Origin of the sequence: Butyrivibrio fibrisolvens, from assembly GCF_023206215.1 — a bacterium.
GTDB classification, from domain to species: domain Bacteria; phylum Bacillota; class Clostridia; order Lachnospirales; family Lachnospiraceae; genus Butyrivibrio; species Butyrivibrio fibrisolvens_C.
Genome location: NZ_CP065801.1, coordinates 115344 through 173014 on the forward strand (window position 1 = coordinate 115344; position 57671 = coordinate 173014).

Genomic DNA, 57671 nt, shown 5'->3' on the forward strand with positions numbered 1-57671 from the left:
ACAACCTTACCGGTAAGCTTACCATCTATGATCTCACGACCTTTGGAAATGATACACTGGATTCCCCAATGCTTAGGATCTTCCATACCACTTTCCATTCCCTCAAGAAGATATCCTTTCTTCACAGAAGCTATCATCTCTTCCATGGTATATTCACCTGAATCAAATACTGTATTGGTCATACGTGTATATGCCTTGTGAGCAAAATTCTCACGCTTACCATTACCTGTAGGTTTAATGCCAAGACGAAGTGCACTAAGAGCATCACAGATACCTGTTTTTAAGATACCATGATCGATCTCTATTACATCACCTGCCATAGTTCCTTCATCATCAAAGAAATAACTTGCCACGTCATCTGCGCATAAAGCCCCTTCATGCATAGTAACCTGATCAGAGCCTACGCGCTTATCAATATATTCTTTGCCAAGAGCTCTGTTTTTTACAAACATATCCATCTCTACGCCATGACCGAATGCTTCATGCGCAATAAGACCTGTAACTTCAGGGCATGTGATGATCTCATATTCACCGGGTACTATAGCTGTAGCATCCAGAAGCTCTTCCACATTCCTTACTGTAACTTCAAGCTTGTCTTCAAGTCCAGACAGAAGCTCGCATCCACCCATTCCTGAATGAGATGCATATTCCTGCTTGTTCTTGCCATCACGTGATGCGATAGGCATAATAGCGCCTTCACTGTATACGTAAGCCTGACGCAGATCTCTGTTTTCAGACAGGAACATCTTACATACATGAGTACTTTTCCATAATGCATAACATTCGATAAGGTGCTCACCAAGTGACATACCCTTATCAGATATAGCTTTAAGTCTTGTAGCAATATCTTCTACATCAGCTTCTTCCGGAAGTATCTCTACATCTTTTTGTCCCATGAAGGTAATAGGTTCATCGTCAAGTATAGGAGTACTATAGGTCTTTGCATTAACACTCTTTAAAAGATCGAGCTGCTCGCCTATTTCCTTTTTTACAAGTTCTGCTATATAAGCAGCATCTTTCATATCATCTGTGTTAAGAGCGTATTCACTGTACTGTCCATCTTTGTATACTCTGAATACAACTCCTCTTTCCGTCATCATTGTTTCATTAGAAACATGCTTGGTATGCTGCGTTATTGTAACCTCAAGTCCTTTAGAGTCTGTGCACAGCGCACTGACATAGTCATAGTCCTTTCGAAGAAGCGCTATAACTTCCTTTACGACAGGAGCTATCGACTCAAGGTAGGTTGAAAATGGTGTTTTCATGTTCCCCGCCTTTCACTGCTGAATTAACATTATGACCTTAATTCTTGCATAAATGAGATTCTTTTTCAATATTAATATTTCAGGCACAAAAAAGTCCTCCGGAACTTATGATCATCTCATATGTTCTGAAGGACTTATTATTATCTGTTATCTATATAGGCAACTATATCTTTTATATACAGCTACTTATATCGCAATAAAATAGTATTCAGGATAAGACTCAATGATTGATGCCCTTGATCAGATCTCTGATATCTCCTATACTCTTTTCCTTAACATACATGGGTGTATATGCTCTGAGCCACTTTCCATAAGCGTCAACAGTCATCTTCCTTGGAAGCGATACGCCAAGCTTCTTATGGATCATGATAGCGTCTTTTAACTGATTTGCGGTTGCCTGCATACGTGCCTCCTTTTCCGGAATTTAAATCCCTAGATACATAGCTGTTAACAAAATTCCCCCACACGCATTTTGTTATTGCCTATTCCCTAAACTAAAATCTTATTTATAAAAGACTTAAGGGGAGCGTGTGCAAAGATGTTATCGGCAACCATATCAGAAAACTTTATATCTATTTTTTATTTTTTGTAAAAAAATTCTCAGTATGCTTTTCTAATACCATCCAAAGGTCATTATCTTTATGCACATAGATTGTTCCACACCGTGTAGATCCAAGTTTTTTACCCCACTTACGTGACTATGTTATCTTAATGAGTATCTGTCTTGTCCTGTCTTTTTTAATCCATATTCTGTTTATTATTCCATTTATTTGTTATAAAATATAGTTAACTGATTATCTTAATTAAACATATTTTTTAGATTATGACATAAGGGGCAAAAGAACTTTTTACGCATCCCTTATATCATGAGGTAGGTGTCAAAAGTTCCTTTTGACACCTTATGACTAACGGATTGTTCCGTTTCTACGAAACTCTCACAATCCTAAAACATGAGCAAATCCGCACTACGTGCTACTTTGCTCATGTTTTGCGGGTCATAAATTCATATTCGATTTCGAGCAAGCTCGAATCGAAATGACTTTTGACCCTTACGTCATATCATTAGTATGTTATTATTTCAATAAAAATACCATTCAGGGAGGTTACCATGCAAAAAGAAGAATTCAGAAAACATTTAGATCAGCTTATAGCTCAATCAGTAATGAACCAGTCTTCAGATCCTATGCATCGTAGTGACTGGATCAAGATCAGAGAATCACTTCAAGATGCGCTCAATGCGCTTAACGAACTTGATTCCTAATTCGTTAAACCTTCCCACTTGAACAAGTCGACATTCCCAAAGTCTTTACAGGGGCAGGCAATATAATAATCATCGCATAAAAGCTTTATTAAAAAACACCACCGGCTAACCGGTGGTGTTTTTCTATCAAAAATTATTTCTTGTTAACGGCATCCTTAAGAGCCTTACCAGCCTTGAACTTAGGAGCTACAGAAGCAGGAATCTTGATTGTAGCGCCAGTCTGAGGATTCTTACCGTTTCTAGCTGCTCTCTTAACTGTCTCAAATGTTCCGAAGCCAACAAGCTGAACCTTGTCCTTCTTCTTCAGAGCCTTTGTTACTGTGTCAACGAAAGCCTTTACTGCTGCGTCGGAGTCCTTCTTAGAAAGACCAGTTTCCTTTGCAATTGCATCAACTAATTCACTCTTGTTCATTTTGTTTTCCTCCACTTTTGGATTTTATTGTATGAACTGTACTTAGTTGGACTTGCCAACAAAGTTATTTTACCGCTATTCTACGTAATTTACAACATAAAAATGCGTTATTTTCTATCTTTTTTGAATTTTTTTCTCTCAAATCCTCATATTCAGTGATTTTTATAGTTCATGTGGTCTATTTTACTGATTATTATGTACCTTTTTCTTCTATACCTTATCATTTCAATACTTTTTTATATTTTAGTAAAACAAGCTTTGTACTTTACATACTAAAGCTTTACAAGCATTTCATTCATTAACTTGTGGACAATCAGGGTGTAGCATGCTGACTTATAGGGTGTTATATTTTTGCAAGTGCATATTTTTAAATCAATCATCTTCCAGTTCGTCCTGGAGTATAAAGCATTTTATGGATTCTATAAGGGATTTTAAATGATACTTTAAGATAAATACCGCATCATTATAATCATGATACTCGTATTTGATGACATCAAGAAGCGGATAGACGTATTCTTCTGTTTCTTCTATATATTCAATGACCTTCTGTCTTGAAAAAGAACTGGACATCGTAGACACATTATTAACCCTGTCTAAGGCTTTAACTATAGCTGCAGTGCTATCTTTTGCTATTCCGGCAAAATACTCTTCCTTAGACTGACCTTTACGCTTTGTGAGCGTATCAACACAATCTCTTATTTCCTGAGGAAATGGAAGCTCCGACGGATCTACATTACAATCTTCACATATATCATGAAGCATTGTTACGGCCAGCACTTTATCATCTTTTATTCCAAGAGCATGAGCCTGACAAGCCATCATCAGAGGATGGATGATATAAGGAATCTGCGCCTTTTTATTGAACTTATTCGCCTTTCTCATTTCCCCGCGGTGCTTCTTTATAGAATATTCAAGAGCCATATCCAGATTTTCAAGATGCTCTGTTTTGGCCGCCTTTTTAAGACGCTTATACATATTGTTTTCAGAAAAAATCTTATCTTTAACTTCCATATAAACACATATCTCCTCATTAAGAATCAACTGTGCTCTATTAGTATATCATACATGTTCTTTCTTTCGTCATCTTTCTATATATTATTAATGGTTTTTTCCGATATATCTAATGGAGTTTTTTAACGCTTTTTAGTTTTATTCATTCTTGGATCTAAATTACAGTATTCGTCCTTATGAGGCAATATAATGAACCGTAAACAGACCGATTTTTTTTCTAGCCGCAAACTTTATATCCTTTTTATCTTTACAACACTCCTTATTACTATTGTTGGACTGTTTATAGATAATTTTAGTTTACGTTTTTTCACTAAAGATGCACTGATTTTTACTAAAGGCTGGACAGTTACTGTCGACCACAATGCCCCTGTACTTGCCGACCTTAACGATTACAGCTTCGAGTGTTCCGCCTATAAGACTAATATAAGCTTAAAAAATACAATACCAGCCGGTATTCCAAAATTCTCCACCATCAGTATGCCACTTGATCTTAGCACTATTGATGTTTATATTTCTAATAAGCTTGTATATTCTTACGGATCAGAACTATACAACAAAGGTTTGATGGTTGGCAGCGGTCTTCATTTTATAACTCTGCCTACAAACTGCTCAGGTGAGAATATCCTCATTGTAATACGACCATCCGAAGACGGAGCATTTACAAGGCTCAATAATATCCAGATCATTGATACCAATGACGTATACTCCCTTTTTATCAAACAACAGATTGCCAGGTTTTTCGTCTCTGTTTTTTTATTTACATTCGGTCTTCTTCTTATTTTAGTAGGAATTAGCATTTCTATTTATGCAAGAAGATTGAATGTTCTTATTTCTGTTGGTCTGTTATCTGTCTCCATCGGCTTGTGGGCGCTAACTTCTTCAAAGACCAATCAGGTTCTCCAACCGGATTTTGCTGTCAATAGTATTATCGAATATATGACCTTATACTTTGCGCCTTTTGCTTTCCTTTTGTATATTACTTCCTTTTATGCTTCTATGAATAAGCCTCTGAGACTATATTATTTATATTGTGTGATAAGTACGGGAATTTTTAATATCGTTGCTGCGATCCTTCATTTTACCAATATAGTGCACTTGTCAAGAAGTCTTTATATCTTTTACCTTGTATATATGCCCATAATACCCTTCATCATAATCTTAGCGCTTAAACCAAACAATAGTTCCAATGATAATAACAGAAAGATATTTTCTATAGGCAGCTCTATCATAATCATTACCTCCATACTTGATATGATAAGACATATCATTATGAAATATATATTTGTAGAATTATCTTATGATGTTGGTTCTCTTATTCCTTATGGAACATTCTTTTTCCTGATAACACTAATAATTGGTTACGATCTGCAGATATATAAGACCATGTCTATTGAATTTGAAAAAAGAACTTTTGAAAAGCTCGCCTATACTGATGCTCTGACACGGCTTGGTAACAGAGCCAAGGCTGACAATGATATCCTCGATTATGAAAAAAGCAATAAGGATTACATTATAATATCTTTTGATATGAATGGATTAAAAAAGGTTAATGACACTTTAGGCCATGATCTCGGAGATAAGCTCCTTGTAACATTTGGTGAGATATTAACTGAAGTATTTGGTGAAATAGGAAATATTTACCGCTTTGGCGGAGATGAATACATGGTTCTTTTAGATGATACGTATTTTGAGCATATTCCATTATGCATTACAAGGCTTATATCCCTTGAAGAATCCAGATCCAAGGATTTCCCGTTCGAAATAGATACATCATATGGAATCGCAAGAAGTAAAGAATTAAAAGACAGTAGCCAGTCTTCCGTATATAAACTGGCTGATAATAGGATGTATGAAATGAAGATAGCCACTAAAAGGCAAAGAGACTGATGATTACTATCGACTTTTCGGGTCAATAACTCAGGTTCCTATTTATTTCTACCCTTTTTGTCCATTAAAAAAGTTATGTTATCATATTTTTGACCCATTTGGTCTATACCCTAAATGTCCATCAAATATACTTATGGACATTTAGGGTTCTTCTTTTTAGTTATTCTCAAACCCGCATAAATGCTGCATTCTATATTTACTTATGGACAAAAAGGGTGTCTTTATTATGGACTTTTTGGGTGTTGCATTTATAAAAATATATAAATAGATCCTTATTTTCTAAAGATTTATCCTACTTTTAATCTACTTCTGGACATTTAGGGTGTGCATATAAACCTTTTTTATCCAGTATAAATCACTATTTCATCAAACTTATGGACAAAAAGGGTGTTTTATTTAATGGACTTTTTGGGTGTACCCTTTTTGTCCATATCTTTCACATAACTTTTAAGATAATTTACTTTATAGTGCCTTATCAATATGGTCTTCTATCCGAAAATAGCCACTTTTAGAGGCTTTAAAGATGTTTTGAACATATAAATAATAGTTATCTATAAAATACTGATCCTGCAAAATTGCAGCTATACTACCTCTTAGTGCTGTAATTATAAACTTTACATTTTTGTCCATAATAAAGTATTGTTGAGCCATTATAATATGTTTATATAGATAACTTCTGACATTAAGGGTGATATCATACCCCCGAAATGTCAGAAGTTCTATAAAGAATTTATTTAATGGACAATTAGGGTGTCCAATAATAAAAGCTAGAACCTTGATTATTACTAGGTTTAAAGAACTTCTGGACTAAATGGGTCTTTGATTTTTTAACTTCTGGACTATTTGGGTCATCATCAAGGTTGTTGTTTATTTATTTTTTGTTTATAACAACAAGTTATTTTATTAATTAATAACAGCTCTAAACAGCGTAGTTACTGGATTTCTTATGCTTTATAGTGGACAAAACAGGTGCTATATCTGACTATTAGGGTTTTAGATATGGACGAATAGAGTTTAATTCATGGACAAAAAGGGTATGAGATTTACAGCCTTTTTATGGCTGATTTGGGTTTTACTTGTAGCAATAATGGATTTAAGTTGTGGACATTTGGGGTTAAACTAATTTTTTTCTGACATTTGGGGTGTTATTCTGACAAAATGGGTGTTATAATCATTGTTGGTAAGTCTGACATATAGGGTTTTATTCTGACAAAATGGGTGTCGGAAAGATTAAGAGGGGGGTATTATGCCGAACAGTATCGTAAAAAAAGGTGATAACTATAAGAAAAGTAATTTCCTTATAACTTCTAAATACAAATCTTCTATTCTTGAAAATAAGATCCTGTCTATCGCTCTTGCTAATGCTGATGATATTCATGAAGAAAGTGAAGGTCTTGTTTACGAGATCGCTGTTTCTGATCTTAAGCGTAAGATGAATATCAGTAAAAGCTATGGTAGCTTTTATGATAAGCTTGATGATGCTGCTAAATCTATGACAGGTCGTACTATTGGTACCAGCAATAAAAAGAATCGTACATTTGATTATATATCTGTCGTTACCAGAGCTACCAGTAAAGATGGTATTTTCAGGATTATTTTTAACCCTGCACTTAAAGATAATATTATTGACATTAAAGATAAATTTACTGTTCTAAAGCTTTCAACAATGCTTTCTTTTAAGTCCTCATACTCTCTTCGTCTTTATGAACTTTTGAAAGATGAGCTCCAGGAGATTAAGTGGCAACAGGATAGAGATGCTATTACTCTTGGCAAAAAAAATACATACAGGCAGGAGAATCTTTTCAAATACGAGACATCAATCGGACTTGCAGAGCTAAAACTTGAAATGGGCGTAGTCAATGCTGAACTTGATAAAGTAAAAAGAGTTCTTCAGGGAAAAAATCCTGATTATGAGAAAGCAGTTGCCAGTTCACCGGAACAGATTTTCAAATCCTGGAGTGATTTTAGAAGACGTGTTCTTGAAAAGGCTACTGAAGAAATAAATGAAAAGACCGATCTACACGTAGATTTTGAAGCTGACAAAGCAGGCCGTGGCGGCAAAGTTGTAGGTGTAACTTTTATAATTACAGATTCTAAGAGCTATAAGAACTCAAGTGCTGGCATTAAAACCGAATCTTCCGATGTTTTTATGGACGATTTGGGTGATCCATACATTGTTGAAGCAGAAGAACTTGATATCGATGATCTTATAGATAAAGTTAGGATGATCATCTCTGAAAATCTTAAGACTAAGGAGATTAAATCTATCCTTCAGGCTGCAGATAATGATATCAGCAAGATCAAAGATGCATACGAACTTGCTTGCAAACAGTCCGAGATTGAAAACCTTGTAGGATGGATGATATCTGCAATAAAAAATGGATATACAGCTACTCCTAAAAGGAAAAATAATACGTATTCTGACTTTGAACAAAACACTTATGATTATGAATTGTTAGAAGATGAATTGCGTGCAAATTAACGAAATTAAGTAAATATACTATTTAAAAATACACACCCTCTATTTGCCTCTCAGGCAGGCTTTGCAATAGCTTAATAACTATTTTATCGATAAACATGTTCAAACGGTTATACAGGCATATAGAGCCGATTTAGAGTATTGATATATAAAATGCTAAAATATAGCATAAATACGAATACTGCTTCAATCATCTTTTTTGCATATTATTAGCTGAAACTTTTCACATACAAAACTTACGTAAGCAATTTAGAATTTTAGATCTAAAATGCTTACGTATAGTTTAGTAAGTGCGAAATTTGAATAATAAAAAAGATCACGGAACATATTGTCCAGTGATCTTTTTTATTGTATATTCTTATGTTTTATTTTAACATTTTAATAATTCTTGTCAGATGTTCTTTTAATGCAAGTCTTTCATTTTCATCTGTTATCTTTGAGATGTTTTTCTCAAACTTGGTGAAGGAAGCTTCGTATTTGTCGTAATAAGATTTTGCTATCTTGTTTTTGGGAGAGGCAGTCTTTTTAGCAGGCTTTACTTCAATACTATCCTCTTCTACTTCCTGCTCATTATTCTGATCACCAAAAAGATTAACAAAGGCAATTTCACCTAAAAGCTCATTGCGCATATTTTCAAGGTTTTCATCAGTACTGTCATTCTTTATATTTTTGATATATTCTGTAAGCTCGTTTCTGGAAAATTCTCTTCCGTTTGCTACAGCTTCTTTGATCATATCTATAGTCTTGTCCTGAACTGATTCTGACAAAGTACTCATAGTGGATGCAATTGAAAGAGGAATAAGACCTTCTGATTCAGCATTTATTACAGCATCAGTACAGTCGTTTAGACGCATATACCTTTTAACTGTAGTAACAGATGTTCCAAATTCACTAGCGATCTCATTAAGAACATTACCGGTAAATCCCTCTTTTTTAAGTATACTTTTTAAAAGATTAATCTGCCTTGTGATATATATACTTTTTCCACTTGCAGCAGCATATATACTTCCACGTGAATGTATATTAAAAGCAAGTAGAAGTCGCTGCCTATCTGTTTCCTTCTCAGGATAAGGACTTACTGCGCAAGGTACAAGCTTGTTATAGCCAATCTTCTTAAGGGCGCGAACTCTTCTGTGACCTGAATATATTTCATATGTTCCGTCACGTTTGTCCCATACATTTATAACTCCGCGAAAACCATCCTTTTTTATACCATTGGCCAGGTTCTGAATGGATTCTTCATCTACTCCACCGAATAACTCTTCGTTTTCTTTGTTTTCAACAAGCTTATCAAGTGCTATATCCAGACTCTGAGAATCTTTCTGCTGATATTTAGCTGCTATTACATTGCTATTAACGTGCATTGACTGTCTAGGCATTAGTTCTCCTCTTTCTGTTCGATTCTGTATAGTATTTCTTTAGTTAATGCTACATAGTTTTTGGCAATCTGGCATCCGGGCTCATACCAGCAAAGTGGGATTCCGTTATCCAGTGACCAGTTTGCTTGAGATGCTTCCTTGGTATATGTATCGAAAAGATTACTTCCAAGAAGGCCTTCAAGCTCAGCTGTAAGTTCTTTTGCATAAGAGTCATTACCATTAACTCGAACGCTGTAGAAGCCAAGATGCTCAAGGTGATTATTTACGCTCTTTCTCTCTGAGAAAAATGTGCTAAATGATGGAATACCATCCTTGCTATTAGGATCAACGTGTACAGGAGTTACAACATAATCACTTGATTCAAGAGACATCTGATTAAGAGGTCCAATTGATGAATCCATGTCTATAAGAACATAATCATAATCTCCAACTTCATTAAGAACTTTGCTAAGTACATCTTTACTTATGGATCCTGTACTAATAGTCTGCTCTACGTTAGATAATGTAGTCTCTGACATATCCTTATTTCTTGTACAGATAATGTCTATATTGTGATATGAAGGCTCTTCACCGTTTTTCGTTGGGAACATACATTTTTGAATGGCATCTTCGACTACAGCTTTTCTCATTCTCTGTGGTGCCAGGAAACAATCTTCTATAGTACTGATTCCATCTATCCAGGCATAACTTCCGCCATTTTCGAGAGTTTTATATGACATATATCTCATTGTCAGGTTAGCCTGGGGGTCAGTATCAATAACTAATACTTTTGCGCCATAATTTTTCGCGAGAACCGCTGAAATATTGAACACACTGGTAGTTCTTGTAGCCCCACCCTTATTAGAATAAAAAGATATTGTTCGCATTTTCTTCTCCCATATATTAAATTTATTCTTTCAAATTATAGCATAAAAAAATGCGATAAAACTATAAATATAAAAATTAGTTAGACTTTTTGTGAAAATAATCATTTTTTGCTGCGCTTTTGTTTTGCTTTGATATTTTGATAGGAATATAAGCATAAAAAACTCAAAATTCTCACTTACCCCTGTAATTCTTTTTGTGATGTTGAATGTGATATATACGATTTGAGTGATATATATAGTGATAATATTTTAAGGGCCACGGTGGCCCTTATGTCTGTTTTATTAAATATCTCAAACTTTCCACTTCAACAGGTGGAATCCCAAAAGTCTTTGCAGAGGGCATGTAGTATATAAATCATAGACACATTGTTGATAGCTATATAATTTATGGTATGATATCTGGAGCTTTTTGTTCCGAGGACTGAATTTTGTTGTGCAAAGACATGAAGATCTCTTGTAGAATGAAAAATCCTATCTATAACGCTCATGAATATGATAAGACGATTAAAAGTATGAAAAAAGTTTATATGATACCTGCTTCTGTAAAAGCTTTGAAGATACAAATCTGTTCATGTACGAAGTTTGAGAAAATATGATAGAAAAATCATTTTCGAGAAATTAAAATGAATTTGAATTATATCGTTGTAAAAGCATAATACTAACTAATACGATTAGTTGCAATAAAATATAAGATCCAAAGTACGATGAAAAAAATATAAGTTAATAATAAAAAGAATAGGTAGAAGGGCCACGGTGAACCTTCGAATTTTATAAAATATAATAGAAGCATCAGTTTTAGTTGATTTTAAAGTAGCTTTTATTTTTAATATGATAAAGATACATTACAATCTGTAATAATCAAGTATAAGATATAAAATAAGAAGCCCAGTAAATATAATACACTCGATGATTTAATTGGATAGGCAGGAGGGCCACGGTGGCCCTTCATATTTCATTAAACATGAAAGATAAATTAGTTTTAAGGAATTCACAGTAACTTTGAAATTTAATATCATAAGTGCATAATACTAATACAATCAGTAATAATCAAAAATAAGATATAAAATATACTATGAGGTAGGTGTCAAAAGTTCCTTTTGACACCATATGACTAACGGATTGTTCCGTTTCTTCGAAACTCTCACAATCCTAAATCATTCGCAAATCCGCACTATGTGCTACTTTGCTCATGTTTTGCGGGTCATAAATTCATATTCGATTTCGAGCAAGCTCGAATCGAAATGACTTTTGACCCTTACGTCATACTATGCAAAATGAAATGATTTTATACTGAATATTCCTAAGTGATAGATGTCAGCCCGTACAAGTCGGAAACTTTAATTATATTGTAAAGTAGCTAGAACTTCGCACTTGCCAAACATACGCCACCCTTTGAGGCAGAGCCGATACGGACCGTTTATAATACATTTTCGTATCTTTTGAAGGTGTTATAAAATTCAGGAGCATGATAGCTGAATCTTTATATTCTTCTTAGGGTCCACCTGTCTGAGCGAAGCGAGTTTGGACCCTAGAATATAAAGATCCAGATATCATGCCCTGAATTATAACACCTTCAAGATACGAAAATGTATTATAAATGGTCTGTATCGGCTCTGCCTCAAAGGGTGGCGTATGTTTGGTAAGTACCAAGTTTCAGTGAAGTAAATAATGATAAAGAATTGATATAAGGGCCACGGTGGCCCCCTGCATTTAGCAAGTTCGAAGCTTGAACTGATAATTGTATCAAGACACTTTTGGCAAATTATGCTATTATTATAAAAAGTTCTATATTTTCCACTTTGACATAATTGAATATCTATAATCTTAAATGCCTTTATATGGCGAGTGATGCTATAAACAATTGAGGACATACTTATCAAAAAAGGGGGAGGTCTTTATATGACTTCATATACAGATAAGGGATATGATTTGTATCAAAGTCTGTCATCACGCCAGGACAGAAATAAAAGAGATGGTAATGTATTAAACGGGAATACAACAACTACTACTGAAGCTGATCGCGGGTCAACTAATGATAGAAGCGATGGTAATTATATAGGCCCTGCAGCAATATATGAAGGCTCAATTTACATTCCACGAAAAGTAACATACTCACAACCGGATATAGTTCAAGAAGATCCTGCAAGCGATTATAAACAAAAAGAACTTCTTCTGAAAATAGAAGAACAGTATGAACAAATCTCTAAAGATTCATTTAATGGGCAATTAGAAGCTTATAGGAGAAATAATGCAGCAAGTGTCTGGAAGCTTCTTTCAAGTGGGGATCTGGCTGTAGGCAATGAATCCAAGAATAAGGCACGAGCTGATGTTTCGGAAGATGGTTATTGGGGCTCCAAACACACTTCAGAAAGACTTTTTGATTTCGCAAAAACAATGTCGCAGAAAGACCCTGAAAGAATAAAAAAATTGAGAGCAAGAATGGATAGTGCAATCGATGCAGTTACCAAAGAGTGGGGAAGTGAACTTCCGGGCTTATGCCAGGAGACAATTCAAAACACCAGAAGACTTTTTGCAGATTTTCTTGCAAAAGAAGGAGAGATGATAAGTTAAGTCATCTCCCCGGCAATATTACATAAAAAACACAAAGCCATAAGTTTAATCATTAGTATAATCGTAATGGGTGAGTAATAAGTCAACAACATGATTATAGCTTAGCATTCCTTCTTTTACTCCGTTAACTTTAAGTGTTGTATCAACAAAAGTATCTGCAGCTTTTTTTACAGTTTCGGTAGGCAATATAGAATGTGAATTAACATATTCCCATGCTTCTTCAGTAAGAAACTGATCATCATACCATACAAGATCACTGACTTTGACATGCGAGTTATAAGTGTCTATATCAACAGATCTATAGAAAGTGTTATTAACATAATTGAGCATACTAAGATAACCGCTGTATTGAAAGAAAACGTCATCAGAATTGATGCATGCCAGAAAGCCTATAAGATTGGCTTCATCTTCAAAAATATATCCACGAGTATGAGCAAGTTCGTGACACATTGTAAATGGCTTATTGCCTATAGACATAAGCCCATTGATATTGGCTTCCATTGAAAAAGGAAAATAGTAACCTTGCATGTATTGCTGACTCATAAATACAGAACTATCCAGGGTCTTGGGAGTAACCTGAAATCCGCTCATTCTAGGATAAAGATCCGATAGATTTTGCATAGACAATCGTGCTTCATACTCCATGTCACCATCATAGATGATATTGCCAAGATCATCTCTTTCAAATATCAAAGAGTACTCGTTGAGCTTATTAACAATGTGATCTCTAAGTGCAGTCAGTTCTTCAAGTGTATAACTGCTACTGCATGGGATCTGGGTACATTGGTACAAACAAAAGCAATTAAGATTCATGATCAGATATACTATAGTTAAGATCCACGAGAATATTCTTAGATATCTTTTGATAAAAACAGGAGCTTTATATTTTTTCAACTTATTATTTTCATGAGAGCTGCTTCTTTTTATATTCTTAAGTCTAAAAAGAAGAAATGATATTAGCAGATAAATAAGGACTACTGACAATATCAGGACAAGAACAAGGCCTAAATAGATGAGCTTCTCACCAAAAGAGAATGGAAAAAGACTTGTAAAAAATCCATATGTATTGATCCATACAGGAAATATGTTATTGGTATACCAGTCAGCAAAAGAAGTTGATAATAGACATGCAATAATAAATAATGTTGAGAATATAATAATACCAAGCTGAATCAAAACAGAATTAGATAATCTTTTTTTACCCACAAACATTAACCTCCAAAACGAAATAAATACATATTGATTATAGACTTATAATAATGTAAGTTACAATAATTCAAATACGTCTTTTGCTCTTAAAGCTATCATTTTAGGGGACCAAAGTGACAAACGACCATATGATGTGCGATAATAGATAAGATGAATATCATGTGAAAGGAGATAAAAACATGAATTACAAAGAAAAATGCGCTGAATGGTTGGACAAACTGCCAAAGAATGATCCACTATTTGCAGAGCTTAATGAGCTTGCAAAAAAGAGTGAGACAGATAAGGCAGCTGATGCTGATATAGAAGATCGCTTTTATAAAGAATTGTCATTTGGAACAGCAGGACTTAGAGGAAAGATTGGTGTAGGAACTAATAGAATGAATTTCTACACAGTTGGTAGAGCAACTCAGGGTATTGCTGATTATATTAAGGGATTTGGCAAAGATGCTATGGACAGAGGTGTTGTAATCGCACATGATCCACGTCATTTTTCCAAAGAGTTTTCAAAATATACAGCAGCTATTCTTGCTGCTAATGGAATCAAGACATATGTATTTCCTGATCTTCGCCCTACACCGGAGCTTGCTTATCTGGTTAGAAGACTTGGAACTATCTCTGGAATCAACATAACAGCTTCTCACAATCCTAGAGAGTACAACGGATACAAGGCATATTGGGAAGATGGATGTCAGGTAGGCCAGGAGATAGCTGATGGAATGACAGAATGTATCCTCAAGGTTGACTATTTTGATGGTGTTCAAAAAGGTGATTTTGATGAAGCAGTTAAGAGCGGCATCATTACAGTTCTGGGACCTGAATATGATAGAGAATATCTTGATAAAATTGAAGCTCTGTCAATTCATAGTGGTGATGAGTTGGATCTGTCCATACCTCTTGTATATACTCCTTTAAACGGAGCAGGAAGTATACCATTTACACAGATGCTTAAAGACAGAGGATTTACAAATTGGCAGATAGTACAGGAGCAGAAGGATCCTGATCCTAACTTTACAACAGTTGGATACCCTAATCCTGAAGCACCTGCAGCATTCAAAATGTCAGAAGAACTTGGTAAAAAAATCGGTGCAGAGCTTCTTATGGCTACTGATCCTGACTCCGACAGATTTGCTATCGAGATATTAACTGACAGTGGCGAGTATATTCCACTTAACGGTAACCAGACAGGATATCTTCTTGTAAATTATATTCTTGAAGGACATAAGGATGCAGGAACACTTCCTAATAACGGCGCTATGGTTAAGTCTATAGTTACATCAACAATGACTACCAAGATGGCAGAGTCATATGGCGTTGAGATGTTTGAATCACTCACAGGATTCAAGAATATCTGCGGAAGGATACCTTTCCTTGAAGAGAATAAGTACCAGTATCTGTTTGGATATGAGGAATCTGTTGGTTATGCTGCATGTATTGATATCAGGGATAAGGATGGTATCAGTGCCGGAATGCTTGTTGCAGAAGCTGCAGCTTATTACAGAAAGCAGGGAAAGACCTTGTGGCAGGTACTTACTTCTTTGTATGAGAAGTATGGTTTCTATGATGAGTATGAACCCAATATGGTTCTTGAAGGAATTGAAGGAGCTGAGAGAATTGGACGTATGATGGACTACATCCGTAGCAATCCGCCAAAAGAAATTGCCGGCAGAGAAGTGGTCAAAATCATAGATTATAAGGATGGTTCAGAAGATATAAGACATCCTGAGAATAAGATTCCCGGAACCAATGCTCTTAGATACTTCCTTAAAGAAAATGATCCGGAACTTAAGGATTCAGACACCTGGTTCTCTATAAGACCTTCAGGAACAGAACCGAAGATCAAATTCTACTTCTATACAAAGCAGACAAGCAGAGAAAAAGCGCTTGAGGCTAATAAAGAGATAAGCAAGGCAGTAATGGATATCATTAATGCAGTAGAATAATAACAAAGTAGTTATTTTGATCAAAAGATATATATCATAATGATGTAAATATTCAAATATGTATAAAAAGCTCTATGCCAGATTGATGGCATAGAGCTTTTATTTTTCGTGAAACATTTTGAATCTCAATGCTAAAATAATAATATTTTAAAATGGATGAAATATTGCTATAATAAAGAAAAGTAATATAAATATCCCCTGTACAATAGGGCAAAAATAAATCAACATGTTCGAGGTGGCAATTCGTGAAACATAGAAAAAAGATATTATCAAACAGATCTTTTGCTGCTATATGGGATGCGGCACCAAAAGCAGGATCCTACAGAGAATTATGTAACATGGCATATGATAGCAAATACTTTAATCCTTCATATCTTGAGAAAAAAAGCGGTTTAAGTATGAAAGAAGTATATGTGGTACTTGAAAACATATATAATGCATACAATATGCGATTTGATGAAATAATGAAAGAAGCAGGAACGACCAACAGCAAGTTAAGGGACTCCTTCTGCATACCAGAAAAGTCTATTGAAGCATGGAAAAGCGGAAGAAACAGATGCCCTGATTACATACGGCTAATGCTGCTTAGATATTATCATCTGTTAAAGCTTGGAAAATATATCTACACAGAAGAATATGATGATTATCTAAAGACTATACCAAAAGTATATGAAGAATCAGGAAAAGAAAAAGCAAATGATGCTTTTAATAAAAAAGAAGCAATTACTATAAATAAAACAGCTGACGAAAGTTTTGATAGTGACATATATGATAATGTTAGAAATTATGAAGATTATAGCGATGTTGATTTTTATGAAATGATATCAAGCATTGGATCGGCAAAGCATATAGCAGATGATGGAGTAAAAATTAATAACAAAAGAAACTCAGTAGTTAATAAAACGGATTATCTGGATAATATTTTAAAAAACAGGAAGAAAAAATAATATCCGGTTAGATAAGATAAAGCCCGAAGTAAAGATCAAAGTAAAGATCGAAGCAAAGATCATAGCAAAGATCAAAGTAAAGATCAAAGCAAAGATCTAGGCCAGGAACAAAGCAAAGAAAAAGCCAAATACAAAGCATAGACAAAAGCAGCTTGACATATACCCCTATGGGGTATATTATTTTGGCATAGCATATACCCCATAGGGGTATGCTTTGATACAAAGAAATCTCCCACAAAGGGAAGCCGAGTAAGATTATTAAGAAGGTGAAGATATGGAAGGTAAGAAATGCCCTCATTGTGAAGGTTTATCTGACGAACAGGAGAAGATCATCGAAACAGAAGCCGCTTCTGTTAAGAGCTGCTGTATGTCAGGTAAGTCCAAAGAAAGAGCGCAGAAAGAATACAAAGACCTGTTAAACAGGCTCAGCCGAATAGAAGGACAGATACGAGGAATCAGAGGCATGATAGAAAATGATGCATATTGCGTGGATGTTCTAACGCAGGTGCAGGCTGCAAGAAGCTCTCTGAATTCTTTTTCCAAAGTTCTTTTGGCCAATCATGTCAAGACTTGTGTTAAGGACGATGTCATGAAAGGCTCAGATGAGAAGCTTGTGGAGCTTATAGATCTGCTACAAAAGATGATCTGATCAGACATGAACAAAGAAAAAAGACATAAGTTAAGAAAGAAAAAAACATAAGTTAAGAAAGAAAAAGACATAAGTTAAGAAAGAAAAAGACATAAGTTAAGAAAGAAAAAGACATAAGCTAAGAAAGTAAAAGACATAGACTAAAAAAAGACATAGTCTAAGAAAAACTGACAAAGACAGATAAAAAGATTAAAGAAAAGAAGAGAGAAGATGGATAAATACATTGTCACAGGTATGACATGTGCTGCATGCCAGGCTCATGTAGAGAAAGCTGTAAATAGTGTTGAAGGCGTAGAGTCTTGTAACGTATCGTTGCTTACTAATTCTATGAGTATAACAGGAACTGCAGACAGCCATGCGATAATAAAAGCTGTAGAAGATGCCGGATATGGTGCAAAACCTATGAATGAGGCATCAGACGCAAATTCTAAAACTAATAGCATAAGCCAAAAGGAGGAAGCTCTTATTGATAGAGAGACTCCTTTACTCAAAAAAAGACTTATCGTATCAGTGATACTTCTTTTGATACTGATGTATTTCAGCATGGGTGTATCAATGTGGGAGTGGCCTGCGCCAAAGTTTATAGCTGATAACATGGTAACAATAGGCATAATAGAGATGTTATTGTCTGGCGCAATAATGGTAGTCAATCAGAAATTTTTTATAAGCGGTTTTAAATCGCTGATTCATAGGGCGCCAAATATGGACACGCTTGTTGCGATGGGCTCTGGGATATCTTTTGCATATAGCTTTGTAACACTTATCAGAATGAGCAACGTCATGATGGAGATGGCTGACGATATGGATGCTATGATGGACTCTTTGGATATCATGATGAACGAGCTGTATTTTGAGTCAGCAGCGATGATATTATCACTGATAACAGTCGGTAAGCTTCTTGAAGCCATATCCAAAGGCCGAACGACAGATGCACTTAAAAGTCTGATAAGACTTGCGCCAAAGAAAGCTAACGTAATTAGAGACGGAAAAGAGATAACGATCGATATCGATGAAGTTACAATCGGGGATACCTTTGTGGTGCGGCCCGGAGAATCGATTCCGGTAGATGGTGTTATTGTATCAGGAACCGGATCAGTCAATGAAGCGGCACTTACAGGCGAATCAATACCGGTTGATAAGTTTGAAGGAGATACAGTATCAGCTGCTACTATAAATCAGTCAGGTTTTATCACATGTAGAGCTACCCGTGTTGGACAAGATACTACACTTGGCCAGATCATTCAGATGGTTTCGGATGCAGCTTCGCAGAAAGCTCCGATAGCAAGAATTGCAGATAAAGTCTCAGGTATATTCGTACCAGCTGTTTTGATTGTGTCAGCTATCGTATTTATGATATGGCTTCTTCTTGGAGCCTCGATTGCAACTGCTGTTACAAGAGCGATAGCAGTTCTTGTAGTTAGCTGTCCTTGTGCTCTTGGTCTTGCAACGCCTGTAGCTATCATGGTTGGTAATGGTGTTGGAGCAAAGAACGGAATATTATTCAAGACATCCGCAGCATTAGAAAGTACAGGACGAGTTCAGATTGTAGCGCTTGATAAGACAGGAACTATAACAGAAGGAAAGCCCAAAGTCACAGATATGATAATGGCAGATGATGTTACAGAAGATGAACTTCTTAGGGCAGCATGCTCTATAGAAAGTCTGAGTGATCATCCTCTTGCCAGAGCTATATGTGAATATGGAGAGGATAAGATCCAAAAATCTGAAGTAACAGATTTTGTCGAGATCCCCGGCAAAGGCTTAAAAGCAATTTTAGATAACGACTTGATATACAGTGGCAATCTTAAATTTGTTAAAGAGAAGGCTTATATACCGGAAAGCTTACATAAAAAAGCAGAAATGCTTTCCGAAAAAGGTAAGACACCCATATTTTTTGCCCATAAAGAAAAGGCTCTTGGAATCATCGGTGTAAGTGATGTGATAAAAGAGGATTCTTATAAGGCGGTAGAAGAACTCAAAAATATGGGAATCCATGTTGTCATGGTAACAGGAGACAATGACAAGGTAGCTAGAGTAATCGGAAAGCAGGCAGGAGTAAGCGAAGTCATCTCCGAAGTACTTCCTGATGGTAAAGAAGCTGTGATCAAAGATCTTATGACCAAAGGAAAAGTTGCAATGGTTGGAGATGGAATAAATGATGCTCCGGCATTAACAAGAGCAGATATAGGAATAGCGATAGGAGCAGGCACAGATGTAGCAATTGATGCAGCCGACGTTGTTCTTATGAAGTCAGGACTTAGAGACGTTGCAGCTTCTATCAGACTTTCAAGACGTACACTTACAGATATACACGAGAATCTGTTCTGGGCATTTATCTATAATATACTGCTGATCCCTCTTGCAGCCGGAGCATATTCAAGATGGGGGCTTAGCATGAGCCCTATGTTTGGAGCAGCTGCTATGAGCATATCAAGTTTTACGGTATGCATGAATGCTCTTAGACTTAATCTTCTTAAAATACATGATCCATCCGGGGATAAAGCACTTAGAAATAAAGTGCAACCGGATGATAATGGTAATATTTTAAAAACAAAAAAGGAGAAAGAAATTATGACAAAAACTATGAATATCGAAGGAATGATGTGTGAACACTGCGAAGCAACAGTAAAAAAGACACTTGAGGCTATCGAAGGCGTTGAGATTGCTAATGTTTCTTACAAAAAAGGAACAGCAGTTGTAGAACTTACAAGCGACGTACCTGATGAAGTACTTAAAAAGGCAGTAGAAGATAAGGATTACAAAGTCATTTCAATAGGCTGATAAAGGTAAAAAAATAGCAAGTTATTTTAAAATATCTCTCTGAATTTTCAAATGGTATATGCCGATATACAAAATGCATGCTGATTTAATATGTTTTTGTTCTGTGTTATAAAACGGAGGTTGACATGAACAAAGAGTTATATGATGCGGTATTTGGTTATGGCGATTCTAAGATAGATCCATTTGCAACTACAGAGGCTGATTTTGATGCTATCATCAAAGATATGAGACTGGGAGGATATGAGATTACAGCTCTTAACGTTGTAGAATTCATATTGCTCAATGAATGTGATACTCTTAACAACATAAAATCGGCCATAATAGATGAATGCAAGGATCTTCAAAACAGAGAGGATTATTGCAGGCAAAACTATGGTATTTCTTTTAAAGAACTTTTTGCTCTTGAACCCAAAACAGATATTGAATGGGATATTAAGAGCGGAAGTGTGATCATCTTTCTTTCAGGAGAGGTTCAGTTCAAAGAAGATGCTTATATGAAAGTATTTGGCACTGCCTTGCAGGATTTCTGTAAAAAGACGGGCTTTACTTATGTTAAGCTGGGTGAGACAATGTAAATTTTTCAAAACGGAGGGAGAAGGGTTATGGAGAATGAAAAAGAAACTACTTTGTCTGAAACTGAGATCTTGAGTGTTATATGTGATCTTCAAAAAAAGCAGGTTAAGTTAGCCAAGATAACTGCAGCACTTATTATGGTGTTTGTGGTCACAGTTATAATCGTTGTTCTCATCCTGGTTCCCAAAGCATTCAATCTTATGGAGCAGGTAAATACAACAGTCGATAAGGCGAATGGTGCAATTGATAGTGTGACAGATACTATTCAAAGAGCAGAGACAACGCTTGATGGAATAGACCAGATGACAGAAAGTGCCTCGGAAGCTGCAAGCAATATGAATCAGCTTGTGGAAGAGAATTCCAAGACATTAAACGAATCTATAACAGCTCTGTCTGAGATTGATTATGAAGGTCTTAATGAAGCAATAGGAGACCTGAAGGATTCTGCCAATTCTATGTCACAGGTTATGAGCATATTTGGAAAATAAGTTTTTGGAGGCTATCCGCAGATCGGATAGCCTTTATTTTTGGTATATACAAAGGTTCATGTTTGAAAGTGTTCCACTTTCAAATCCAAATTGGTGCCGCGAGCTCCATCAATTTTAATCTCATGTCAATTGCCCAGCTCGTGACATGAGGTTAAAAATAAAATAACGATATTTTGTAGAAAGAAAGCGTAAAATACTGTTTCACAATTATCGATTTATAGTATAATAGTTTTATACTAAAAAAGGGTGCTGGTGCAGTTTCAGTTTTGGGAGGTATACGTCTTACGGGGATCTATTGTATTTTTTCCCAATCCAATCAGGATATTTGACAGCTGCAGCCAGGCAGGATGGAGGAAGAAATGGCAAACAACAAAAAGCGTAATGTTATTGTTGGTCAGTCAGGAGGACCCACCGCTGCAATTAATTCATCTCTTGCGGGTGTCTACAGGACGGCCAAGGACAGGGGCTACAACAAAGTCTATGGTATGCTTCATGGCGTACAGGGGCTCCTTGAGGGCAGATACGTAGATCTGTCAGAGCACATTCAGTCAGGACTTGATGCGGAACTCTTAAAGAGAACACCTTCTGCATACCTTGGTTCCTGCAGATACAAACTCCCCGGAATCAATGAGAATAAAGAAGTCTATGAGAAGATTTTTGATATCCTCGAAAAGCTTGAGATCGACTGCTTCATATATATTGGCGGTAACGACTCAATGGATACTATCAAAAAGCTTTCTGATTATGCGATCGTATTTGGATCTGACATTCGCTTCGTTGGATGCCCTAAGACCATTGATAACGATCTGGCTCTTACAGACCATACACCAGGATACGGTTCTGCAGCCAAATATATCGGAACTTCTGTCAAAGAGATCATCCGTGATGGATGGAGCCTTGAAACTGCACATGGTCAGGTTATGGTCGTAGAGATCATGGGCCGTAATGCGGGCTGGCTTACAGGTGCAGCTGCACTTTCTAAGAGTGAAGATTGTGATGGACCTGATGCTATCTATCTTCCTGAACTTCCATTTGATATTCAGGCATTTATTGATAAGTGTAAAGAGCTTCTTAAGAAAAAAGCTTCTGTTGTAGTTGCTGTTTCTGAAGGTATACATACTGCTGATGGCAAGTACATCTGTGAGATGGACAATGATCCAGATTATGTAGATGCATTTGGTCATAAGCAGCTTACAGGTACTGCAAGATATCTGTGCAGCGTTCTTGCAGCAGAGATTGGTTGTAAGACACGTGCTATTGAGCTGTCAACTCTTCAGCGTGCGGCAAGCCACTGTGCATCTCGTGTTGATATCCTTGAAGCTTATGAAGTAGGCGGCGCAGCTATGAAGGCTGCTGATGAGGGCGACACAGGCAAGATGGTTGTCATCAAGAGACTTTCTGATGATCCTTATCAGGCAGGAACTGAGGTCAAGGACGTTCACAAGATTGCTAATGATGAAAGGCTTGTTCCACGAAACTGGATAACAAAAGACGGAACATATGTAACCAATGAATTTATCACATATGTAAGGCCGCTTATTCAAGGTGATGTTAGCCCTATTATGGTTGACGGTATTCCTCGTCATCTATATAGAAAGGGATTCCAGGATTTGCTCTGATTGCCTCATTATAGAACTATTCCGGTTATGCCCTGCTTACATTAAGCAGGGCATTGTGCCGGTTGATAAAAAGGGGGCTGTTCTTATGGCAAGGCAAAATAGTCCTAGGAAAAGTATATTAATAATATATCCGCAGGGAGGTGAGGATGGTAAAGGATATTTCGTAAAAGCCATAGATGCAGCAGAAACGGAGGAAACATGATAAGCTTTTTGCTATGTCTGGTAATAATGATCGCAGGATATTTCACTTATGGTAAATTTGTTGACAATATCTTCGGCCCGGATGACCGCGAGACGCCGGCAGTTGCGATTAATGACGGCGTTGACTATGTTGTAATGCCTCAGTGGAAGCTTTTTTTAGTTCAGCTTCTTAACATTGCCGGACTAGGTCCCATTTTTGGCGCGTTACAGGGCGCATTGTGGGGACCAATTGTTTTTCTGTGGATCACATTTGGTACGATTTTTGCAGGAGCAGTTCATGATTATTTTTCAGGAATGCTTTCAGAACGCAACAATGGAGATTCTATCGCAGAAGTAACCGGAACATATCTTGGACCGGTTATGAAGACAATTTTAAGAGTGTTCTCTGTAGTACTTCTTGTAATGGTTGGAACTGTTTTTGCAGTAGGTCCTGCCGGACTTCTTGTAAAGCTGCTTACTGAAAAAGGTGTATCAGGAGTATTTGCTCAGACTACAGTCTGGCTTGGAATAATTCTTGTATATTACTTTATCGCAACTTTTATTTCAATTGATAAAATCATAGGACGAATCTATCCAATATTCGGAATATGTCTGATTGCAATGGCAGTTGGCGTTATAATCGGTATCCCTGTACATGGATATCATATTCCGGAGATCTTTAGTCATTTTTCTAACATGCATCCGTCAGCAACTCCTGTTTGGAGCTTTATGTTCATAACAGTTGCCTGCGGAGCGATTTCAGGTTTTCATTCGACACAGTCTCCTCTTATGGCAAGATGTCTTAAGAGTGAGAGACAGGGACATTTCGTATTCTACGGTGCCATGGTTGCAGAAGGCTGCATCGCATTGGTATGGGCAGCTGCAGGTTGTGCAGTTTATGAAGCAACCGGTGGACTGTCAACAGGACTTGCAGAGATCCTTCAGGGTGGACAGTCAGTTGCTATCTACGATGTAAGTGTTAAGACAATGGGCAGTGTGGGTGTTATCCTTGCAATGATAGGTGTAGTTATATGCCCTATCACATCAGGAGATACAGCATTCCGTTCAGCAAGATATGCACTTGCGGACTGGATGAATTTTGATCAGGGATCATTTAAGAACAGACTGATGCTTACAGTACCTGTACTAGGTGTAGGAGCATTTCTTGGATTTGGAAATACATTAGGATTCCTTAGCTATCAGGTTATCTGGAGATATTTCAGCTGGACCAACCAGACATTGGCTATGATAGTTCTCTGGTCAGCAGCAATGTACCTTGTCAAAGAACATAAGAACTACTGGATAGCAGCAGCTCCAGCGACTTTCATGAGCGCAGTTTCTGCAACATATTTTGTTATGGCTCCTGAGTGTCTGGGACTTATCCCTGCACTTAAGAATAATACAAGTGTTGCATATCCTGCAGGTATAATCATAGCAGCACTGTTCCTTGGACTTTTTCTTCGTGCAGCTTCGAAAAGAAGTAACAATAGCACCAAAAAAAATGGACGTAGAACAGCATAAATAAAATAAGTCTATTATTGGGCTGGTCTTTTTAGGCCAGCCCAAAACTGATAGGGGAGGGGATATATATGGTTTTGGCATTTGCTCTTGATAACAGCTACAGTATTGATAAAGAAGAATTAAAAAATGACAAGAAAAGCTGTAAAAAAATAGGTCCGGCTGGCTTTGGACAAAAAGCCATCTATCTAAACAGCTTTTATATTGACAGGATGTGGTACCTTCCATGGGATGAGGTTGACAGAGTATTTAAAAGAGTAGCCATGAGTAAGGGAGGCTTTTCGGGTAAAGGAGCCTTTGCATCCTTATCATATCTTGTTGTACTTATGAAAAACGGAAAAGAAAAGCAGTGCCTTTTTAAGCATGAAGAAGATGTAGACAGGGCGCTGACTTATATAAAACAGGAGCATCCACAGATTCCTGTATATAGCAAAAATGCAGAAAAAAAGCTTAAAGAAGCTAAAGCCATGCTAGAAAAAAACTATGTCAAGAATCTTTCAAATGAAAGCAAAAAAGCGATACAAAAGCTTGAGAATGCGAAAGAGTATCTTGAACAAAAGCCTGTAATGACTCAAAGGCTGTCCTGCGCAGCCGGTAAGATGAGAGTACAACAGATGGTTCCAAAGTCTTCGAGATTTCTTGGTATTAGTATTTTTATAATATCTATACTTACAGTATTGCTTGGAACCTTTTTTGTACTTAAGGGAGCAACTTATGGTAAGTATATGCTCTTGTTTGGCTTTGCATTTTTCCTTTTTTCACTGACAGGTAATCTTGTCCCAATAGGAGCCAACAAAAGAGAAAAAATCGAAGAAGAGTGGGAAAATGCAGTAATAGAGCTTAGAAATTATATAGCAAAAAGTCCTGATTTTCCGGTTCCTGCAAGGTATGCTCATCCGGTCGTAATAGACAGAATGATAAGACTTATAAAACAGGGCAAGGCCACAAGCATCAATGAAGCTTTGGAAGGAGTCAAGAAAGATCTTAAGGCATTAAACGCCTCCGTAACCGTATCACAGGAAGAATATGATGAAGTAACACAGGTTAAGCCAATGTTCCTTGTAAGTGAATATAAATAAATGCAGGATATATAACCGGCTTAAGGATAACAATAGATATCAATAGATAGCAAAATATAGAAAACTTGAATTATTGCATCATGAGGCATAGTTTGATTATGACAAAATGGACTGATTTTTTGAAAGAAGAAGGAATATCGCAAGAGATCATCAAAGATATTGAGCTTTTTAATGAGACTCATAGATCAAAAGATGTATATAAGTCGAGGATTCCTGATCCTAAATATTTATATTATGGCAAGGATACCTGGGAAAAGGCACTATGCAGCATACTTGCAGGTGAGAATATCCTTCTTGCCGGACCTAAAGCGACTGGCAAAAACGTCCTTGCACAGAACCTTGCGGCTGTATTTGAAAGGCCGATATGGGATGTATCTTTTCATATAAATGTTGATGCATCATGGCTTATTGGAACAGACACATATGACGGAGAAAAGGTTGTCTTCAGACAAGGGCCGATACTAAAATGTGCTTTAAATGGAGGTTTCGGAGTACTTGATGAGATCAATATGGCAAGAAATGAAGCTCTTGCAGTACTTCATAGCGTACTTGATTTTAGGCGGGTCTTGGACGTTCCCGGATATGAGAGGACAAGTCTTGATGATGCAACAAGATTTATAGCTACCATGAACTACGGCTATGCCGGGACAAGAGACCTAAATGAAGCACTGTGCTCGAGATTTGCGGTCATAGATATGCCGGTAATAAGTGATGATGACTTAAAACGACTTATCATGAGAGAATTTCCTGACATCAGAAAAGATATATGTGACCAATTTACATACCTCTACAAAGAGATTGAGAAAAAAGCCGAAAGTGCGCAGATAACAGAAAGAGCACTTGATCTTAGAGGACTTCTGGATGCTATATCACTTATGAGAAAAGGGATAAAATCAGGTCCTGCCATAAGTATGTGTATAGTCAACAAGACTTTTGACTCTTATGAAAGAAAGCTTGTTCAGGATGTTGTCGATGCAAGGATATCTGCTGATCTTGACAGGAAGGTCATATTCGCATGATAAAAAAACATTACGAGGGCAATTCAAAAAGAGCTCTGAATATAGTATGGAATGCAGCCGGGCGGTACGATTTTGAACCGCCCTTTTTGGCCTTTTATTCTAATGGTAAGCCTGATCAGTATTTCAATATGATCATAGGATTAACAGTGAAGTGGTTTGACATTAGCCAAATAGTAGCTTTTTTTGATAACTATAGTTATTTGAAAAAAGCTCAGGAATTTGATTCCTACATGTGGCTGGCAATAGAAAATTGTATATTTGAAAAGGAAAAAGTAAGTAGGCCGGTATTATCTGCACTTAGAATAAAGAGAGCTAAAGAATTCTACGAGACAGTGCAGAATTACTCAAGGCAGCAAATGGAGATGCAGAGTATTCCTGTATATAATCAGGAAGAAGCCAGATGGGCATACGTACTTGGCAAAAAAGTCGTCTTACTATCAGATAGAGAAAAGAAACTTTCAAAAGCACTTCTATTAAGTAAAGATCTTGATACAGAAGGCCTTATACAAGCACTTAGAAGTATATTAAAAGAATATTTTAGATTTGATACAGACAAAGTCACCAAAGAAAGAAAAAATAATGTGAATTTGTCTATAGCAAGAAGACTTCAAAGTATACTATATAAAAAGAATAAAGAAACAGAGACCTTATTTGTAAGAAGTGGTAGCGGAAGCGGAAATAAAGAAGGCTCTGTAACACTATCTCATGAAGACCATTTTATAAACAATATAGAAACGTTACAAAGAAATAGAGATTATATAGAAAGCTGTTTTGGAAGCTGCATATATACTGACGAAGAAATGAAGGTATTAGAAAAGGATATATGCACGAATAGTGATGAAAACTGTCATGTATGGATAACGAATGGTATCAATAAAAATAAGACTATAAAAGATGCCAAGGCTTTTAAGAGTATTGAAACGTTTAATGATCAGATAAATAAAAATATAGCCTTTTATAACAGTAGGACTTATCAGATACAGGAAAGCATAAGGAACCTTTCTGCGCAGATAAATACAATATTTGAATCTTATCTTAGATGCCTTCCGCAGGAGTCCAAAAGCGGAATACTTGAAAGCAGTAAGGCCTATAGACTTTCGCTGATGAAAGATACAAGAGTCTTCTTAAATGAAGGCGATGAGAAGGATTATAAAATTACAGTTGATATATTATTGGATGCATCCCAGTCCAGAATGAACTTTCAGGAGAGCATAGCATGTGAAGCATATATGATCGCTGAGAGCTTTGTAAAGGTGCATATTCCTGTGAGCATTAAAGCTTTCAGATCAATATGCGGATATACTGTTCTTGAGAATCTAAAGAACTATAAAGATATGCATAGTCATGGAGCCTTTAATTATGTCGCAGCAGGTTGGAACCGCGACGGACTGTGTTTTAAATTGCTGGATCATTTATACATGGATGAAGAAGAGCAAGAAACAGAAAGGTTTCTCTTCGTACTTACAGACGCAAGTCCTAATGATTCTATGCCTATCAAAAATGCAGGTGCGGGATTAAGGGTTAAGGAATACGAGGGACTTGCGGCAGTAGATGATGCAAGGAAAGCGGTGCAGAGTTTAAAAAAGCATGGAATAAATATAGGCGCAGTATTTTTTGGCGCAAGCCTGCACCTTGATAATGTAAGTATTATCTATGGAGATGACTACGAAAGGATAATAAATATGCGGCAGCTCCCTGATGCTGTAGGAGATCTTCTAAGAAGGCTTCTTCAAAGAAAGAGTCTATGATATACTTCCCACTTTGACAGATTAGAATTCACAAGGTGGGAAGTCAAAGCTCATTATTAAGCTCGGAAAGTTTAGTTCTTGCCTTATCAGGGGCAGAAGTCATAAGCTCTTTTTCAGAGAGAACTTCAGCTTTGATGCCGTGATGTAATATAGCATTACATGCGTTATCATAAGAAGAAACAGGGACTTTTATATAATAAATGTCTCTGTCAATCCTGCCATTTGGCCCGAAATTTCTAGGATCAAGCTGGGAAGCACATCCTCCGGGGATTATTTCTTCCTGAAGATAATGGCCTGATGATACATGCCTAAATCCTTCAGCTTTTAATATGGATTTTATCTTCCGGTAGGTATTTTTATCTCTTTTTCTGTAAATATACTTTTTGCGTTCAAATAGGGTATTTATAAAGTGAGAAAAACTGTTAAAAGAAAAGCTCTTTGACTTGTTGCTATATTTAGTATGAACATGTCCCATAGAAATTCCCTCCCTTTATACTATTATCCTTCTTTAGGATGATAAATACAATAAAGTAATTACTTTATCAAGGTGATGCGATAAAAATAATTATGGACATGTTTAAGTAATGATGCTATATATATTTAAGAACTTTGATTTAGCAAACATCATATTATGATAATAAAATTAAAACTATCCTGTGGAAATTTGAATAAATAATAAAATAAAATATAGAAAAGAGGAAAGTTTAGTGAGAGCGGAGACAAAATGTATTCAGGCAGGCTATGAACCTAAAAATGGTGAGTCTCGTCTGATGCCAATAGTTCAGTCAACAACATTTAAGTATGACACAAGCGAAGACATGGGAAAGCTGTTTGATCTTGAAGCAAGTGGATATTTTTATACAAGACTTCAGAATCCAACGAACGACTATGTTGCAGCTAAGATCGCAGCACTTGAAGGCGGAACAGCAGCAATGCTTACATCTTCCGGACAGGCAGCAACTTTTTTCTCAGTATTTAATCTTGCCGGCAATGGAGATCATGTTATAGCATCATCAACAATCTACGGCGGAAGCTTTAATCTGTTTAATGTTACAATGCGCCGTATGGGTATCGATTTTACTTTTGTTGATCCTGATTGCTCAGATGAAGAGCTTGAAAAAGCTTTTAAGCCTAATACCAAAGCAGTATTTGGAGAAACTATAGCTAATCCGGCACTTATAGTATTCGATATCGAGCGCTTTGCTAAGGCAGCTCATGCACACGGTGTTCCGCTTATTATAGATAATACATTTGCAACACCTATAAACTGTCGTCCTTTTGAATGGGGAGCAGATATAGTTACCCATTCTACTACCAAATACATGGATGGACATGATGCTACAGTAGGCGGAGTTATCGTTGATTCAGGTAACTTTGACTGGATGGCTCACGCAGATAAGTTCCCGGGACTTTGTACACCGGATGAATCATATCATGGAATAACATATGCAGAGAAGTTTGGCAAAGAAGGTGCATTCATTACCAAGTGTACAGCGCAGCTCATGAGAGATCTTGGTTCTATCCCTTCTCCTATGAACTGCTATATGCTTAATCTTGGACTTGAGTCTCTTGCAGTACGTATGGAGAGACATGTATCCAATGCTATGAAGGTAGCACAGTTCCTTCAGGATAGCGACAAAGTTGAATGGGTCAATTATCCAGGACTTCCAGGCAACAAATATTATGAAAGAGCAAAGAAATATATGCCCAAAGGAACCTGCGGAGTTATATCTTTCGGGGTTAAGGGCGGACGCAAAGCAGCCGAAGAATTTATGAAGCATCTCAAAGTTGCCATGATCGCAACGCATGTAGCAGATGCACATACCTGTGTGCTTCATCCGGCATCTTCAACACATCGCCAGATGACAGATGAAGAACTCCTTGCAGGCGGTGTATCACCGGATCTTGTAAGATTATCAGTTGGAATCGAGAATGTTGATGATATTATAGAGGATTTGGAACAGGCACTCGGAGCTATCTAAGCTCAAAGGAGGTTTCTGTGCAAATTATACCTGATATCAAAGAAAGTGATAGTAGCCTTCGTAAGACAGGAATCAGTTTGCTGCTTCTTGCAAAGTGGATTATCCTTGGACTGATAGTAGGTATCATAGTTGGGTTTGTGGGCGCAATATTCGCCCACTTACTCACTTTTGCAAATATATATCGTCATAATAATCCATATGTACTTCTACTGTTACCACTGGCAGGTATATTAATTGTATATCTGTATCATTTTTTTAATGATCATAATGATACAGGTACAGATCTTATTATCAAGGCCATCACGGCCAATGAATCAATCCCCATTTTTAAAACGCCTCTAATCATAATAGCTACATTTCTTACCCATCTATGCGGAGGATCAGCAGGTAGAGAAGGCGCGGCACTTCAGTTTGGCGGAAGCCTCGGATATAACATCGGCAAAGTTATAAAGCTATGCGATGATGACAAAAAGATAATGACAATGTCTGGAATGGCGGCAGCATTTTCATCTTTATTTGGAACGCCCATAGCTGCAGCTGTCTTTTCTATAGAGTTGTCAAGCGTTGGTGCTATGCATTATGCAGCTCTTGTGCCAAGTGTAGCAGCTTCTTTGGTTGCACTGTACGTTGCCAGATATTTCGGAGTAGGTGCTGATGTATTTTTTGTCAAAATAGTTCCGCAGCTTACAGCGCAGCTTGCAATAAAGAGTGTATTCATTGCAATAATCGGTGCTTTTATAGGGATAATGTTCTGTCTTAGCATCAGATATACAAGAAAAGCTTTTTATAAAATAATAAAAAATTCGTATATAAGAGTTATATGCGGTGGCCTGATAATAATAGGATTATCCTATGTATTTAAAGGCGGATATTATAATGGAGCAGGAATAGAAGTTATAGAAATGGCCTTTAATGGCGAATCACCTTACATTGCTTTTCTGATAAAAATGATTTTTACTGCAATAACGTTAGGATCAGGTTTTAAAGGAGGAGAGATTGTTCCGACTCTGTATATAGGTGCTACTTTTGGAAGGCTGTATGCAAGCATAGTAGGATTTCCAAACCAGCTTGCAGTAGCTCTTGGTATGCTGGCTCTATTTTGCAGCGTAACTAACTGTCCTATAGCATCACTACTTATCGCGTTTAAACTATTTGGGTATGAAGGAGCATTTTATTATATGATAGTGACCGCCATCAGCTACGCTATTTCCGGCTATGACAGTCTGTATGGAAGTCAGAGAATCAAGTATTCCAAGTTCAAATATAAATAAATGAATAAATAATATGACGTAAGGGATAAAAGCCATAATATAAGATGTGTTTTAGGTATTTACCTGCAATAATAAAGCCCCTGCAAATTGCAGGGGCAAAAACATCACGATCACAGCATTTTGATAAACTTGTTACCATCTGTTGAGAAGCCAATCTTATTAAGATAATTAAGATGCTCATTTGACGGATTACTCATCTGAGCCTTGGTAAGGCCAAAGGATTTAAGATGAGAGAAGATGAATTTACCAACTGAGCAGTCTCTATACGCTGGGACTGTATAGTCTATCATAATATCAAAACAATTGTTATTTATAGTTCCTACAGTTATTCCAACAGGTACATCTGAATTAAATACTATAAATGCAGTATCTTCAGCTGTAAGATCTCTGTATCCCGGGAAATACTTTTTGATGTCATCAAGGTATCTTGCAACAAGATCTCCAAGAATAGCATCATTGCCGGGAGCTTTCACCATTCTATATTCCGGACTGTTATTGCTTAGCTTTCTCATATTGATGACATTGATAATGATAAGAGCAAGGTTCATAACAAGAGTAGGGTATGCATGTATTGCTATAGCATAGATTACAGCCAGTATGCTTCCTGCAGTGTTGATGATCCTAAGCTTCATTACAGAAGTCATGAGCATTGATATTACAACAAGTAGTGATCCAACATAACCGATGATATCAAAGATTGATAGATTTAGATTCATAATAACCTCCATGTAGATAAATATTAATAGACTCATATAAGTGCTATGTGTTTTCTAGATGAGCAGTTTATAATTCTATCAGATGAGCGGCATCTAAATCAATAAGGATTTACGATATTGATCATTGATCATCATATATGTATTTCGGTATATATCATAAATATATTACAAGTAAAAAGACAGCCCAGCTGCGATATTGTTCGCATGGGCTGTCTGTATGTTATGAGCTGCGTAAAAGTGATTGACATACACTTTTAGCAAGCGCTCTTTCTCTTGTATGGATCCGACAAGAGAAATTAACATTTGACTTAAACAGTTGTGTCAAGATTAGACCCTGTATTGTCCTTGTTTGCAGTTCCGTCCGGCTTGTAGGTGGACAGAACAGATTCTAAAACATTGGAAGAGTTATTTTCGTATGATGTCTTTTTTGTTTTTGAAGCTTCATCTGTAGTATCGGTATTGGTGGATGAAACTTTAGTCTCTGACTCAAGCTTTTTATAATAGGAAGTCAGTAGTTTACCATAACTTCCGTTTTTTATCTGACCATAATCGGATAAGGAGATGCTTGCTGCGATATTTGACTCATCTATATTTAGTGAACCAAAAAGAGCATTTGCTGTAGCTGACTTTGTACTAAGTGCAGACTGCTGACGATAATTCAGCATACTTGAACTGGCGATACTGCCTATATTCATATTACTCATAAATTTGCCCTCCTTTGCTGTATTACAAAGCAATCCTTGCTTTTACATAAGGTATATATTAATTAATATCTAAAGGTATAGTTATCTTACTTATCTATCGGTCATAACCCGGAATAACTTAACCCTATTTTGGCAAAATTTTGAATCTATTTTATATTATGTTAGAATAGATGCGGCCATAAATTTAATTACTAACACTATCAAGCAGGAAGGTTTATATGAAATCAATACTCAAATATCTTAAAGATTATAAAAAGGAGTCTATACTTGCTCCTGTTTTTAAAATGCTGGAGGCTTCATTTGAATTACTGGTTCCTCTTGTTATGGCTTCCATTATAGATGTTGGAATTAAAGAAGCTGACAGATCACATATTATTAAGATGAGTGCTGTCCTTGTACTCCTTGGTGTTGTCGGACTTTGCGCTGCGATCACGGCGCAGTATTTTGCTGCCAGAGCTGCAACAGGCTTCTCAGCTAAGCTACGACATGCACTGTTTGAACATATTCAGGATTTTTCATTTTCGCAGATAGATCTGTTTGGAACTGATACATTGATAAATAGAATGACAAGTGATATCAATGATGTTCAAAGCGGTGTCAATATGTTCTTAAGGCTGTTTATGAGATCACCGTTTGTAGTATTTGGTGCCATGATCATGGCATTTACTGTAGATGTTAAATCAGCCTTAATTTTTGTAGTTACAATTCCTCTTTTATCAGTAGTAGTTTTTATCATACTAATATGGACACTTCCTTTATACAAAGCGGTTCAGAACAAGCTTGACAGTGTAATGACAAGTACGAGAGAGAATCTTACAGGTGTTAGAGTTATAAGGGCCTTTAATAGGGAAAAAAGTGAAGAAGACATTTTTAGGGATAGAAATGCAGTTTTAAATCATGCTCAGCAGTATGTTGGAGCAATCTCCGGAGTTATGAACCCGCTTACTTACCTGATGATAAACATAGCAACCGTTATCTTGATTTATACAGGAGCTGTTCGTATCAATATAGGTATACTAACCCAGGGACAAGTTATAGCACTTCTTAACTATATGTCTCAGATACTTGTAGAACTTATCAAACTTGCGAATCTTATAATTCAGATAACTAAAGCAATTGCTTGCGGTAATCGAATCGCATCAGTACTAGATACAAAGCCCAATATGATAGATGGAGATCAAAAGCTGGATGTATCGTCAGAAGATATTGCGGTTGAGTTTGATAATGTTTCATTCTTATATGAAGAAGATGGTGAGAATGTTCTCGATAATATAAGCTTTAAGGTCAAGAAGGGACAGACTGTCGGAATAATCGGAGGAACAGGAAGTGGTAAAACCTCGCTTATAAGTCTTATACCAAGATTTTATGATGTTCAACAGGGACATGTAAGGATATTTGGCAAGGATGTAAGAGATTTAAGCATTCAGGATCTTAGGTCTCACATAGGTGTAGTCCTTCAAAAGGCAGAGCTATTTAAAGGTAGCATATCTGATAATCTAAAATGGGGTGATGAAGGTGCATCAACTGAAGATATAAACATTGCTCTTGATATATCACAGGCAAGAGAGTTTGTAGAAGAGAAGATAGGTAAGACCGGCTACATGGTAGAACAAAGCGGACGTAATCTTTCAGGCGGTCAGAAGCAAAGACTTACAATTGCCCGTGCACTTTTGAAAAAGCCTGACATATTGATAATGGATGATAGCGCTTCTGCGCTTGACTTTGCGACAGATGCTAAGCTTCGCATGGCTATTTCACAGAATTCTGCTAATATGACAACATTTATAGTCTCTCAAAGAGCTGCTTCGGTTCAAAATGCAGATATGATAATCGTCTTGGATGAAGGACGGATTGCAGGAATTGGAACTCATAAAGAGCTTATAGATAATAATGAAGTATATCAGGAGATATACTATTCACAATTCCCCAAAGAAGAAGTTTTAACGGAGGCATTGTAAATGAGTAAAACAAGTAAAAAGACCGGTCAAAAAGAAGTTTTGATAAAGGTATTTAATTACATAAAAAAATACAGAATATATCTGTATATTTCTTTGATATTATCTTTTGTAACAGTATTGTTTACCTTATATATACCCAAGCTTACCGGACAGGCGGTAGATTATATGTTTGGACCTTCAAAGGTGGATTTTGGCGGAGTTATGTTTATAATAACAAAGATTATGATATTTGTTATTATCACCAGCATCGGCCAGTGGATTATCAATCTGTGCAATAACAAGATGACCTATAATGTAGTAAGAGATATTAGAAATGATGCATTTCATAAGATTCAGGAGATGCCTCTTTCATATCTTGACTCACATGCATATGGAGAAATAGAAAGTAAGATCATAAATGATGCTGCTCAGTTTGCAGATGGGCTTTTGATGGGATTTACGCAGTTCTTTACAGGTATAGTAACCATTATCGGAACTTTGTTATTTATGCTGACTGTAAATGTTTATATTACAATAGTTGTAGTTGCCATAACGCCTTTATCATTTGTAGTTGCCGGTTTTATTTCAAAGAAAACCTTTACAATGTTCAAAGAACAGTCGATTATACGCGGAGAGCAGACCGGATACATCAATGAAATGATAGAAGGACAGCGAGTGATCAAAGCTTTCGATCAAAAAGAAAAAGTTATAGAAAAATTTGATGTGATAAATGAAAAGCTTAGAGATAAATCGCTTAAAGCAACCTTTTATTCTTCAATTACTAATCCATCAACCAGATTTATAAACAGTCTTGTATATACAGGAGTAGGAGTCTTTGGCGCTCTTAGCGTTGTATCCGGACGTATGAGTGTTGGTCAGCTTACAGCTTTTTTGTCATATTCAAACCAGTATACTAAACCATTTAATGAGATATCAGGCGTTATCACTGAACTTCAGAATGCAATTGCCTGTGCTGCCAGCACATTCAGTTTTATCGAAGAAAAGAGTCAGACACCTGATTCAGAAGATGCTATAGCAAGAGATCACTTTGATGGTGAAGTTAAGATAGAAGGGGTCAGCTTTTCTTATGTAGAAGGTCAGAAACTGATAGAAGATTTCAATCTTGAAGTAAAACCGGGACAAAACGTAGCTATAGTCGGCCCAACAGGGTGCGGCAAGACAACACTTATAAATCTATTGATGAGATTCTATGATATTAGTAAAGGTGCTATTCTTGTCGACGGAACTGATATAAGGGATATTAAGAGAGGATCACTTCGAAATGGATACGGAATGGTCCTTCAGGAAACATGGCTTAAGTCAGGTACAATAAGAGAAAATATAACTATGGGAAATCCTGACATATCAGATGAAGATATGAGAAAAATTGCTAAAGTATGCCATATAGATTCTTTTATCCAGAAACTTCCTAAAAAGTACGATACTATTATTTCAGAAAATGGCGAAGAATTCTCACATGGACAGAGACAGCTTCTGTGTATTGCCAGGGTTATGATGGGAAAGCCTTCTATGATGATATTAGATGAAGCCACATCATCAATTGATACCAGAACTGAAATGAAGATACAGGAAGCTTTCAACGCGATGATGGAAGGCAGGACCAGCTTTGTTGTTGCTCATAGACTTAGTACTATCAGAAATGCAGACATTATTCTTGTTATGAAGAGCGGTAACGTTGTAGAAATGGGAAATCACAAAGAGCTGATGGAAAGAAAAGGCTTCTATTATGACCTTTATATGAGTCAGTTTGTTGGAAAAGCCATCTGATGCTATTTTTTGCTACATTTTAATGCGGTAAAGTATTGAAAATTATTCGAAATATGAGATAATGGTACATGTAATGCGAACTAAGAAATTCAGAATATCTACAACCAAGTAAAAAAGGAGTTATGAGAAAATGACTTATGAAGAATTGGTAAAAGAGGTAAAGAAGAATTATGGTGCGCTAGATGCCAGCAACATTAAAGAGCATGTAGCAGTTCAGTTCAATATCGAAGGTGAAGCTGAAGGCGCTTTCTATGTAGAGATTGCAGACAGTAATGTAGATGTTGAACCTTTTGAGTATTATGACAGAGATGCAGTTGTTACTACAAGTGCAGATGTAGCTATTAGCTTGTCATCCAAGAAAGTTAGTCTTAAGGACGCTTATAATGATGAGACTGCAAAGGTTTGGGGAGATCTTGATAAGATCCTGTATGCTTTTGAACAGCTTAAGGCAAAGGAAGAAGCGCCTAAGAAAACTGTAGCTAAGAAGACTACAGCGAAGAAGCCTGCAGCAAAGAAAACAGCTGCAAAGAAAACAACTACCAAAAAGGCAGCTGCTCCTAAGGCTGAAACAGCAAAGAAAGCTACTACTTCCAAAAAGGCTGAAGAAAAAAAGACATTAGAAGCTGTAGCTAAATAATCAAATCCCTAATATATTGTTTTAATATAGTTTATGGGAATAGATCTAATGAAATTAGATCATGTGTTCAAGCGAATAAAAACCGGAATCGCTATTAGCGATTCCGGTTTTTTTAATATGAAAAAATAATCTGATCGGTTTGATACAAATGTTTTATATTGTTTTATCAGAAAATATGAGATTTATAAGGACTGAATCCAGGCATCAAGTTCTTTATCAGAAATAACCATCTGGTTAAGATTCTCAGCGTCGAATTGAATAGACTTAGGATTTATAATCTTAGCTGAACCGCAGGCCTTTTCTAAATCTGAAAGCGAATGTCCTTCATAGCCTCCAAAAGTAACAAATGGGATAACAGTCTTGCCTGCAAGACTGTTATTTTCAAGGAAAGCAGACACTGCAGGAGATATTGTATACCACCATGTAGGAGAACCTATTATTATCCTGTCATATTTAGAAAGGTCGTGTGATAGAGGCTGAAGTTCAGGTCTGTATCCATTTTCAACTTCCTCTTTGCCCTGTGTCATAATATCGTCATATGAACCTGTGTATTTCTTGATAGTGAGAATAGGCTCGATATCATATGATTTTGCTTCTGCGATTTTTTCTGCAATCTTTTTAGTATTGCCCATACTCTGTGAATAATAGAGGACAAGTGTATTTTTCTTTCTTTTGAAGAACATTTTATACCCCTTCGTTAGTTATAAAAACTAATTATATATAAGCCTGATTAATAGTAATCTGGGTCACAATTTTAAATTATATACATTATCATTATAAAATAAAGTATATAAAAATATATATACTATGATATTTAAACATTAGACATGAAAATTAATTATGGAACAAAGTTCATTTTATACTAAATTTATATGGCTGCATAGTTATTATTACGTTTTTTTATATTTTACGCTTCGTCAGTCCGTCAAGATTACATTCTGATAAATACCCGGGATCACAATATTCAATATATATGATATAGCATTATAGAAAAAAGATACAATTGTAAACGGTTTCATAACGGTATGAAAGTGAAATTAGAGAAAAATTGACAAATAATAGTCGAGTAGTTTGTAAGAAGTTACAGAAAATAATAAATTACTCTCAAAAAGCTGTAAAAAATAACTAAAATATGCTAATAATAGTCTTACAAGTTCTTTGTAAACGTTTACAATCCAAATAACAATTAAATATGGGAGGTTGATTATGAAGAAAATCAGTAAAGCAAGATTTCTTGCTGCTGTAATGGTCATACCATTAGTGACCACTATGGCAACTACTGCTTTATTGCCAGGTGCATCTTTTGCTTCACATGCAGAGGAATCATATCAGGCAGTAGCAGTTTCGTCCGTAGTGCTGGACAAGGATAGTCTTGAAATTGAAGTGGGGCAAAAGGCATCGTTGTCAGCAACAGTATATCCTGCCGAAGCTACTAATAGTGATCTTGAATGGTCATCATCTGATGAAGCGATAGCAAGTGTTGATGATGGGGAAGTAACGGGCATAGCAAAAGGGAATGCAACTATAACAGTAACAACCAAAGATGGCGGATACATAGCACAGTGTGCTGTGGAAGTTACTGAGTCTAGCCAAAATGATGAAGACATGACAGGTGATGATATAAATAATGCTTCAGATATAAGCGATGCAGAAGATACAAATAGTGAAGATACAAATACTGAAGATTCAGATGGCGTAGAGAAATCCGATGTTGAAGAAGCTGAATCTATTACAGATAGTGTTAGTTCAGATGATGAGCAGGACATTAAAAATGAAGTAGAGTATCTTGGTCAAGGTAAGCCGTCAGATTCCAATGACGGCTATCAGCACGAATATGACGTATGGGACTTTGCAGGGGATTATCTTGAAGATACAGAAGTGACAACTTATAACAATCTGCTATCTGAAGATATAATTAATGGCTTCTATGATGAATCTGTTACAGAAGGCTCTACAGGAGTTACGCTTGGAAGCTTTGATACCGGTACCGGATTATCTTTTTACAGTGCCAAAACTAACAATAGATTAAGATCTACCAATGAGAATATCTCAAGATATGATGACAAGAGTAAGACAGATGCAGAAGGAAACACATATCGAGGATATATCTATTCTAATAGCAGTAGTACAAATGCTACAGGTCTTAAAATATCATCTCTAAAAAAAGGAGATATAGTTTATGTACTTGCCGGTTCTAATAGCAATGCTGCAACATACGCCTGGGGACAGGATATAGAAGAAGACCCCCTTCAGACAGCAAGCTATACAAAAGCTGCCGGTCTTGAAGAGCTTGTATTCTATGCAAGTGCAGACGGCGATTATTATCTTTGGTGCTTGGATGAGAAACTTGTTGTGGCAAGAGTATATGTAGAACATGCAGGGGATGTTACAGTAACAGGCGATATTGATGTGCCGGCATCTTTCGACGTTGACACGGCAACACTTGTTTTTACACAGAAGACACCTTCAGGTGATGAACTTACATCTATGACAACAGATGTAGAATGCAAGGATGGCTCATATTCATATAGCATTGTACTTAATAAGATGTATGACTACTCAGTAGAGCTTAAAGGAGCAAATGGTTATGTAATAGACTCTACAAAGTTAACAGATGGAGTAATATCAATAGATAATGTATCTGATGATAAAATAACAGTCGATCTTGCTGTTACAAAAGTAGATATCGTTACATTGACCGGTCAGTTTATGAATCTGTCTGTAGAAGATGCTCTGAACCTGGAACTTATAATTACAAATCATGACAAAGACAGACCATATACACCGGTTCTTGCCAAAACAGCTGACACCAATGAGTTTACGCTTGAACTTGAAAAGGGGCAGGTATACGATCTTGAAGCACAGGGTGTTGACGATTATGAACTTGTAACGACATCTATAACTGCAGATGAAGACGGTGAGATGGATATAATATTTAAAGCTAAGGATATGCATCTTGTAGATGTTATTGTGACAGGACCGTCCCAGGAAGAGCTTGAAGATCTTAAGCTTACATTTACTATACTGAAAACTCCTATAACAGGAGAACTGGGCAATTACATATATAGCTTTACAGGTCAGGATGTAATCGACGGTAATATAGCTCTTCGAGATGGTCAGTATCACATAGAAGCTACGCTTACAGGATATGAGATGTCGCTTACTTCTGATCTAAAGGTTGCAAGCGCAGATACAACAAAAGAGATTGTAATGAATAAAGTCTCTGATAATAATGCGATAGCCTATTCGGAAAAGATAACAGTTGGTACTGATAAAGACTATAAGACTATCAACGAAGCTCTGGATGCTGTTCGAAACATGGACAGAGATGCAAGCACTCAGAGAGTGACTATAGAGATAGATCCAGGTGATTATCAGGAGATGCTTGTAATAGATGTTGATAATGTATCACTTATCAACTCCAGTGGTGATAATGCAAGTATAGAACTTGCAGATTCCGGAGTATCTATTACTGACAATGCAGTCAGGATCACATCTTATTATGGCCATGGATATACTTATTATTCCATGGACAAGGATTATAGATATAACGAAGAAGTACTTAAAGTTAACCAAGAAAATGGATATCCTACTGTAACTAATCCTGGTTCTGGAACAGCAACAATGTGGAATGCAACAGTGTACGTTAATGCTGATGGATTTGAAGCAGACGGAATCATATTTGAAAACTCATTCAACCAGTATGTATCAGAGCTTGCTGCTGCAGATACTATCGTAGCACAGGAAGGAGCTAAGGAAGGATCTGATGGAAGCAGAGATACTCTGGAACAGGGAAGTACTGTAGTACAGCAGAAAGCATATGTAGAGAGAGCTGCAGCTCTTGCACTTGGTAATAGTCTTTCTGATATAGTGCTTACAAATTGTAAGGTTGTAGGACGTCAGGATACTCTATATGGTGGCAAGAATACATACGCAGAGTTCAATAACTGTAGTATATACGGCGCTGTAGACTACATATATGGCGGTATGACAGCAATCTTTTATCAGTGCGATCTTGTGTTTAATACAACTGATGATAAAAATGATGTCGGCTATATAACAGCTGCCCAGCAGACTTCAGGCAGAGGATATCTGATGTACGAGTGCCATATTACAAGTGTAGAAGCCGGCGTTGATGTTGACGAAAGGTATTATAGCTATACTACAAGTAAACCCGGATACTTTGGAAGACCATGGCAGGCAGGAAGCAGTGAAGTAGTATTCTATAACACTACAATTGATGCATGTGACAGTGCACTTGCATCTACATATAACAGTGAATCCCTTATCCAGCCGGCAGGATGGCTTAACTCACTTGGCGGAGAAGGAATGATGTATGAGTACGGAACAATAGAAGCTTGTGGTGTTTCGTATTCTGCAGACAGGATTCCATCATGGACATCTTGGACCACTTCTGACAGCGTTCTTACAAGCCCTTATCTTGCAGATGGTACCAAGATAACACTTGATGCTTTTAGAAAAAATAAATCAGAAGAAACAGAGCATTCATGGGAATTCTCCACATATGGATCCTCAGTTTCTACAGACTATAATACTGCAAGCGTTGCTGCTGATGGAACTATCACAGTAGCATCAACCAATGGTAAAGGTAAGCTCGTACCTGCTTCAACAGACGGTCTTGCTTTCTACTATACGACAATAGATGCAGATAGTGAGAACTTTACATTAGAAGCTGATATCACAGTGGACAGTTGGAAGCTTTCCAATGGACAGGAAGGTTTTGGTATTATGGCGGCTGATGCTGTCGGTGTAAACGGCGATACATCAACATTCTGGAATAACTCTTATATGCTTGCTGTAACCAAGGTTTCATATACAGGGGACAATGGTAATGCATATACTATGAAAATAGGTGTAGGAGCTCAGGAAAAGAAAGGTGTTACATCTGATAACCTTGAGACAATAAAAGGCGGAGATGTAAGCGCATTCTCAAGTACTATGTACACACTTGAAACAAGCGCTGCTGATCAGGGGCTTGAAGCAGGCACTTATAATATGTGCGGCAATTATACCAATACATCCGGAATGACAGATGTAGCAAATCTTACAACAACGTTCCATATGTCCATCAGAAGGAATAACACAGGTTATGTATTAACATACTCTGACTCTCAAGGCAATGTAATAGGATCACAGCTCTTCTATCATCCTGATGAAGGTGATAACCTTACAATGATAGATTCAGATCATATATATGTAGGCTTCTTTGCTGCTAGAAATGCAACTATCAAGGTTACTAATGCAAATCTTACTACAGTTGCACCTTCAGATGATGATGCCAAAGAAGATCACCCTCTTACATATACAGATCTTGTAGCAGGATTTGAATCAGCAGATTTTGCTAATAAGGCTTCATATGAACTTGTATATTATGGCAATGCTGATGGAAAGCTTTCTATTACAGACGAAGATGGGAATGTAGTTCTTGAAGAAACAGATGTTACTGCAAATACTAAAGTAAAAACAAATGTTACCTTAAAGGATGGCTCTAATACTTACATTGGGGCATTTACACCTGATTCGAATTTTAGATTCGATACTTATGAAGTATTAACATCATACGATACCGTAACATTTACCATCTCGGTCAACTATGACAAAGGAAACAGATACGTTTATTATGTTAGCCCTGATGGAAGTGCAGATGCCATAGGATCAAAAGAAGATCCAATGGATATCTATACAGCAGTCAAGGTTGTAGAACCAGGAGATAAGATTCTTTTATCAGGAGGCACCTACAATCTTACAAGTACAATAGTTGTAGAAAGAGGCATAAGCGGAACAGAAGATAAGCTCATATATATGATCGCTGATCCTAAAGCTTCTCAAAGGCCTGTATTTGACTTTGGAGGCACTTGCGCAGGTATGATACTTGCAGGCGACTACTGGTACTTCCAGGGATTTGATGTAACCAGATCACAGAATGCGCAGAAAGGACTTCAGTTATCAGGTTCTCATAATACACTTGACGATATCCATGCTTATAAGAACGGTAATACAGGAATTCAGGTAAGTCGTTATAAGAGTACAGATACATATGAAGACTGGCCTTCATACAATACAATTCTTAACTGTACATCATTCCTTAATGCTGATGCAGGATATGAAGATGCTGATGGATTTGCAGCTAAGCTTACAGTTGGAGATGGCAATGTCTTCGATGGATGTATTGCTGCATATAATGCAGATGATGGCTGGGATCTTTTTGCCAAGGTAGAAACAGGTGCAATCGGAACTGTGACTATCCAAAACAGCGTAGCTTACATGAACGGATATGTACTTGATGAAGAAGGTAACCTTGTAGATGCAGGTAATGGTAACGGATTTAAGATGGGAGGATCTTCTATCACAGGAGGTCACAAACTTATAAACAGCGTTGCATTCTGCAATAAGGCAAAAGGTATCGATTCTAACAGCTGTCCTGATATACAGGTTACAAACAGTACATCTTTTAATAACGGATCATACAATGTTGCCTTTTATACCAATGATGCTGCAAATACAGCATTTATGGCAGATGGAGTTATTTCATACAGAAATGATGGCGTTCAAGATGATCAGCTCAAGCTAAAAGGCACGCAAGATGAAACATTAGTATATGGTACATCGAACTATTATATGATAAACGGAGTATCAACCAATACTGAAGGCACACTTGTTGATGATTCATGGTTTGAATCTGTTGACGCTGAAGCAGCTATCGGATCATCTATGACTTCTAATGCTACAGACCTTATCAGCGGTATAACACGTAATGAAGACGGAACTATCAATATGAACGGATTCCTGGTTCTTTCAGATACCGCCATGACTGATACAGGAGCTAATGTAGAAGGAGAAGCATCTGCCAGTGTAGAAGTAACCAGGGAAGAAGAAAATGGTGTAAAAGAAGCTGGTGAAAATAAACCAATTGAAAATGAGACTTCTGAGTCACTTGGTGGACGATTTGTAAGAAAGTGGTGGAATGTTTATTATCAGCTTTCAGACGGAACATACCTTACAGGTCTTCATATGATTGATGGTCAGCTGTATTTCTTCTTTGATAGCGGAGTAATGGCATATAGCAGCTTTATTACAGTTTCTGATAAGACCTACTACTTTGATGGCAATGGACATGCAGTCAAAGGCTTTATGACACAGTGGATCTGGAATACCTATTACTTTGATGAAAACTATGTAATGAAAGATGACGGATTCTTTGAAGTATCAGGAGTTACATATTATGCCGGAGAAGATGGACGCATTGTAAAAGATGCTTTTGTTAATATTGCAAAAGATGACGGAAGCATAGCTACATACTTCTTTGATGATCATGGTCATATGGCTACAGGCTTTGTTACAAGATGGATCTGGAATACATATTATTTTGGTAGCGATGGTATTATGGTTACCAATGAATTTGTAACAGCTAATGGTAATACATACTACTTCGGAGATGATGGCCTTATGGTCAGATACTGGCAGAATATAGACGGCAAGCAGTATTACTTTGGAGATAACGGAGTAATGGTCAAAGGATGCGTTGAGCTATGGTGGAATATATATGTATTCGATGATAGCGGAGTACTGATTGAAAGTCATAGCGTCTATGAAAGAGCTTATAACCTTGCAAAAAGAATATTTGGCGGAAAACTCTTAAAAATCTGAATCGTAGCAATTGTTATGACCAATAACATAGGATTGCGATGAAAGCCTTGAAATCAGCTGCTTACAGCAATGCAAGCAGCTGATTTTTTAAAAGGCATAAATATAGTACGATTCAGAATAGAAATCAAGGAAAAAGAATTTAGAAATAAAAAACCGCCAAATAGAATAGCGAATGTGATTATATAACGACGCAATGCCAATAAGAAGACATAAAAAAATCCGGCCACATTTTAGAGAAAAAGCGGCCGGAAACATTGTGATTTACTTGAATACAACAAACATAGCAAAACAAACGCTATACATAATAGAAAGTGTAGTGTGACGATATATCATTCATAATCTGATACATAACTTTCGACAGTTTCGATAACATCCGCAACAAAATCTATATCATCAACGACTGAATCAGTCATCTCAAGTGAATGATTAACTTCAGGTATTTCTACAAGCTCTATGTGCTTTTGAGCACATAGATTTTCAATCGTTTCATTATCTGCCCATGGATCTTTGGTTCCATGGAAGGCGAGACCGTAACCATCCTGAACATAATCAAAGGTTTCTTTGAGAGGAGTGTAGTAGATCTGACCTGCAAGGATGTTGTTCTCAAGAGCATATTTTGCAGCCATGATAGTACCTATACTCTTAGAGAAGAAGAATATACAGTCATCCTCTCCTGTGTACTTATCAAAATCAACTTTAGAAAGCTGCTCACAGGTCTGCTTCCAGGCTATATCGAAGCATTCTTTCATTTTATCTTCATCCCCTCTGACATTAGAAGGGAAATCTGTATAATCAAGCGCGATAACATCAAAGCCATGAGTCTTGGCAAGCTTCTGGCTATAGTATAGTAAAGGTTTCTGGTTTGTATATCCAATTCCCGGGAATATAACTGCAAGTTTCAAAATATTACTCCTTTCTAGCTAGTCTTTTTGTGAATTTACCACTTGGACGGTACAGAAATCTCAAAGTGGCAAGCTTAAGTAGTTTATTTGTATTCTTAGTATTTAACAAACACCGTATCCATTATATAAGAGAAATAACAATACTTCTACAACTTATTAACTCAAACCACTTGGTGAGGTTTTCTCGGACATGCCCTCGACCAAGTGGGAAGTTTGCAAATAATTAACTACAACTTTGCATTTGTCAAACATACGCTAACTCATTATATTTCCGGATCATTAAAACAAATTGAGGTAGTGAGCTTCATAAAATTGAACTATTTACCGTTCGTCTAATAAAAAGTGCATTTCGTCGGAAAAATGACACAAAGAGATTTTGAGGTGATAATATAGCACTTGTTCAAGACACATCCCTAAAAAGTCTTTAAAAATCAGAAAACAATTATACATATTATTAAGTTATGAGAAGGAGTATAAGATGAATCAGACAAGCACATATATCAAAGATGAATATTGGAATAAGTTCTATTATCAGATGAGGGCATTTGTTATAGGAATGACTGTTGGCATGATCTACTGTGTAGCCGAAAGATGGGATATTTCAGTGCTTGTGTCGAATATGAACTTTAGACATAGTAATGGATATATAGTTAGCTCTCTTATGTTTGGATTATCTTTTCTCATCATATACACGGCTGCTGTATTCGTGCTTCCATGGTTTAACAGAAGATCAGAGAATGTTAAAGTGCTGCTGGTTGTATTTTTTCCTATTACACTGTTTGTATCAAGCCTGATAGGAATTGTAGCGTTCATCCCATATACACTCCACTGCTTATATAGAGCTTATTTTTGATAGCCTTGATATTAAAGGTATGATCAGGGATACAAGAATAGCCAAAAACAAGCTGACCAAAGGTTAGATATATACCACGGGTTAGCTTGTTTTTTATTTTCTCAAAAATCTTACTTGGCGATACTTCATGGTTCAAGCGGGAAGTATGAGCTATTTAAAATAAACTATTAAGTAATGAAAGTAATAATCCTGCTGCAAAAAGCGCTGCCAAAATTATAAGTGCATAGTACCATTTAATACGTCCCATAGTAATATCTCCTATATATTTAATAAACAATGACCCTTATGCCATGTTATCATATATGGGGAGATTATTACTATGGATAATTCAAAAATAATATTTCATGTAGATGTTAATAGTGCGTTCCTGTCCTGGAGCGCTGTAAAATTGTTAAAAGACGATCCTGATGCCATAGACCTAAGGACAATCCCTTCAGCAGTGGGCGGCGATGTAGAAAGCAGGCATGGTATCATTACGGCTAAGTCTATACCTGCCAAAAAGTACGGAATAGTAACAGGTGAACCTGTAGTCAAAGCCATGCAGAAATGTCCAAATCTTGTGCTGGTACACAGTGACTTTAAGACATATCGCGAATACTCAGGTAAGTTTATAAGAATACTAAAAACATACTCGCCAATTATAGAGCAGGTCTCCATAGATGAAGCTTTCATCGATATGACAGACCAGGTAAGCCAGATGTACAATTCTGCCGGTGAGATAGACGCCGATACAGAAGAAAGTTACAGACAATCTGCACTTATCATTGCAGGAAGGATCAAAGATGAGATCCGGGATACGCTAGGATTTACAGTCAATGTAGGCATATCTTGTAATAAGCTTCTGGCCAAGATGGCTTCTGATTTTGAAAAGCCTGACAAGATCCATACTCTTTTTCCAGATGAGGTTCAAACCAAGATGTGGCCGCTTCCTATAGGTGATCTGTATGGATGCGGCAAGCAGACATCTGCAAGGCTCTCTGAACTTGGGATGAAGACCATAGGGGATGTTGCGAAGACGGATCAAGGACTGCTTAAAGACTTACTTGGTATTAAGCAAGGAGAATACATATATAGAAGCTGTAATGGATATGGAAGTAGCCATATAAATCCTTATGAAGAGGATGCCAAGAGCTATTCTAATGAGACAACGACGAGATCTGATATTAATTTTTCCAATTATGAAAAAGAAATGCCCGGTATCCTTAAGTGGCTCTCAGAGAGCGTATCAAGGCGCCTTCAAAGAGACGGCGTATTCGCATCGACAGTATCTGTCAGTATTAAAACAGATTCCTTTCAGAGGCGATCAAAACAGGTGGGACTTGGAGATTCTACCAATGACCAGGAAGTTTTATTAAAAACGTCTCTAAGACTCATGGATGAACTTGTTCTTGGTGAAAATGGAATATTCGCTCAGGGCTTTAGTATCAGACTTGTTGGCGTTGGAGCATCTGACCTTGATAAGGGAGAATACAGACAGATGAGTCTGTTTGATCTTGCAAGGCAAGGAAGTACAAATAATACGACTGATGCAGATAGAGCTGAGAAGCAGAGGAAACTTCGCCAGATGACTAAAGATATAGAAAAAAGATTTGGTGAAGGCGTGATCCATAAAGGAAGAAAGTAACTCATACGTAACAGGGCCACGGTGGCCTTTATATTATGAGGTAGGTGTTAAAAGTTCCTTTTGCCCCTTAAGTCATTTTATCTATTGTTCAGATGTTCTTCTGCCATATTCCCATTTGAATATAGCGGCAAATATAATTACAGCATATCCAATGAAACTGAAAATATCAGGGATCTCACTTAGGAACAAGAATCCAAGTATTGCTGCAAATATTACCTGAGTATAATCGAATACAGAAATTGACTTGGCAGGAGCAAGCTGATATGCGGCAGTTATATTGAACTGAGCTATAGCGGCGGATATTCCTGCCATAATAAGGCATCCAAGCTGCCATAAAGTCATAGGCTTCCACTGCGCTATCATGAATGGAAGAGCAAGAAGGCATGAGAACAGTGAGAAGTAGAAGACGATAGTAGGCCCCGGTTGTCCGAGCTTACCCATCTTATGAACATATGCATATGCAGTGCCAGCGCCAAAGCCGCCGTATAATCCTACTAAAGCAGGTAGAGATGCAAATCCAAGCCCTGGTTTTATTATGAATAAAGCTCCCGAAAAAGCGAGAATAACACACATCCAGTCAATCTTATTGGGGATCTCCTTCATAATAAAATAAGACATGATGATGGCAAAAAACGGTGAAAGTTTATTGAGCATATTGGCATCTGCTATTCCCAGATGATCTATAGCCCAGAAATTAGCTATAAGACCTGTTGTTCCAAAAAGGCATCTTAGAAACATAGAGGCTTTTGCCTTTTCAACTACTCTGAAACCTGTTCCTTTTTGGACAAGAGCATATACAGCTATAAAAAGAGCAACAAAGTTACGGAAAAAGGCTTTCTCCATAGTAGGAAGATCGCCTGAAATCCTTACAAAGAAAGTCATGAAAGCAAAGCATAGAGCCGAGATCAGGATATGAATAATTGCAAGCCTTAGTTCCTTGCCTGTTGGAGCTGAATTGTTGTGTTTGGATGTTTGAACCATTTTTTAACCTCATGTCGCGAGCATAGCGAGTAACTAATGTAATACTATAACTCGATTTTAATAAAAGAAGAACAGCAGGACGTGAATCCGCTGTTCTTCTTTGAACAAATCTTTTTACAACACAATGATTATACAATATTGCTGCAATTATTCAAGAGCCTTACTTCATCTTATGATTGTCTGATCACCTCTAACATCGCCGTACTTATCAGCAGTAACATTGCCGCCGAGAACTTCTGATACATATGCCATAACAGCTTCGTCCATAACGATACCGGTATCGAACTGATCACTGGCTGATAAGAATCTGTAATAAGTATCGCCGCCTGCTGCGCAGAAGTTATTGGTTACTACAGCATATGTATCTGTAAGTGAGAATGGCTTGCCATTGATGCTTTCGATAGTTACACGTGTGATAGCTGCAGGTGCATAGTATGTAGAGTCGGGATAAGCTTCGCCCTGCTGGTAAGGCTTTGTAGTATCGATAGTGAATTTGATGCCGGAAGTCTGAGGATAACCACCGATAGCACTAGGAGTACAGAAAGTGGATGCTTCAAGGACTTCAAGAAGCTCTTCGCCTGTTACGTATACAACAGCAATGGTATTGCCAAAAGGAAGAACAGTGTTGATGTCATTTTTAGTAATAGCACCGGCATCTATAGAAGCTCTGATACCACCGCCATTAGTGATAGCAACTACATGATCTTCATCAACTGAGAGAGCATCTTTTTCCTTAAGAACAGACCATTTAAGAGCATCGGTTATAAGATCACCAAGATTGGTCTCCTGAGTTCTGTTACCGGGATCTTTCTGACCATTAAGATCTATAGCTGTATGTCCCAGAACCTTATCATATTCAGAATTAACTCTCTGGAAAATAAGATTGGCGTTGGCGGAAGTTGTAACTTCCTGAGCCAGATTTTCAAGAGTTATAAGATAATGATCATCAATAGTCTTAGTAGCATTATCAATCTGAACTATACCAATATTATCGCACTTGGTACCTGTAGACTGAACAGGTTCACCGGCGCTGCCGGCTGTCATTACTGTGTGTGAATGACCGTCGATCATAAAATCTATACCATTTGTATTGGCATACAGATCAACACTTCGGTTGCCATCCAGTGCAGACTCTTCATCAACGCCAAGGTGAGAGAGGCAGATAACAAGATCGGCGCCCTGAGTCTTAAGTTCATCAACCTGAGCCTGAGCGCATACATAGTTGTCTGATTTGTTAAGGAAATTGAGCCCCTTGATCATAGAAGGATTAACCTTGGTTCTGGTCTCAGGAGTCTCCATTCCGAAGAAACCGATCCTAAGTCCGGAAGGACCTGTATATATAGCATTAGGAGTAAAAAGATTATTGCCTTCAGGATTCAAAATATTGGCACACAGTACTTTGAATTTGGCAAAATTAAGGTTAGATCTAAGCTGCTCATAACCATAATCAAATTCATGATTGCCAAGAGTTACAAAATCATAACCTGCAGCATTCATCATAGTAATCGCATCAAGACCCTTGGTGGTGCTGACATAAGGTGTTCCCTGACTGAAATCTCCGGCATCTACAAGAATGACATCAGCTCCGCGGCCTTTGAGATTATCACGTAGTGATGCTACATAAGCATATCTGCTGATCGCACCATGAATATCATTTGTATGAATGATAATGGTCTTGCCGGACAGATCCATCGGAATATTAAGAATAGTCCTTACATCCGCAGAAAGATCCTCTGCATGCACCTGCACATGTGTGACACCGGTTGCCACGACCAGGATCAGTGCAAGCAGCATTGCAAACAACTGTTTCAATACTTTTCTTGTTTTCATGCTTACAGTACCCTCCTTACTGTTTTTTGGTTGATATTACTACTATACCAATAGTATAAGATATAGATAAACGGAATAAAAGTAATAATTAACTCAAACTTCGCACTTGCCAAACATACGCCACCATCTGAGGCAGAGCCGATGCAGCCCGTTTATAATACATTTTCGTATCTTGAAGGTGTTATAATTCAGGGCAAGATATCTGGATCTTTATATTCTAGGGTCCAAACTCGCTTCGCTCAGACAGGTGGACCCTAAGAAGAATATAAAGATCCAGATATCTTGCTCCTGAATTTAATAACACCTTCAAAAGATACGAAAATGTATTATAAATGTGCCGCATCGGCTCTGCCTCAGATGGTGGTGTATGTTTGGCAAGTGCGAAGTTTGAAATAATTAATAGAAGAAACACAATCACATAATTACGTAATAAAAGGCGAGAGTTTCCAAATAAGATCTGTATATAGGTACTTATAAATATGCAAATATATTAAGTTTCCTTCCTTGGCATAGTCCACAAAATATTGCTTCAAAATGATCATTTATGATCATCTGAATAATCACAACAAAATCACCAGAAAATCGTTTAAAACATAAAAACTATAGCTGGCTATAGGGAAAATGAATCCAATTAACACCAGCAAATATGCGATATTTAGATAAAAAACTATCAATTATGTTAGAAGTGGCAAAATTAATAAAAAATGATAAAAAATAAATAAAAATATGATTGTTTAAATGATAGTTAATCATATATAATCTTCTTCGGTATAAATCATACTAAGTCACACGAATGTATAAATAGTAATATGTAATTTGTCGGGCAATGAAAGTGGGTAGGTTCATTGCGCGGGCTTAGTGCGGGCTTTTTGCACTGTCAGTTCATAGCCAATGAGGGGGCTGTGGATATGATGATTTATAAGTAAATAGGGATGGTGAGATATGAATAACACGGATTTTATTCAGCTTGAAGAAGATGATGAAATTGATTTCGCTGAGCTCTTCTTTGTCTTAAAGAAAAACATCATTGCAATCGCATTATGTGCGATCATCGGCGCTACGGCAGCATTTGCTTATACTATTAATTTTATGACGCCGATATATACATCATCTTCGATGATTTACATTTTCTCAAAAACAACAAGTATAACAACAGCGGCAGACCTTCAGCTTGGATCACAGCTTACAGTCGATTTTGAGATCCTTGGTACCAGCAGACCGGTTCTTGAGAAGGTTATCATGAACCTGGGGCTTGATACTACTTATGAAGATTTACTACATATAGTAGATATAGAGAATCCTAAGGATTCACGTATCATCAGGATCACTGTTGAGAATCCTGATCCTGAACTTGCAGCAGACATAGCCAATGAGATCGCAGATGTACTTGCAGACAGAGTTGCGCAGGTTATAGATACAGATAAGCCTTCATCAGTAGAAGATGCTGTACCGGCTAAGCTTCCAAGTAAGCCATCTACCAAGAAGAACACAGCGATGGGCTTCATGGCAGGTCTTCTCCTCGCAGCAGGCTTCGTACTTGTCAGATATTATTCTGATAATACTATTAAGGACGAAGATGACGTTAGGAAGTATTTAGGACTTGGAACATTTGCTTCCTTCCCACTTGAAGATTCAATTGCAAAGGATAAGGGAATTATTAATAAGAAGAGGAAGCATAAAGTTTGAAAGTGTTCCACTTTCAAACCCAAATTGATGACGCAAGCTCCATCAATTTGAACCATTAGTCACTCGTTTCACTCGCGACATGAGGTTAATCATGAGTAAGAAAAAACTCATAGCATGTATACTATTATTAATACTCCTTGGAATAATATCAGCAGCGCTGGGATACAGGATATCAGATAAGATTCACAATGAGCAGCTAGTACAAGACGTTCAGGAATCAGCTCATATAGGCGATACAGCTTCTGATACAGACAATACTTCAGATAAGACAGCAGATACATCAAATGTATCGGTAACAGACGACACGACATCAGGTTCAGGCACTTCAGCATCGTTCAGTTCTCCAATAGATTTTGAAAGCCTTCAGGCTTCTAATGAAGACATATACGCATGGATATCAATACCGGATACCAAGGTTGACTATCCAATAGCACAGCATCCAACAGATGATTCCTACTATCTCAATCACGGAGCAGACGGAATTTACTCAGAATACGGATGCCCATATACAGAACTATGCGACAGCAGTAAGTTCATCGAGTTCAACACAGTTATATATGGTCACAATATGAATGACGGTTCTATGTTCGGAGCCCTTCATGACTATGAAGATGAAGATTTCTTCAATGATCATAGGACTATTTATATTTATACCAAGGACCATACATATACTTATACAGTTTTTGCTGCGGTTATGTACAGTGATGCACATATACCATATTACTATGATGATGATGTAAGAGAGGATAGAGACCTCTTTCTGCAATCTCTTCAGAACGACATAGTGAAAGAGCGCAGTATATATAATAATGACATGGAAGTTACATCTGATAGTAAGATCATAACGCTGTCAACCTGTGACAGGAAGCTTAGAGATAACCGCTTTTTGGTAGTAGCGGTGATGACACAAGTAGATGGAAGAAATATAGATAGTAACTGATCTTATAAAGTGATGTAAAAAGCATTTTTTCAACTAATAAGCTTTTCTCGTAATAACAGGGATGATAATATACAACATGAGGTTGATATGAGTCATAAGCATAGACATAGAAAATATAAAAGATTTGGCCGCGAGGAACGAAAGACATTCCTCATATTGATGATAGCTGCAGTAGTAATAGTACTTGGAGCAGGCGCCTATGGATATAAAAGTGCGATACGCGCAGATGAAAAGACAGTACGAAGAAGTGCAGAAGCACAGAGCACTATGGACGCAGCTGCAAACGGGTCATCAATAAATGATTCGAATAAGGTAGCATCATCAACAGCGACTACGGCCATAATCGATAACTTCGATGGAACCATAACTTATAAAGGAGTGAAGTACAAACCAAATACATCGATCGAGACAGTTCTGTTCCTGGGTATAGATGATTCTGACCAGACAAGGCAGGGAGCCGGAATCGATGAAGGCGGACGTTCCGATACCATGATCCTGTTCATAATCGATAAGGACAAAGAGCTCATAACTCCCCTTGAGATCAACAGAGATACCATGGTAGGCGTTGATATATATAATAACGATGGAGAATTCCTCTACACAGGACAAGAGCAGATCACGATGCAGTATTCTTATGGACGCTCAGCCAGAGAAGCCTGCAACCTGACCAAGCAGAAAGTAGCCGACCTGCTTATGAGAACCCGTATCAATAACGTGGTATCTCTCACAATGGATGGTATCGAGCCATCTGTTGATGCAATAGGCGGTGTGACATTAAAGCTTCAATCAGATGAGACTGATCTTGATCCCATGTATACCGAAGGTGCAGTTATTACTCTAAATGGTAAAGATGCTTTCGACTTCGTCCACACAAGAGACGTGGAGACAAGAGGCAGTAACATGGACCGAATGTCCAGACAGACCCAGTTCATGCTGGCACTGTCCCAGACTGCAAGACAGAAAGGAACCGGAGTAATAAACGTCATGGAAGAAGCTGCAGGCGATTATCTCTATGAAGATATGAGCGCTGATATTGCAGACTGCTTCGCAAAATATGCTGTAGCAGACACAGTCTACATGCTGCCCGGTGACAATGTCGAAGGAGTACTTCATGATGAGTTCTATGTAGACAATGAAGAACTCACCAAATTGATAATACAACTCTTCTATGTAGAGAACTGACTCTTCATAGAATTAACAATAATTTAAGAAAAGATGAGGGATGAGTGATGAAAAAGAGGATTTTAACAACAGCAGCTATGGTATTAGCAACATTGACATTTGCACTTGGAACAACAAGCGCACTTGCAGCAAGTAGAACAGACACAGCAGAAGTTCTCGGTGCTACAAGATCAAGAGAAGACGCAGGTGAAGCTGCAGTACTCGGAGCTGATAGGAAGCAGAATTCTGTTGAAGTTGCAACAGAAGAGATTAAAGATGAGAAAGTCGTTGCAGACATTGAAGATAAGACAATTCTTGCAGAGACTATTAATACAGTTATAGAAGCTGCAAATAAGGCTAATAATACAAATGGTAATAACGAAGAAGTAAAAACAGTTACAGCTGCAGATCTTGAAGTTCTTGTATCTGTAGATGTTACAGTACCTGAAGGAACAGTGGTTAGCGCTGAGAACCCTGTATATATCACATTTACAGTACCCGGAATCACAACTGAGACTAAGATTCATGTAATGCACTACAATACAGCAATCGGTGTATGGGAAGAAGTTGCTTCAGAAGTAGGTAACGGATATGTAGTAGGTGAATTTACAAGCCTTTCACCAGTAGCAATTGTAGCAGAGAAGACATCTCTTAGCGCAGCTGCTAATACATCTAATAAAGGAACTGGAAGTAAGACATCACCAAGAACAGGTGATAACCAGATCCTGTTCGTAGTAATCTTCGCAGTGATCGCAGTAGCATGCGTATCTGGTACATTTATCTCCCTTAGAAAAGAGAAAAAGAAGTAATAACTGATCATTACCTAATTTTAGATGAAAGAGTCCTAAAGAACTATCACAGTTCGGGACTCGACCATCTAAAGAATGTATGCACTAGGTTTTTTTAATGGGAAAATAGCTAGTGTTTAATTAAAGTCGGCCTAAAATAGGCAGAAAATCGGAGTCGCCATGATAGATATTGAATTAGAAACCAAGAAGCTACCCTTTGGAATGACAGAAGAAGTTAAGAACCTTAGAACCAGTATAGCATTTGCAGGAGATGGCATTAAATCAGTTCTCTTCACAAGTACTATGACCAATGAAGGCAAGAGTACAATCACTATCGAAGCTGCAAAGTCATTTGCAGAGCTTGGTAAGAAAGTAGTGCTTGTAGATACCGACCTTCGAAAGTCAATCCTTAAGATGAAGCTCGTATCAGGCAAGATGAAATACGGTCTGACTCATTATCTGTCTGGACAGTGTGAAGTAGATGACATCATCTATCATAATACTGCAGAAGGCTTCGATAACATGTACATAGTACCTACAGGGCCTGCAACAAAGGCTCCTACAGAGCTTCTGTCAACAGATAAGCTTGGCAAGCTCCTTGATGATCTTAGGAAAGATTATGACATGGTTATAATTGATACTCCTCCAGTAGGAACAGTAATAGATGCAGCTATTATAGCGCCACATACTGATGGAGCAGTATTCATTGTAGAAGCTGGCAAAGTTAACTTTAAAACTGTACAGAAAGCTATTGAGAAGTTTGAAGCATCAGGCTGTAAGGTACTTGGAGTTGCTCTTAATAAAGTTGATAAGAGTAAAAATAGTTACGGTTATTATAAGTATGGAAAAGAATATGGGTATGGTTACGTATATGGTGAACAAAACTCATAGGTCAATTATTATAACTGAAAGATTGTTAGTAGGGTAGAGTTGCATAGCAGGGAGATACAGGAATGAGGGGAAACGGTGTGATCATGACAGAGTCAATAGTAGAAAAAGTCGTTTCTAATCCAATCAATCAAGAAATAAGTGATAAGCTTTTTGAAAACGATCGTAGATTCGACCTTGTATTTAACAATGCTTCTTCAAAACCAAAGCTTTTATATGTAGTAGAAGCAATGGGAGGGGGCGTTTTTACGTATATTGTTGAACTGGTAAATAGTCTTGTAAATGATTTCGATATTTATATTGCTTATGGTATAAGGAATCAAACTCCTGATAATTATAAAGAATACTTTGATTCTAGAGTTAAAATGATCTTTATAAAAAATTTTACTAGATCAATAAATTTGAATAAGGATATACAATCATATTTTGAAATA

44 protein-coding genes (2 of these 44 cut by a window edge) are annotated in these 57671 nt (G+C 37.1%); 30 read left to right on the forward strand and 14 right to left on the reverse strand.

The window, feature by feature from the left end; genetic code table 11:
* Positions 1-1265, reverse strand: partial view of a TldD/PmbA family protein gene (locus I7804_RS17845; protein WP_110074464.1) — the 5' portion only. Its footprint begins 169 nt before the window's first position; the window shows 1265 of its 1434 coding nt (coding positions 1-1265); it begins with the start codon at positions 1263-1265; the stop codon falls past the left edge of the window.
* Positions 1266-1485: 220 nt separating this feature from the next.
* Entirely contained in the window at positions 1486-1668 is a 183-nt protein-coding gene (locus I7804_RS17850) for a hypothetical protein (protein ID WP_022755626.1), read from the reverse strand.
* A 705-nt stretch (positions 1669-2373) separates the two neighbouring features.
* Here I7804_RS17850 and I7804_RS17855 point away from each other — a divergent pair.
* The gene (locus tag I7804_RS17855) at positions 2374-2526 is read left to right on the forward strand and encodes a hypothetical protein (RefSeq protein WP_177174029.1); all 153 of its coding nucleotides are present in this window, start codon (positions 2374-2376) and stop codon (positions 2524-2526) included.
* 133 nt (positions 2527-2659) lie between these two features.
* Here the strand turns inward: I7804_RS17855 and I7804_RS17860 are convergent, their stop codons facing one another.
* A complete protein-coding gene (locus I7804_RS17860) occupies positions 2660-2953 on the reverse strand; it encodes an HU family DNA-binding protein (RefSeq protein WP_278246678.1) in 294 nt (97 codons plus the stop codon).
* 357 nt (positions 2954-3310) lie between these two features.
* On the reverse strand, positions 3311-3949 hold the full coding sequence (locus tag I7804_RS17865; RefSeq protein WP_022756084.1) for a bifunctional (p)ppGpp synthetase/guanosine-3',5'-bis(diphosphate) 3'-pyrophosphohydrolase: 639 nt from the start codon (positions 3947-3949) through the stop codon (positions 3311-3313).
* Between the two features lie 189 nt (positions 3950-4138).
* Between I7804_RS17865 and I7804_RS17870 the strand changes: the two genes are divergently transcribed.
* Together I7804_RS17870 and I7804_RS17875 are read left to right on the forward strand one after the other, a co-directional pair.
* Positions 4139-5836: a GGDEF domain-containing protein gene (locus I7804_RS17870; RefSeq protein ID WP_248406199.1), complete on the forward strand. Its 1698-nt coding sequence runs from the start codon at positions 4139-4141 to the stop codon at positions 5834-5836.
* A 1246-nt stretch (positions 5837-7082) separates the two neighbouring features.
* Positions 7083-8318: a replication initiation protein gene (locus tag I7804_RS17875; protein WP_248406200.1), complete on the forward strand. Its 1236-nt coding sequence runs from the start codon at positions 7083-7085 to the stop codon at positions 8316-8318.
* Between the two features lie 362 nt (positions 8319-8680).
* Here I7804_RS17875 and I7804_RS17880 read toward each other — a convergent pair whose 3' ends face one another.
* A complete protein-coding gene (locus I7804_RS17880; RefSeq protein ID WP_027203882.1) occupies positions 8681-9694 on the reverse strand; it encodes a ParB/RepB/Spo0J family partition protein in 1014 nt (337 codons plus the stop codon).
* Complete coding sequence (locus I7804_RS17885) at positions 9694-10560, reverse strand: ParA family protein (protein ID WP_022756088.1); 867 nt, start codon at positions 10558-10560, stop codon at positions 9694-9696. Before I7804_RS17885 ends, I7804_RS17880 begins: the two co-directional genes overlap by 1 nt.
* Before the next feature lie 1899 nt (positions 10561-12459).
* Between I7804_RS17885 and I7804_RS17890 the strand changes: the two genes are divergently transcribed.
* Entirely contained in the window at positions 12460-13131 is a 672-nt protein-coding gene (locus tag I7804_RS17890; protein WP_248406201.1) for a hypothetical protein, read from the forward strand.
* A gap of 45 nt (positions 13132-13176) precedes the next feature.
* Here the strand turns inward: I7804_RS17890 and I7804_RS17895 are convergent, their stop codons facing one another.
* Positions 13177-14337: a DUF3810 domain-containing protein gene (locus tag I7804_RS17895; RefSeq protein WP_248406202.1), complete on the reverse strand. Its 1161-nt coding sequence runs from the start codon at positions 14335-14337 to the stop codon at positions 13177-13179.
* Positions 14338-14519: 182 nt separating this feature from the next.
* Between I7804_RS17895 and I7804_RS17900 the strand changes: the two genes are divergently transcribed.
* The 12 genes from I7804_RS17900 to I7804_RS17955 all read left to right on the forward strand — a co-directional run bounded on the left by I7804_RS17900 (position 14520) and on the right by I7804_RS17955 (position 28881).
* Positions 14520-16280, forward strand: a complete 1761-nt coding sequence (locus I7804_RS17900) for a phospho-sugar mutase (RefSeq protein WP_248406203.1) — start codon at positions 14520-14522, stop codon at positions 16278-16280.
* Between the two features lie 245 nt (positions 16281-16525).
* Positions 16526-17227, forward strand: a complete 702-nt coding sequence (locus I7804_RS17905; RefSeq protein ID WP_248406204.1) for a hypothetical protein — start codon at positions 16526-16528, stop codon at positions 17225-17227.
* A gap of 367 nt (positions 17228-17594) precedes the next feature.
* Positions 17595-17876, forward strand: coding sequence for a metal-sensing transcriptional repressor (locus I7804_RS17910; RefSeq protein ID WP_248406223.1), 282 nt, complete (start codon positions 17595-17597; stop codon positions 17874-17876).
* A gap of 210 nt (positions 17877-18086) precedes the next feature.
* The gene (locus tag I7804_RS17915; protein WP_248406205.1) at positions 18087-20657 is read left to right on the forward strand and encodes a heavy metal translocating P-type ATPase; all 2571 of its coding nucleotides are present in this window, start codon (positions 18087-18089) and stop codon (positions 20655-20657) included.
* Positions 20658-20782: 125 nt separating this feature from the next.
* Positions 20783-21232, forward strand: coding sequence for a hypothetical protein (locus I7804_RS17920; RefSeq protein ID WP_022754877.1), 450 nt, complete (start codon positions 20783-20785; stop codon positions 21230-21232).
* A 27-nt stretch (positions 21233-21259) separates the two neighbouring features.
* Positions 21260-21718, forward strand: coding sequence for a hypothetical protein (locus I7804_RS17925; RefSeq protein ID WP_022754878.1), 459 nt, complete (start codon positions 21260-21262; stop codon positions 21716-21718).
* A 359-nt stretch (positions 21719-22077) separates the two neighbouring features.
* Positions 22078-23337, forward strand: a complete 1260-nt coding sequence (locus I7804_RS17930) for a 6-phosphofructokinase (RefSeq protein ID WP_022754879.1) — start codon at positions 22078-22080, stop codon at positions 23335-23337.
* 55 nt (positions 23338-23392) lie between these two features.
* The gene (locus I7804_RS17935) at positions 23393-23539 is read left to right on the forward strand and encodes a hypothetical protein (protein ID WP_177174031.1); all 147 of its coding nucleotides are present in this window, start codon (positions 23393-23395) and stop codon (positions 23537-23539) included.
* Positions 23536-25038: a carbon starvation protein A gene (locus I7804_RS17940; protein ID WP_027206278.1), complete on the forward strand. Its 1503-nt coding sequence runs from the start codon at positions 23536-23538 to the stop codon at positions 25036-25038. Before I7804_RS17935 ends, I7804_RS17940 begins: the two co-directional genes overlap by 4 nt.
* A gap of 68 nt (positions 25039-25106) precedes the next feature.
* Positions 25107-26114: an ATPase P gene (locus I7804_RS17945; protein ID WP_248406206.1), complete on the forward strand. Its 1008-nt coding sequence runs from the start codon at positions 25107-25109 to the stop codon at positions 26112-26114.
* Between the two features lie 98 nt (positions 26115-26212).
* Positions 26213-27133 carry an AAA family ATPase gene (locus I7804_RS17950; protein WP_248406207.1) on the forward strand — a complete coding sequence of 307 codons (921 nt, stop codon included), beginning with the start codon at positions 26213-26215 and terminating at the stop codon, positions 27131-27133.
* Positions 27130-28881 carry a hypothetical protein gene (locus tag I7804_RS17955; RefSeq protein ID WP_248406208.1) on the forward strand — a complete coding sequence of 584 codons (1752 nt, stop codon included), beginning with the start codon at positions 27130-27132 and terminating at the stop codon, positions 28879-28881. Before I7804_RS17950 ends, I7804_RS17955 begins: the two co-directional genes overlap by 4 nt.
* A gap of 43 nt (positions 28882-28924) precedes the next feature.
* Here the strand turns inward: I7804_RS17955 and I7804_RS17960 are convergent, their stop codons facing one another.
* The gene (locus I7804_RS17960) at positions 28925-29356 is read right to left on the reverse strand and encodes a hypothetical protein (RefSeq protein ID WP_248406209.1); all 432 of its coding nucleotides are present in this window, start codon (positions 29354-29356) and stop codon (positions 28925-28927) included.
* A gap of 232 nt (positions 29357-29588) precedes the next feature.
* Here I7804_RS17960 and I7804_RS17965 point away from each other — a divergent pair, with 232 nt between their 5' ends.
* A complete protein-coding gene (locus I7804_RS17965; RefSeq protein WP_022754885.1) occupies positions 29589-30863 on the forward strand; it encodes an O-acetylhomoserine aminocarboxypropyltransferase/cysteine synthase family protein in 1275 nt (424 codons plus the stop codon).
* Between the two features lie 17 nt (positions 30864-30880).
* Positions 30881-32134: a chloride channel protein gene (locus I7804_RS17970; RefSeq protein WP_248406210.1), complete on the forward strand. Its 1254-nt coding sequence runs from the start codon at positions 30881-30883 to the stop codon at positions 32132-32134.
* A gap of 110 nt (positions 32135-32244) precedes the next feature.
* Here the strand turns inward: I7804_RS17970 and I7804_RS17975 are convergent, their stop codons facing one another.
* Both I7804_RS17975 and I7804_RS17980 read right to left on the reverse strand, forming a co-directional pair.
* Positions 32245-32886 (reverse strand): hypothetical protein, encoded by a 642-nt coding sequence (locus tag I7804_RS17975; RefSeq protein ID WP_331477915.1) that lies wholly within the window; start codon positions 32884-32886, stop codon positions 32245-32247.
* Positions 32887-33158: 272 nt separating this feature from the next.
* Positions 33159-33554: a hypothetical protein gene (locus I7804_RS17980; RefSeq protein WP_248406212.1), complete on the reverse strand. Its 396-nt coding sequence runs from the start codon at positions 33552-33554 to the stop codon at positions 33159-33161.
* A gap of 218 nt (positions 33555-33772) precedes the next feature.
* Between I7804_RS17980 and I7804_RS17985 the strand changes: the two genes are divergently transcribed.
* From I7804_RS17985 to I7804_RS17995, 3 genes are all read left to right on the forward strand, one after another.
* Positions 33773-35512: an ABC transporter ATP-binding protein gene (locus I7804_RS17985; RefSeq protein WP_248406213.1), complete on the forward strand. Its 1740-nt coding sequence runs from the start codon at positions 33773-33775 to the stop codon at positions 35510-35512.
* A complete protein-coding gene (locus tag I7804_RS17990; protein WP_248406214.1) occupies positions 35513-37279 on the forward strand; it encodes an ABC transporter ATP-binding protein in 1767 nt (588 codons plus the stop codon).
* 130 nt (positions 37280-37409) lie between these two features.
* Entirely contained in the window at positions 37410-37916 is a 507-nt protein-coding gene (locus tag I7804_RS17995) for a hypothetical protein (RefSeq protein WP_080655994.1), read from the forward strand.
* Between the two features lie 182 nt (positions 37917-38098).
* Here I7804_RS17995 and I7804_RS18000 read toward each other — a convergent pair whose 3' ends face one another.
* Entirely contained in the window at positions 38099-38599 is a 501-nt protein-coding gene (locus I7804_RS18000) for a flavodoxin (protein ID WP_248406215.1), read from the reverse strand.
* Between the two features lie 523 nt (positions 38600-39122).
* Between I7804_RS18000 and I7804_RS18005 the strand changes: the two genes are divergently transcribed.
* A complete protein-coding gene (locus I7804_RS18005) occupies positions 39123-45584 on the forward strand; it encodes a pectinesterase family protein (protein WP_248406216.1) in 6462 nt (2153 codons plus the stop codon).
* A gap of 329 nt (positions 45585-45913) precedes the next feature.
* On the opposite strand, the gene I7804_RS18010 is transcribed toward I7804_RS18005, so the two are convergent.
* The gene (locus I7804_RS18010) at positions 45914-46486 is read right to left on the reverse strand and encodes an alpha/beta hydrolase (RefSeq protein WP_022754893.1); all 573 of its coding nucleotides are present in this window, start codon (positions 46484-46486) and stop codon (positions 45914-45916) included.
* 478 nt (positions 46487-46964) lie between these two features.
* On the opposite strand from I7804_RS18010, the gene I7804_RS18015 reads away from it, so the two are divergent.
* Together I7804_RS18015 and I7804_RS18020 are read left to right on the forward strand one after the other, a co-directional pair.
* Positions 46965-47339, forward strand: coding sequence for a hypothetical protein (locus I7804_RS18015; RefSeq protein WP_022754894.1), 375 nt, complete (start codon positions 46965-46967; stop codon positions 47337-47339).
* Between the two features lie 319 nt (positions 47340-47658).
* Complete coding sequence (locus I7804_RS18020) at positions 47659-48963, forward strand: Y-family DNA polymerase (RefSeq protein WP_248406217.1); 1305 nt, start codon at positions 47659-47661, stop codon at positions 48961-48963.
* An 81-nt stretch (positions 48964-49044) separates the two neighbouring features.
* Here I7804_RS18020 and I7804_RS18025 read toward each other — a convergent pair whose 3' ends face one another.
* Together I7804_RS18025 and I7804_RS18030 are read right to left on the reverse strand one after the other, a co-directional pair.
* A complete protein-coding gene (locus I7804_RS18025) occupies positions 49045-49944 on the reverse strand; it encodes a DMT family transporter (protein WP_248406218.1) in 900 nt (299 codons plus the stop codon).
* A 165-nt stretch (positions 49945-50109) separates the two neighbouring features.
* Complete coding sequence (locus I7804_RS18030) at positions 50110-51774, reverse strand: bifunctional metallophosphatase/5'-nucleotidase (RefSeq protein WP_248406219.1); 1665 nt, start codon at positions 51772-51774, stop codon at positions 50110-50112.
* Between the two features lie 942 nt (positions 51775-52716).
* On the opposite strand from I7804_RS18030, the gene I7804_RS18035 reads away from it, so the two are divergent.
* The 6 genes from I7804_RS18035 to I7804_RS18060 all read left to right on the forward strand — a co-directional run.
* Positions 52717-53460 carry a YveK family protein gene (locus I7804_RS18035; RefSeq protein WP_248406220.1) on the forward strand — a complete coding sequence of 248 codons (744 nt, stop codon included), beginning with the start codon at positions 52717-52719 and terminating at the stop codon, positions 53458-53460.
* Positions 53461-53539: 79 nt separating this feature from the next.
* On the forward strand, positions 53540-54400 hold the full coding sequence (gene srtB, locus I7804_RS18040) for a class B sortase (RefSeq protein ID WP_248405992.1): 861 nt from the start codon (positions 53540-53542) through the stop codon (positions 54398-54400).
* 87 nt (positions 54401-54487) lie between these two features.
* A complete protein-coding gene (locus tag I7804_RS18045; protein ID WP_248405993.1) occupies positions 54488-55582 on the forward strand; it encodes an LCP family protein in 1095 nt (364 codons plus the stop codon).
* Positions 55583-55629: 47 nt separating this feature from the next.
* A complete protein-coding gene (locus I7804_RS18050; RefSeq protein WP_248405994.1) occupies positions 55630-56370 on the forward strand; it encodes a hypothetical protein in 741 nt (246 codons plus the stop codon).
* 159 nt (positions 56371-56529) lie between these two features.
* Positions 56530-57240: a CpsD/CapB family tyrosine-protein kinase gene (locus tag I7804_RS18055; RefSeq protein ID WP_248405995.1), complete on the forward strand. Its 711-nt coding sequence runs from the start codon at positions 56530-56532 to the stop codon at positions 57238-57240.
* Between the two features lie 62 nt (positions 57241-57302).
* Positions 57303-57671, forward strand: the start of a protein-coding gene (locus I7804_RS18060; protein ID WP_248405996.1) for a glycosyltransferase. 903 nt of this gene lie beyond the right edge of the window; the window shows 369 of its 1272 coding nt (coding positions 1-369); its start codon is at positions 57303-57305; the stop codon falls past the right edge of the window.

Coding starts and splice junctions, on each gene's coding strand:
- I7804_RS17850 (WP_022755626.1), bottom strand. CDS start 1,668: ATGCAGGCAACCGCAAATCAGTTAAAAGACGCTATCATGATCCATAAG.
- I7804_RS17855 (WP_177174029.1), top strand. CDS start 2,374: ATGCAAAAAGAAGAATTCAGAAAACATTTAGATCAGCTTATAGCTCAA.
- I7804_RS17865 (WP_022756084.1), bottom strand. CDS start 3,949: ATGGAAGTTAAAGATAAGATTTTTTCTGAAAACAATATGTATAAGCGT.
- I7804_RS17870 (WP_248406199.1), top strand. CDS start 4,139: ATGAACCGTAAACAGACCGATTTTTTTTCTAGCCGCAAACTTTATATC.
- I7804_RS17875 (WP_248406200.1), top strand. CDS start 7,083: ATGCCGAACAGTATCGTAAAAAAAGGTGATAACTATAAGAAAAGTAAT.
- I7804_RS17880 (WP_027203882.1), bottom strand. CDS start 9,694: ATGCCTAGACAGTCAATGCACGTTAATAGCAATGTAATAGCAGCTAAA.
- I7804_RS17885 (WP_022756088.1), bottom strand. CDS start 10,560: ATGCGAACAATATCTTTTTATTCTAATAAGGGTGGGGCTACAAGAACT.
- I7804_RS17890 (WP_248406201.1), top strand. CDS start 12,460: ATGACTTCATATACAGATAAGGGATATGATTTGTATCAAAGTCTGTCA.
- I7804_RS17900 (WP_248406203.1), top strand. CDS start 14,520: ATGAATTACAAAGAAAAATGCGCTGAATGGTTGGACAAACTGCCAAAG.
- I7804_RS17910 (WP_248406223.1), top strand. CDS start 17,595: ATGTCAGGTAAGTCCAAAGAAAGAGCGCAGAAAGAATACAAAGACCTG.
- I7804_RS17915 (WP_248406205.1), top strand. CDS start 18,087: ATGGATAAATACATTGTCACAGGTATGACATGTGCTGCATGCCAGGCT.
- I7804_RS17920 (WP_022754877.1), top strand. CDS start 20,783: ATGAACAAAGAGTTATATGATGCGGTATTTGGTTATGGCGATTCTAAG.
- I7804_RS17925 (WP_022754878.1), top strand. CDS start 21,260: ATGGAGAATGAAAAAGAAACTACTTTGTCTGAAACTGAGATCTTGAGT.
- I7804_RS17930 (WP_022754879.1), top strand. CDS start 22,078: ATGGCAAACAACAAAAAGCGTAATGTTATTGTTGGTCAGTCAGGAGGA.
- I7804_RS17940 (WP_027206278.1), top strand. CDS start 23,536: ATGATAAGCTTTTTGCTATGTCTGGTAATAATGATCGCAGGATATTTC.
- I7804_RS17945 (WP_248406206.1), top strand. CDS start 25,107: ATGGTTTTGGCATTTGCTCTTGATAACAGCTACAGTATTGATAAAGAA.
- I7804_RS17950 (WP_248406207.1), top strand. CDS start 26,213: ATGACAAAATGGACTGATTTTTTGAAAGAAGAAGGAATATCGCAAGAG.
- I7804_RS17955 (WP_248406208.1), top strand. CDS start 27,130: ATGATAAAAAAACATTACGAGGGCAATTCAAAAAGAGCTCTGAATATA.
- I7804_RS17960 (WP_248406209.1), bottom strand. CDS start 29,356: ATGGGACATGTTCATACTAAATATAGCAACAAGTCAAAGAGCTTTTCT.
- I7804_RS17975 (WP_331477915.1), bottom strand. CDS start 32,886: ATGAGTCTATTAATATTTATCTACATGGAGGTTATTATGAATCTAAAT.
- I7804_RS17980 (WP_248406212.1), bottom strand. CDS start 33,554: ATGAGTAATATGAATATAGGCAGTATCGCCAGTTCAAGTATGCTGAAT.
- I7804_RS17985 (WP_248406213.1), top strand. CDS start 33,773: ATGAAATCAATACTCAAATATCTTAAAGATTATAAAAAGGAGTCTATA.
- I7804_RS17990 (WP_248406214.1), top strand. CDS start 35,513: ATGAGTAAAACAAGTAAAAAGACCGGTCAAAAAGAAGTTTTGATAAAG.
- I7804_RS17995 (WP_080655994.1), top strand. CDS start 37,410: ATGACTTATGAAGAATTGGTAAAAGAGGTAAAGAAGAATTATGGTGCG.
- I7804_RS18000 (WP_248406215.1), bottom strand. CDS start 38,599: ATGTTCTTCAAAAGAAAGAAAAATACACTTGTCCTCTATTATTCACAG.
- I7804_RS18005 (WP_248406216.1), top strand. CDS start 39,123: ATGAAGAAAATCAGTAAAGCAAGATTTCTTGCTGCTGTAATGGTCATA.
- I7804_RS18015 (WP_022754894.1), top strand. CDS start 46,965: ATGAATCAGACAAGCACATATATCAAAGATGAATATTGGAATAAGTTC.
- I7804_RS18020 (WP_248406217.1), top strand. CDS start 47,659: ATGGATAATTCAAAAATAATATTTCATGTAGATGTTAATAGTGCGTTC.
- I7804_RS18025 (WP_248406218.1), bottom strand. CDS start 49,944: ATGGTTCAAACATCCAAACACAACAATTCAGCTCCAACAGGCAAGGAA.
- I7804_RS18030 (WP_248406219.1), bottom strand. CDS start 51,774: ATGAAAACAAGAAAAGTATTGAAACAGTTGTTTGCAATGCTGCTTGCA.
- I7804_RS18035 (WP_248406220.1), top strand. CDS start 52,717: ATGAATAACACGGATTTTATTCAGCTTGAAGAAGATGATGAAATTGAT.
- srtB (WP_248405992.1), top strand. CDS start 53,540: ATGAGGTTAATCATGAGTAAGAAAAAACTCATAGCATGTATACTATTA.
- I7804_RS18045 (WP_248405993.1), top strand. CDS start 54,488: ATGAGTCATAAGCATAGACATAGAAAATATAAAAGATTTGGCCGCGAG.
- I7804_RS18050 (WP_248405994.1), top strand. CDS start 55,630: ATGAAAAAGAGGATTTTAACAACAGCAGCTATGGTATTAGCAACATTG.
- I7804_RS18055 (WP_248405995.1), top strand. CDS start 56,530: ATGATAGATATTGAATTAGAAACCAAGAAGCTACCCTTTGGAATGACA.